This is a genomic window from Neobacillus bataviensis LMG 21833, assembly GCF_000307875.1.
Lineage (GTDB): Bacteria > Bacillota > Bacilli > Bacillales > Cytobacillaceae > Neobacillus > Neobacillus bataviensis.
This window is the reverse complement of sequence record NZ_AJLS01000151.1, coordinates 1-57,671: the sequence shown is the minus strand read 5'-3', so window position 1 is coordinate 57,671 and position 57,671 is coordinate 1. Positions and strand designations below refer to the sequence as shown.

The following is a 57,671-nucleotide window of genomic DNA, read 5'->3' as shown; positions in this document are numbered from 1 at the left end:
CTTTTTGAAAATCATCAATCATGACAAAGCACTGAATATTGGTGCTCGCCATATTACTGTATCGACAAGCGGTATTGTCCCAAAAATTTACCAATTCGCGGATGAAAATACACAAATAAATTTTGCCATTTCCTTGCACGCTCCAAATACGGAATTACGTTCAAAATTAATGCCCATTAACAAAGCCTATAAACTTGATGACTTAATGAAGGCAGTGCGATATTATATCGATAAGACAGGTCGAAGAATTAGCTTTGAATATGGTCTATTTGGTGGTGTAAATGATTCAACTGATCATGCGGAGGAATTAGCGGATCTATTAAAAGGAATTAAATGTCATGTGAATTTAATTCCGGTAAACTATGTTCCTGAGAGAGATTATGTACGTACACCAAAAGAGAAAATTTTTGCATTCGAAAAAACATTGAAAAAACGTGGGATTAATGTGACAATTCGCCGTGAGCAGGGTCATGATATTGATGCAGCATGTGGACAACTTCGTGCGAAGGAGCGAAAAGAGGAGACGAGGTGACGAGAGTGAAGGCTGTTTATAAAACAGATCAAGGTAGAGTACGGCAAAATAATGAGGACAGCGGTGGAACGTTTGTCAACAAGGACGGTCACCGCCTAGCCATCGTAGCTGATGGTATGGGCGGTCACAGAGCCGGTGATGTGGCAAGTAAAATGAGCGTTGCCCACTTGCAAGAATCGTGGGAGCAAACCGAAGGTATAAAAACAGCGGACGATGCTGAAAAATGGCTTAGAACACATATTATTGAAGTGAATCAATTGGTATTTGACCATGCAAATAACCATGAAGAATGTGATGGGATGGGGACAACCATTGAGGCGGTGATTGCAACCAATCAATTTGCTACAATTGCTCATGTTGGTGACAGCCGTTGTTATATTTTCAATGATAGTGGGTTTCAGCAGCTTACTGAAGATCATACACTTGTAAATGAATTAGTACGTACAGGGCAAATAACAAAAGAAGACGCTGAGCATCACCCACGAAAAAATGTGATTTTGCGTGCAATCGGCACAGAACAAGATGTAAAAATTGATACAAAAACGATCATTTTTGAGGAAGGAGATATCCTTCTATTATGTTCTGATGGATTGTCGAATAAGGTGAAAGAAGATCAGATGATTTCTATTCTGCATTCGGAAGACACCCTGGAACAAAAGGCTTTATCACTGATTAACAGAGCAAATGAAAATGGTGGAGAAGACAACATCACCCTTATCATACTAGAGTTTGATGATAATAGTGAAAGAGGGTGAAGATAAATGTTGATTGGGAAAAGAATTAGCGGTCGCTATAAAATATTGGAAATGATTGGCGGGGGTGGCATGGCGAATGTCTACTTAGCCCATGATATGATTCTTGACCGCGATGTAGCAGTAAAAATGCTGCGCCTTGATTTCGCAAATGATGAGGAATTCATCCGCAGATTCCGCCGGGAAGCACAATCAGCGACAAGTCTTACCCATCCAAATATAGTTAATATTTATGATGTTGGCGAAGAAAATGATCTATATTATATAGTGATGGAATTTGTTGATGGACAGACTCTTAAACAATACATACAGCAAAATTCACCTATAAGGGTGGAAGATACAATTAGAATTATGAGACAGCTTACATCAGCAATTTCTCATGCCCATCAAAACCATATTATCCATCGTGATATTAAACCACATAATATTTTGGTTGATCATGATGGTAAGGTAAAAATCACAGATTTCGGTATTGCCATGGCGCTAAGTGCGACGAGCATTACACAAACCAATTCCGTTCTAGGTTCTGTCCATTATTTATCACCGGAACAAGCAAGGGGCGGGATGGCAAATAGGAAGTCTGATATTTATTCATTGGGGATTGTGATGTTTGAGCTATTGACGGGCAGGCTTCCGTTTTCGGGGGAGTCAGCGGTTTCGATTGCTTTAAAGCATCTCCAATCAGAAACTCCATCGGTAAGAAGATGGAACCCGAACATACCTCAAAGTGTTGAAAATATTGTCTTAAAGGCAACCGCTAAGGATCCATTTCATCGCTATAACAGTGTTGAAGAAATGGAAGAGGATTTACAAACAGCACTAGATTTGGAGAGGATGGACGAACCGAAGTTTGCGATTCCTATTGATAATGAAGCCACTAAGGCAATCCCGGTTATAACCGATCACCATCCGTTAAAAAATTTAGATGAAACATTAGTCCATAGTACCGATAAACCTTCGACTAACCTGAAAGACGATGGAAAAAAAGGAAATAATAATAATAAAAAAAGAAAAAAGTGGCCGATGGTCTTACTATCTACCTTCTTCGTTCTTGTCATTCTTGGAATATTATCTTTTCTATTTTTACCTGGAATGCTGACTCCAAAGGAAGTAAAAATACCGGATATAAGCGGTATGAATGTCGATGATGCCATTTCTAAACTAAGGCTAAAAGGATTAGCTGCCGGTAAACAAGTTGAAATAACCGATGAAAAGGTTAAAGCGGGAAAAGTGATCAAAACAATTCCTGAAATAGGCAGTATGGTAAAAGAAAATGCAAAAATTACCTTATACGTCAGTTCAGGAAAAGAAAAATATGAACTATCTGATTATGTGGGGAGACAATATGAAGATGTCATTCGTCTGCTTGACAATCAGAATTTTAAAGATATAAAGAAAACAGAGAAGAATGATGATAGTGAGCCGGGGACGATTATCAGTCAAAATCCATCGGGTGGAAATAAAGTGGTCCCTGAAGAGACCGTCTTAGAGTTTGAAGTTAGCAAAGGGCCAGAAAAAATTGTCTTAAAGGATTTAACACAATACAGTTTAAAAGGTGCACAAGATTATGCATCATTGGTCGGATTGAACCTGGTGGTTGCTGAAGAGAAATTTGATGAAAAGATTCCTGACAATATGATTATTTCGCAAACACCTGTTACGGGAACGGAATTGGTAAAGGGGGATAAGGTGACTGTTGTTATCTCAAAAGGTCAAGAACCGCCTAAAAAATTCAGCAGGGAGATAACCATTCCTTATAAACCAATTATGACCGGTGAACCTGGTCAGAAACAAGAAGTAATCATCTATATTGAGGATATGAATCATAGCATGACAGAACCGGCTGAAACATTTACGATTACGGAAAATACCAATAGAAAAATTGAACTCCTGATTCCATATGGAAAAAAAGCCGGTTATAGAGTTATGGTTGGGAACGATACTATTGCCCAAGAGGTAATTAATTATGACGATGCTGAATAAAGAAAATTCACCGAATGGCAAGGAGTGTGGCTATGCCTGAAGGAAAAATTGTCAAGGCGCTAAGCGGTTTTTATTATGTTCTTCAAGATGAGAACTTAATCCAATGTCGAGGAAGAGGCGTTTTTCGAAAAAACAAAATCACGCCGCTTGTAGGTGACGAGGTCGTATTCCAAGCTGAAAATAATCTGGAAGGGTATATTTTAGAAGTGAAAGAACGAAAAAATGAGCTAATCCGGCCGCCAATCGCAAATGTAGATCAGGCCATTCTTGTTTTTTCAGCTGTAGAGCCAGACTTCAGCACGGTTTTATTGGATCGTTTTCTTGTATTGGTTGAATTTAATCACATTGAACCACTAATCTGTATTACCAAGATGGATCTTACGAATCAAGATCAAAAGAAACAGATTTCAGAATATGCTGAGCAATATAAAAGGGCAGGCTATGAGGTAATTCTGACGTCATCTGAAACCGAAGCAGGAATTGAACTATTAAATCCACATATAGAAAATAAAATATCGGTCTTTGCCGGCCAATCAGGTGTAGGGAAATCCTCTTTACTAAATGTATTAAGACCTGACCTTGAACTTAAAACAAATGGTATTTCTTCCCACCTGGGCAGAGGAAAGCATACGACAAGACATGTGGAGCTTATTAGGATTGGAAATGGATTGATTGCGGATACACCAGGCTTTAGCTCATTAGAGTTCACAAACATCGATGCTGAAGATTTAACGTATTGTTTTCCTGAATTGCAAAAAGCAAGTGAAAATTGTAAATTTAGGGGCTGCTTACATGTGACTGAACCAAAATGCGGTGTGAAGCCAGCGGTTGAATCAGGTGAAATCCCCGCATATCGTTATGAACATTATTTGGATTTCCTGCAGGAAATTAAAGATAGAAAGCCGAGGTATTAACAATGGTAAAAATAGCACCTTCCATACTTTCAGCCGATTTTTCAAAATTGGGGGAAGAGATTATAGCTGTAGAAAAAGGGGGAGCTGACTACATTCATATTGATGTCATGGATGGTCATTTTGTACCGAATATCACGATTGGTCCGCTTATTGTTGAGGCGATTCGTCCAATCACGAAGCTTCCGCTGGACGTGCACTTGATGATTGAAAATCCTGATCAATATTTCGAGGCATTTGCAAAGGCTGGTGCTGATTATATTACTGTTCATGTGGAAGCATGCCGACACCTGCACCGTACCATCCAAAATATCAAATCTTTTGGAATTAAGGCTGGCGTAGTATTAAACCCGGCCACTCCAGTAGAAACTATCCAACATGTAATCGGTGATATTGATATGGTGTTATTAATGTCTGTCAATCCCGGTTTTGGCGGTCAGAAGTTTATTCCTGAAGTTCTGCCGAAAATAAGAAAAGTAAAAGACATGGCGGATCAAAAGGGATTTGCTATTGAGATTGAAATTGATGGCGGTGTAAATCCGGAAACTGCGAAACAATGCATTGATGCTGGTGCAAATGTACTCGTTGCAGGCTCAGCTATTTATAATCAACCGGATTATGGAAAAGCCATTTCACTAATTAGAGGGTAAAGCCGGCTATAATAGCTGGCTTTTTCTTTATCAAAAAGGAGTATGTCCGATGATAATAAATATACTTGCCGGAGGGCCGGTAGAATTACTGCCTGATTTGACTGATTATGCTGCGGACAACACTATTTGGGTTGGTGTTGACCGTGGTGTATTTCATCTTTTAAAAAGAAATATAAAACCAGAGATTGCATTTGGTGATTTCGATTCGGTTTCAACTGAAGAATTACTGTTCATTGAAGGACAAGTGGCAGAGATGAAGCGCTATAATCCAGAAAAGAATGAAACGGATATGGAGCTTGCGCTAAATTGGGCATTGGAGCAGAAACCGAGCATGATCAGACTATTTGGAGCAACCGGCGGCAGACTTGATCATTTATTGGCAAATGTACACCTTTTGCTCGTTCCGTTAAAAGGAAAGAATTCGACTAATGTCTATTTGATTGATCGAAATAATATTGTTTTTTTGAAGGAACCAGGCAGTTATACCATTGAAAAAATAAAAACAAAAAAATATATTTCATTTGTGCCTTTAACCCTTGATGTCAGCGGAATTACCCTGAAGGGGTTTAAATTCCCCTTGGAAAATCAGCATATTTCACTTGGGTCGACACTGTGTATTAGTAATGAACTTATTAGTGATTATGGTACTTTTTCATTTTCCGAAGGCATATTAATAGTGATAAGAAGTCACGATTAATAGGCATGACTTTTAGGTACTGATTTCGTCAGTTCGAATAAAATGTAGAGTAATTTGAATAAGCAGGGGAGATTTGTGAGGAGGGACAGTTATGAAATTTTATACAATTAAACTGCCAAGATTTTTAGGCGGACTTGTCCGAGCGATGATTGGTGCATTTAAGAAAAACGAATAGAAGATAGTAAGATGCTTGCACCCATTCCATTTGGGTGCTTTTTATTTGACTGATTTAGCGAATAATAAAAAGAAAAGACATCCTTTATAAAGGATGCCCATTTCTTATTGTCTAGCGCAAGCAGCCTGATCAAGGCTCCTTCCACTTTTCTAATTATACGCGCTCAACTTTACCGGATCTTAACGCTCTTGCAGAAACCCAAACACGCTTAGGCTTTCCATCAACAAGAATACGTACTTTTTGTAGGTTAGCACCCCATGTACGTTTATTAGCGTTCATAGCGTGAGAACGTGCGTTACCAGTTGTTGTTTTCTTTCCAGTTACTACACATTTACGTGGCATAATGATTTCCCTCCTTAACTACCAAAAGCTGTATAAAGCACTCTTTTAAGCTGCTTCATCTGGATATAGAAAATTGTCTGTACTAATTTTCTAGACTTGAGATACTTTAATAATTTATCATACAACGTATCTGAATGCAATACTTCTATCTAAACCTTTCAAGAAAAAAGCCTTGACAAGCAAGAAAAGCGCAAGCGACTTGGTTAGCCCTGACAAGCACAAGACGAGCCGGCCGAAAGGTTGCTTTTTAACCTTTTGGACGGATTGGTTTGTGACCTCGAAGGGCTAGGAGCTGGAGCTGGACATTTCTCGAAGTCGAAAAAATTAAGGTATGACTTTCAAAATTGGATTGACTATAGTAAAATGACTGTAGTCAAGGAGCAATTTTTCAAGAGGGGGAACGATTCATGTCCATTGAATTAAAAACACAGTACGGACAAATTGATATTTCAAACGAAGTAATTGCAACGATTGCCGGAGGAGCCGCAATCGAATGTTATGGAATCGTGGGAATGGCCTCTAAGAACCAGATTAAAGATGGAATTACAGAAATATTGAGAAAAGAAAACTTTACTCGAGGCGTGATTGTGCGCCAGGAAAATGAGGCATTACATATCGATATGTACATTATTGTCAGCTATGGAACGAAAATTTCCGAAATTGCCCACAACGTGCAATCAAAGGTTAAATACACCCTCGATAAGACAGTTGGACTTGCCGTTGACTCGGTTAATATTTACGTTCAGGGAGTTCGTGTGACGAACCCGTAGTGAGGAGGAAAGTTTGTGTCAATAACAGCATTAGATGGAAAACGTTTTGCGGAAATGATCATTCAAGGTGCCAATCATTTGGCGGCAAATGCAAAAATGGTTGATGCGTTAAACGTTTTTCCTGTGCCCGACGGTGATACTGGAACAAATATGAATTTATCAATGACCTCTGGAGCGAAGGAAGTAAAGAATAACGTTCAGGAACACATTGGTAAAGTAGGGATAGCCCTGTCTAAAGGCTTACTTATGGGAGCACGCGGAAATTCAGGGGTTATTCTCTCCCAGTTATTCCGCGGCTTTTCTAAAGCAGTCGAAGCGAAAGCGAAAATTTCCGGGAAGGATTTTGCCGGAGCCTTAGAAGCAGGAGTAGAAACTGCTTATAAAGCGGTCATGAAGCCTGTCGAAGGAACCATCTTAACAGTAGCAAAGGATTCTGCTAAGAAGGGCGTTCAGGCTGCCCAAAATTCAGATGATGTAATCGTCATAATGGAAGAAGTAGTAAAAGAAGCGAAAGCATCGCTCAAACGAACACCTGACCTCCTTCCTGTTTTAAAGGAAGTCGGCGTTGTTGATAGCGGCGGGCAAGGGCTCGTGTTCGTTTATGAGGGTTTTCTTGCCGTTCTTAGAGGTGAGGAGCTCCCGGAATCATCAGACCTGCTACCTTCCATGTCAGAAATGGTTAGCGCTGAACACCATAAAAGTGTCCAAGGTCATATCAATACCGAGGATATTGTATTTGGCTATTGTACAGAATTTATGGTGCGGTTTGAGGCAGAAAAAACTGCAAAACACCCATTCAATGAAGGTGTTTTCCGGAATGATTTAAGTAATTTAGGTGATTCGTTATTAGTTATTGCCGATGAAGATGTGGTCAAGGTTCATATTCATTCCGAACAGCCGGGTGAAGTATTATCCTACGGTCAGCGTTACGGTAACTTAATTAATATGAAGATTGAAAACATGCGCCAGCAGCATTCAAATATTGTTGGTGAAACCCATACTGCTTTACATTCTGATCGTCCCGAGGCACCAAAGGAACTGCAAGAATATGGAATTGTCACGGTTTCCATGGGTTCTGGCATTGCAGATTTATTTAAGAGCATTGGGGCAAATGCTGTTATCGAAGGCGGTCAAACAATGAATCCAAGTACTGAAGACATCGTAAAAGCAGTTAAGGAAGTTCATGCGAAAAAGGTATTTATTTTACCAAATAATAAAAACATTATTATGGCTGCAGAACAGGCTAAAGATGTGGCAGATGAAGAGATTTATGTGATTCCGTCTAAAACGGTTCCGCAAGGACTCTCTGCACTGCTTGCATTTAATCCTACAGCCGATCTTGGCGTAAATGAAACGGCAATGAAGGATGCCCTGCAGCATGTGAAAACCGGTCAAATCACCTTTGCTGTCCGCGATACCTCAATCGATGGCTTAGAAATCGAAAAAGATGATTTCATGGGAATCTCCGAGGGGAAAATCGTGGTGAAAAATAAAGATAAAGGGAAAGTGGCGGAAGATCTTTTAACACAAATGCTTGATACTGATTCCGAAATCTTAACCATCATCTATGGTGAAGACGTGACCGAAGAGGAAGTAAAGAATCTTGTTCATTTTGTGGAAGAAAATCATGAAGATGTAGAAATTGAAATTCATAATGGCGGCCAGCCGTTATATTCATTTATCTTTTCAATTGAATAAGGAACGGCTAAAATAGAAGGGGGACTTTTGGGTCATCCCCTTCTTTTTTGTTCTTATACATGAAATAAATATCATAGAATATTTTGCAAAGGGAGAGAGAAGTGTGTTCGATCATCTAAACCATTCTGTAACGGCATTAAAGGGAATTGGGGAAGAAACGGCTGAAGCCCTTGCAGAAATGAAAATCTTTACGGTTCAGGATTTATTGGAATATTTCCCTTACCGTTATGAAGACTATTCGCTAAAGGATTTAACAGAAGTACAGCATGATGAAAAGGTGACGGTAGAGGGGAAGGTACATAGCGACCCTTCTCTTACCTATTATGGAAGGAAGAAATCGAAGCTGATGCTCCGGCTTTTCGTAGGATCCTATTTAATTAAAGTGGTATTCTTTAACCAGCCATATTTAAAAAATAAAATCAATATCAATGAAACGATCACGGTAACAGGTAAATGGGATGCCCATCGCCAAACGATTTCAGCGAATGAAATGCAAACGGGTACGAATGCGAAAACAAAAGATTTTGAACCGGTATATTCGTTAAAGGGAAAAATAACGACTAAGGGAATGCGGAAGTTTATTCATCTTGCTTTTCAGCAGTATGGTCAATTCATTGAAGAGACGCTTCCGGTAACTTTTATACAGAAATATCGACTTTTAAACCGATATGAGGCCATCAAAACCATGCATTTTCCAATCAGCCCAGAAGAAGTGAAACAGGCGAGACGGCGTTTTGTCTATGAGGAATTCCTCTTGTTTCAATTAAAAATGCAAGCATTACGGAAATTTGAACGAGAGCATTCCCCTGGCATCATACAAAAATACGATTTGGCTAATTTAAAAGAGTTTATAGACAGTTTACCCTTTCCGTTAACGAATGCCCAAAAAAGGGTTGTAAATGAGGTATTGGCGGAATTAAAATCGCCTTACCGCATGAATCGGCTATTGCAAGGTGATGTGGGTTCCGGGAAAACGGTAGTTGCCGCAATTGGCTTGTATGCAAGTGTGACAGCAGGCTTCCAAGGGGCTCTTATGGTTCCTACTGAAATTTTGGCTGAGCAGCATGCAGAATCATTAAAAGGTTTATTAGAACCATTTAATGTAAAATGCGAGCTTTTAACAAGTTCCATAAAAGGGAAACGGAGACGAGAAATCCTTCAAGACCTAGCAGATGGAATGGTAGATATCTTAATTGGTACACATGCCCTTATTCAAGAAGAAGTAATGTTTAAAAAACTCGGTTTTGTTATTACTGATGAACAACATCGCTTCGGAGTGGAGCAGCGAAGGGTTTTACGGGAAAAGGGAGAAAATCCAGATGTCCTGTTTATGACGGCAACACCGATTCCGAGGACACTGGCGATTACAGTCTTTGGGGAAATGGATGTCTCGATTATTGACGAGATGCCGGCAGGCAGGAAATCCATTGAGACTTACTGGGCCAAACCGGAAATGCTGGAGCGCGTTCTTGCCTTTGTTGAAAAAGAATTAATGAAAGGGCATCAAGCGTATGTCATTTGCCCGTTAATTGAGGAGTCCGAGAAACTCGATGTGCAAAATGCTATTGATGTTCATACAACATTAAGCCACTATTTTCAAAACCGGTATCAAGTGGGGCTTATGCATGGCCGCTTAGCTTCAGAAGAAAAGGATACAGTCATGAAGGCATTTAGCACCAATGAAGTGCAGGTGCTTGTTTCCACAACTGTTGTGGAAGTAGGAGTGAATGTTCCAAATGCAACGATGATGGTGATTTATGATGCCGAACGGTTCGGATTATCCCAGCTGCATCAGCTGCGGGGACGTGTCGGTCGTGGGAGCGATCAATCATACTGCATTTTACTGGCAAGTCCAAAATCAGAAGTTGGTCAAGAGCGAATGAGGATTATGACAGAAACAAACGATGGCTTTGTTCTAAGTGAAAAGGATCTGGAACTAAGGGGGCCGGGCGACTTTTTTGGAAAAAAACAAAGCGGTGTTCCCGAATTTAAGGTTGCTGATATGGTTCATGATTATCGTGCGCTTGAAACAGCGAGGAATGACGCTGCCATGTTGATTCAGTCGGAAACCTTTTGGACTGCCCCTGAATACCTAAATTTAAGAAAAACCCTTGAAAAATCTGGTGTTTTAGAAGGGGAAAAGCTGGACTAAACGACCAAAAACATTTTTTAAAAGAATACTATGCAAGAAAAGCAGATTGCAGATGTCGAAATTTATCTTGCAATCTGCTTTTTTAAATTTTATACTACTCTTAGTACCTAGTCATAAGATCTCGGACGGTGTGAAAAATCATGAGAAGAAGTAAAAAGGAACGTCAACGCCTATTAACTACTACCATTAAAGATAATCCCTTTATAACAGACGAGGATCTTGCGGGGAAATTTCAGGTGAGTGTCCAGACGATTCGTCTTGATCGTTTGGAATTATCGATTCCGGAACTCCGGGAACGGATCAAAACTGTCGCAGAAAAACGTTTTGAAGATGAAGTCCGCTCATTACCGCTTGATGAAGTTATTGGGGAAATAATTGATATAGAATTAGACCAGAGTGCCATTTCCATTTTTGATGTAAAAGAAGAACATGTCTTTAAGCGAAATAAAATTGCCAGGGGTCATCATGTATTTGCTCAGGCGAATTCACTTGCAGTAGCCATTATTAATGATGAATTGGCACTAACAGCAAAAGCAAATATCCAATTTATTCGTTCGGTCAAATTAAATGAGCGGGTTATTGCGAAAGCAAGAGTAACAAAAATCGATGATAATGCCAGCAGAACATTTGTCGAAGTGAGTAGTTTCGTGAATAATGAACTTGTTTTTACCGGAGAATTGGAAATGTACCATTCGAAAAATCGCTAAAGGATGAGATGAATGAAACTTGCAATCGATGCTATGGGTGGAGACAATGCTCCTAAGGAAATCGTATTAGGTGCAATGAAAGCTGTTCGGGCTTTTTCTGATATACATATTACACTTGTTGGGGACGAAAATAAAATTAATGAAACGCTAACAAGTCATGATAGAATTACAGTTTTACATACAACGGAAGTGATTCTTGGTACTGACGAACCTGTAAAGGCAGTTCGCCGCAAAAAAACGGCTTCAATGGTTTTAGCAGCACAGCAAGTAGCAGATGGAGCAGCTGATGCTTGTATCTCTGCCGGGAATACAGGGGCATTAATGGCTGCGGGACTATTCGTGGTTGGAAGAATTGAAGGAATCGACCGGCCTGCGTTAGCACCAACACTGCCGACCATTGGCGGGGAAGGATTTCTGCTTTTGGATGTTGGCGCAAATGCAGATGCAAAGCCGGAACATCTTCTGCAAAATGCCATTATGGGTTCCATTTACAGTAAACAGGTTAGAGGGATTGAAAGGCCGAGAGTGGGACTTTTAAATATTGGAACGGAAGAAAAGAAAGGGAACGAATTAACCAGAAACGCCTTTGAACTATTAAAAACTGCCGATATAAATTTTATTGGCAATGTGGAAGCAAGAGACTTGCTTGAAGGTGTTGCAGATGTTGTCGTAACCGATGGATTTACAGGAAATATGGTGTTAAAAACAATCGAAGGTACGGCACTGTCGATGTTTAAAATGTTAAAAACCGCTTTAATGAGCAGTTTTACAAGTAAATTAGCTGCGGCCGTACTGAAGCCGAATCTAATGACATTGAAAAATACGATGGACTACTCTGAATATGGTGGGGCTGCCCTATTCGGGTTAAAGGCACCGGTTATTAAAGCACATGGCTCATCCAATGGGCAATCCATCTATAGTGCTATCAGACAAACAAGAGAAATGGTAAGTAATGATGTTGTAGGTTTAATTACACATACCGTTGAAGACGCTAATACTGTTAATATGGAACGTTAAGGGGTGTAACAATGAATAAAATTGCATTTGTGTTTCCTGGACAAGGTTCACAGGCTGTAGGGATGGGTAAGGACATAGCTGAGAAACACGCAGAAGTAATGGAATACTTTGTTAAGGCTGATAAGAGGCTAGAGATCCCGTTAAGTCAGCTAATCTTTGAAGGGCCAAAAGAAGAATTGACGGTAACTTATAATACACAGCCTGCTTTATTAACAACAAGTATCGCGCTATTAGATTTCTTTCAAAAATCAGGGATCAAAGCCGACTTTGTCGCGGGCCATAGTTTAGGGGAATATACAGCCCTTGTGGCAGCAGGTGTAATCTCGTTTGAAGATGGCGTATATGCCGTAAGAAAACGGGGAGAGTTTATGGAAAACGCCGTTCCGAATGGTGAAGGTTCAATGGCAGCTGTCTTAGGACTTGACCGTGACCCTCTTTTGACGGTAACCAATGAAGTTAGTGAATCCGGTTTTCCGGTATCTTTAGCGAATTTGAACTCTCCAGGGCAAATTGTCATTTCTGGTTCGAGAAAAGGAGTCGAGCTAGCGGGGGCAAAGGCGAAAGAAGCTGGTGCAAAAAGAGTTCTGCCATTAGATGTAAGCGGACCTTTTCACTCGACATTAATGCGACCTGCAGCAGAACAATTGCTTGGGGTACTGGATGGACTGGAAATGAACGATGCTGCTATTCCTGTCGTTATAAATGTTACTGCCGAACCCGTAAGCTCTGCGTCGGAAATCAAGGACAAGTTAATTGAACAACTTTACTCCCCCGTATTATGGGAAGATTCCGTCATGAAAATGATTGCCCTAGGTGTGGATACATTCATTGAAATTGGTCCGGGAAAAGTTCTTTCAGGCTTAATTAAAAAAATTGATAAGACGGTTAAAATATATTCGGTATCTGATGAGGAAAGCGCACAGGCAGTCATTGATGCGTTAAAGGAGGAGAAGATATGAATTTAGTTGGGAAAGCTGCCCTTGTAACAGGTGCATCTCGAGGAATTGGCAGAGAAATCGCCCACGAACTTGCCAGACAAGGTGCAAATGTAGCCGTTAATTTCTCAGGCAGTGAAGCGAAAGCAAATGAAGTAGTTGATGAAATAAAGGCACTTGGCAGGGATGCAATTGCCATAAAATGTAATGTGGCAAATACCGAAGAGGTAACAGAAATGGTAAAGGCTGCAATTGAACAGTTCGGTAAGCTTGACATTCTCGTCAATAACGCGGGAATTACAAGGGATAATTTGTTAATGAGGATGAAGGAAGAAGAATGGGATGATGTCCTTAACATTAACCTAAAAGGCGTTTTCCTTTGTACCAAAGCAGTTACTAGGCAGATGATGAAACAGCGGGTGGGTCGAATTATTAATATTGCTTCCATTGTTGGGGTAAGTGGAAACCCGGGGCAAGCAAACTACGTGGCTGCTAAGGCGGGTGTAATTGGTTTAACTAAAACCACTGCTAAAGAGTTAGCGTCGAGAAATATTACGGTTAATGCGATTGCTCCAGGTTTCATTACGACAGATATGACGGATAAATTATCTGCTGAAGTAAAGGCAGAAATGTTAAAGCAAATTCCTTTGGCACGTTTAGGAGAACCTAAGGATATCGCAAAAATGACGGCATTTCTTGCTTCCGATGATGCATCCTATATCACAGGGCAGACTCTACACATCGATGGCGGTATGGTAATGTAATTGTAATAAAAAACATGGTATATTATTTTTTTGAAATACTCTATAATAGCTTGAGGGGAGGTGAACAGGCATGGCAGAGGTATTAGAACGTGTTACAAAAATCATCGTTGACCGCTTAGGCGTTGATGAATCTCAAGTTAAGCTTGAAGCTTCATTTAAAGATGATCTTGGCGCTGATTCCCTTGACGTAGTTGAACTAGTGATGGAATTAGAAGATGAGTTCGATATGGAGATTTCTGACGATGATGCTGAAAAAATCAACACAGTTGGTGATGCTGTTAATTACATAAATAGCATTAAGTAATCTCGTTTGAATAATTCGTAAAGCTCCGTTTCCAAACGGAGCTTTATTCTGTAAAATAGAACTTGGCAGCTCTTTAGGTGCTGCCAAGTTTCTTTGCGTATTTAAAGAAACTTTTTTAAACATTTAGTTGGGAAGTTGGTAAATTACATGCAAGGTGGAGACTTTATGCGCAGGAACAATAAGGAAAAAGAGTTTAATAATCGCGCAAAAGAAAATCTTTTTAAAGATTTTCAGGATACTATCGGATTTAAGATTGATAATGAAAAATTATTAAAACAAGCCTTTACTCATTCATCCTATGTGAATGAGCATCGCAGAAAGCCTTTCGAAGATAATGAAAGACTTGAGTTTTTAGGAGATGCTGTCCTCGAACTTACGGTTTCCCAATTCCTCTTCAAAAAATATCCTATGATGACTGAAGGCGAATTGACGAAATTACGTGCCGCTATCGTTTGTGAGCCATCTCTTGTAGCTTTTGCCAATGAGCTCGAATTTGGGAAACTTATTTTGCTTGGCAAAGGCGAGGAAATGACGGGAGGCCGGGAGCGTCCAGCTTTACTTGCCGACGTTTTTGAGGCATACATTGGGGCTTTATATTTGGATCAGGGAATTGAAAAAGTGATTGAATTTCTTGAAAAAGTTGTCTTTCCTAAAATAAATGCTGGTGCTTTTTCTCATGTGATGGATTTTAAAAGCCAATTGCAGGAACTCATTCAACGGGATGGGACCGGCATGATTGAATATCGTGTACTGCAGGAAAAAGGCCCTGCCCATAATAAGGAATTTGTTTCAAAGGTATCCTTAAATGGTGAAGAATTAGGGGTTGGAACAGGAAAGTCCAAGAAAGAAGCGGAACAGCATGCTGCTCAAATGGCACTTGGCGTATTAAAAGCAAAGACAACCTAGAAATGACAAATGTATGCAGGAGAAATCCCGATGCAACATAGGGAGGATAATGAAATGTTTTTAAAACGGTTGGACATTATTGGCTTTAAATCATTCGCTGAACGCATTGAAGTCGATTTTGTCCCGGGAGTAACAGCTGTGGTGGGTCCAAATGGCAGTGGGAAAAGTAATATCACTGATGCCATCCGCTGGGTTTTAGGTGAACAATCTGCCAAGTCTCTTAGAGGCAGCAAAATGGAAGATATTATTTTTGCTGGAAGCGATTCCAGAAAGGCCCTTAATTATGCTGAAGTAACACTTACATTGGACAATACTAACCAGGGTTTGGGGCTGGATTTTCATGAAGTTAGTGTGACAAGAAGGATCTCCCGCTCTGGTGAGAGTGAATTTTATATCAATAAACAACATTGCCGGCTCAAGGACATCATTGATTTATTTATGGATTCTGGTCTTGGCAGAGAAGCATTTTCCATCATTAGCCAAGGAAAAGTCGAAGAAATATTGAACAGTAAAGCAGAAGACCGCCGTACCATCTTTGAAGAGGCTGCTGGTGTATTAAAATATAAAAATCGCAAGAAAAAAGCAGAGGTAAAATTATTTGAAACCCAGGATAATTTAAACAGGGTGAATGATATTTTACACGAACTTGAAAGCCAAGTGGAACCACTTAAAATTCAAAGCTCAATGGCAAAAGATTTTTTAGAGAAAAAAGAAGAACTTGAAAAAATCGAGGTTGCTCTTACGGTATTTGAAATTGAGGATCTGCATCGTGCGTGGGAAAACCTGTCAAAATTGCTGGAGGAACATCAGCAGGAAGAGCTGAAGCTTTCCTCTGGACTTCAAGTAAAAGAAGCAAAGATTGTGGAAACAAGGGATAAGATTTCCGCATTAGATGAATCGATAACTGACTTGCAAAACGTTCTTCTACATGCGAGCGAGGATCTGGAAAAGTTAGAAGGACGGAAAGAAGTTCTAAAGGAACGTAAGAAAAATGCAGCCCAGAATAAAGAACAATTAAAAGTAAATATTGCTGAATTTACTGAGCGAATCAGCCAGCTGAAGAAAAATCGCGATCTACAGTCTGAAACGTATGCTGTGTTGGGCGAACAGGTAAGAAAATTGCAGGTAGAGCTTAAAGAAAAACAGGGGAAATTGCAATTATTTACGGAAAATATAGAAGAAAAAATAGAAAGCTTAAAAAGTGAATATATCGATCTGTTGAATGATCAAGCCGGTGCTAAAAATGAAATAAAATACATTGACCAACAATTGGAGCAACAGGATAGAAAAAGCTCACGTCTGGATGCGGAGAATGAAAAATATCTTCAAGAACGTCACATTGCCTTAGGTAAAAAAGAAAAAATTCTGGCTGGCTTAGAAGAAATCCAAACGAATTTAGCTGAACAAGTTGAAACCTTTCGTGAACAGCAGCGGAAGCTTGAGTCGGTAAAAAATAATTACCAAAAGCAAGAAAAGACGTTGTATCAAGCATATCAGCTTCTTCAACAAGCTAAGTCGAGAAAAGAATTACTCGAGGAGATGGAAGAAGACTACGCAGGCTTTTTCCAAGGGGTCAAGGAAGTGCTTAAGGCACGCGAGAATAAACTAAAGGGAATTGAGGGGGCTGTTGCCGAGCTCGTAACGGTTCCGAAAGAATATGAAACCGCACTTGAAACCGCATTTGGCGGTGCACTTCAGCATATTGTGGTTGACACCGAGCAAAATGCAAGAACAGCTATTCAATATTTAAAACAGCATTCTTTTGGGCGCGCTACCTTTTTACCGTTAAGTGTCATAAAAGGAAGGTCCTTATCTTCGGCGCAGCTGTCAGCGATTCAAAACCACCCGTCTTTAATTGGACCAGCCGTTCATCTTGTTACATTTGACCCAAAGTATGCTGAGGTGATGAATAACCTTCTTGGTAATGTGGTCATTACGAGAGACCTTAAGGGTGCTAATGAGTTGGCGAAAATCCTTCAGTACCGCTCGAGGCTGGTAACATTGGATGGTGATATCGTTAATCCTGGCGGATCGATGACAGGTGGTGCCACAAAACAAAAATCATCTTCCTTGTTAACAAGGAAAGGTGAGCTTGAGAATTTAAAAGAAAAGCTCGTAGTAATGGAAGAAAAAACAACCGACTTAGAGCGTGTAGTTAAGACATTAAAAGAAGAATGGCAAAGCTCAGAGGTTCAGCTTGATAAGATTCGTCAGTCCGGTGAGCAATTGAGACTTCATGAGCAATCGGTGAAGGGAGACCTCCGGGAGGCAGAACTGGGTGAAAAAAATATCAATGAACGCTTAGCAATTTACGACCTTGAAAAAGGACAATTTACAGATGAAAAAGAAACATTAGTAAAGAGGAAATTAGAATTATCAGAAGCAGTAGCAAAGTATAAAGTTACAATCGATAACCTTGATGCGCAGATTATTAAACTTACGGAACAAAAAACAATAAATCTAACATCAAAAGAAACCCTAACAACCGAAATTAATGAATTGAAGGTTGAGTTTGCTTCCAAAAACGAGCAATATACAAATGCGAAAGATCGCTTTTCTTTGATAAACGAAGATTTATTAGAGAGCGAGCAGAAGCTAACAATCTATACGGAAGACCTTGACTTATTAACATCAGAAATGACGAGCAGTTCATCAGGAGCAGAACAAATCGAGGCAGCTGCAAAGCGTAAGCAGCAAGACAAGGAGGCTACCTTACAGTTAATTACTGCAAGAAGGCAGGAACGGTTATCACTGCAAGAATCCTTGGATGATGCAGAGCTAGAGGCGAAAGAGCTTAAGAGACTCCATAAAGGAATGATTGTAGTCTTAAAGGATGAGGAAGTAAAAATTAACCGTTTGGATGTCGAACTTGAAAATCGTCTCAGTCACTTAAGGGAAGAATATCTTTTATCGTTTGAAGGGGCTAAGGAACAGTATCCATTAATGGTTCCAATTGATGAAGCAAGGAAAAAGGTCAAACTAATCAAGCTTGCTATCGAAGAACTTGGGAATGTCAATATAGGTGCTATTGAGGAATATGAACGAGTCTCAGAACGGTACGAGTTCTTAAACGAACAAAAAACAGACCTCCAAGAAGCAAAAGACACCCTTTTCCAAGTCATTGAGGAAATGGATATAGAAATGAAAAAACGGTTTGAACAAACCTTTGAAGGGATCCGGGAACATTTCGAACCAACATTCCGTGCCCTTTTCGGCGGGGGACGAGCGGATTTAGTCTTGACAGTACCACAAGATTTATTGAATACAGGCGTGGAAATCGTCGCCCAGCCTCCTGGGAAAAAACTACAGAACCTTGGGTTATTATCAGGTGGAGAGCGTGCCTTAACAGCCATTGCCTTGTTATTTTCCATCTTAAAGGTTCGTCCTGTTCCGTTCTGTATTCTTGATGAAGTGGAAGCTGCCTTGGATGAAGCCAATGTCTTTCGCTTCAGCCAATATTTAAAACGATATAGCGCCGAAACTCAATTCATCGTGATTACACATCGAAAAGGGACGATGGAAGAGGCGGATGTTCTTTATGGGGTCACGATGCAGGAATCAGGTGTTTCAAAGCTTGTATCTGTTCGCTTAGAAGATACAAAGGAGTTAGTTGAATCATAAAGGTAGGAAGTGAAAAGATGAGTTTCTTTAAAAAATTAAAAGAAAAAATCACGAAACAGGCGGATACGGTAACAGAAAAGTTTAAGGAAGGGTTGACAAAAACAAGGGACAATTTTTCCGGAAAAGTAAACGATCTTGTTGCCAGGTATCGTAAAGTCGATGAAGACTTTTTTGAAGAATTAGAGGAAATTCTCATTCAGGCGGATGTCGGCTTTGATACGGTTATGCAGCTGATTGATGAGCTTAAGATGGAAGTGAAACGAAAGAACATCCAAGATCCAAGAGAGGTTCAAAGTGTGATCTCGGAGAAGCTTGTCGAGATTTATAATGCCGGTGAGGAACAATCGTCAAACCTTAACATCCAAGAAGAAGGGCTGACCGTTATTCTGTTTGTTGGCGTTAACGGTGTGGGGAAGACAACCACCATTGGCAAACTTGGACATAAATTTAAGAGTGAAGGTAAGAAAGTATTGATGGCAGCAGGTGATACCTTCCGGGCTGGTGCGATTGAGCAGCTTGAGGTATGGGGCGATCGAGTGGGGGTTGAAGTGATTAAGCAGGCGGAGGGCTCTGACCCCGCTGCGGTCATGTATGATGCCATCCAAGCGGCTAAATCCCGCAAAGTGGATATTTTGTTATGCGATACAGCAGGACGTTTGCAAAATAAAGTAAATTTAATGAAGGAACTTGAAAAGGTTAAGCGAGTCATCGAAAAAGAAATTCCCGGTGCGCCGCATGAAGTGATTCTGGTGCTTGATGCTACCACAGGTCAAAATGCCCTGATCCAGGCAAAGACGTTTAAAGAAGCCACAAATGTAAGTGGGATTGTCCTTTCTAAACTAGATGGAACAGCTAAAGGCGGTATTGTCCTAGCCATCCGCAATGAATTGAAAATCCCCGTTAAATTCGTTGGACTTGGAGAAAAAATGGATGATCTCCAGGAATTTGATGCCGAAAAATACGTGTACGGCTTATTCGCTGACCAGGTTGAAAGTTCCGAATAAGGATGTAAAGGTATTTCCTTGACAGATAATGTCTAACCTTGTAAACTTACTTTGTAAAGGCTTTTCACTTAACAAAGGTATCAGGAGGGGAAACCGCATGATGCTTGAAAAGACGACACGAATGAACTATCTCTATGATTTTTATTATTCGTTGTTAACGCCAAAGCAGCAAAGCTATATGTCCCTCTATTACTTAGATGATTACTCATTAGGTGAAATTGCCGAAGAGTATGATGTAAGCCGTCAGGCCGTTTATGATAATATAAAGCGGACGGAAGCAATGCTTGAGGAGTATGAGGAAAAGCTGTTATTATTTCAGAAATTTCAAGAGCGCTCAAATCTGTTAAGACATGTGAAAGAATTGCTTAAAGAAGAAAACCCTTCAAAGCAGGCAATGTTAGAAATGGTTACTGAGCTTGAGAAATTAGATTAGGAGGCGGCACGCATGGCGTTTGAAGGATTAGCCGACCGACTGCAGAATACAATCCAGAAAATCCGCGGAAAAGGGAAGGTCTCGGAAGCGGACGTAAAAGAAATGATGCGAGAAGTGCGGCTTGCCTTACTTGAGGCAGACGTTAACTTTAAGGTCGTCAAAGATTTTGTGAAAAAAGTCAGTGAACGCGCCGTTGGGCAAGAGGTATTGCAGAGCTTAACTCCAGGACAGCAGATCATTAAAATCGTTAATGAGGAATTAACTGCATTAATGGGAGGAGAGCAAAGCAAGATCGCCGCATCGAACCGTCCGCCAACTGTAATTATGATGGTGGGCTTGCAGGGTGCCGGTAAAACGACAACAACTGGTAAGCTGTCGCTTTTGCTTCGTAAGAAGTATAATCGCAGTCCGCTGCTTGTTGCAGCCGACATCTATCGTCCAGCCGCAATTAAGCAGCTTCAAACTCTTGGAAAACAGCTGGATATGCCGGTTTTCTCCCTTGGTGATCAAGTGAGTCCGGTTGAAATTGCAAAGCAGGCAATAGCCAAAGCAAAAGAAGACCACCATGACTATGTCTTGATTGATACAGCCGGACGACTTCACGTTGATGAAGCCTTAATGGGTGAGTTAAAGGATATTAAAGAACTTACTAAACCGGATGAAATCTTCCTTGTTGTTGATGCTATGACAGGTCAGGATGCTGTTAATGTTGCTCAAAGTTTCAATGAACAGCTTGGTTTAACCGGGGTTGTTTTGACGAAGCTTGATGGTGATACAAGGGGTGGTGCTGCACTCTCCATTCGCGCCGTCACGCAAACACCGATTAAATTTGTCGGTCTAGGCGAGAAAATGGATGCATTGGAACCATTTTACCCAGAACGAATGGCATCAAGGATATTAGGTATGGGCGATGTGCTGACACTCATTGAAAAAGCACAGGCAAATGTCGACGAACAAAAGGCGAAAGAACTTGAACAGAAAATGCGGACAGCGACGTTTACGCTGGAAGACTTCTTGGATCAGCTCGGCCAAGTTCGGAATCTAGGCCCTCTTGATGAATTATTAAAGATGATGCCGGGGGCAAACAAAATCAAAGGTTTGAATAATCTGCAGATTGATGAAAAACAGATTGCCCATGTTGAAGCTATTATTCAATCGATGACAAAAGCCGAAAAGAATAATCCTGAAATTCTAAATGCGAACCGCAAACGAAGAATTGCTAAAGGCTGCGGGCGTCCTGTTACTGAAATCAACCGCTTATTAAAGCAATTTGAAGACATGAAAAAAATGATGAAACAAATGACAGGCATGAATCCAAAAGGATCAAAAGGGAAAAAAGGCGGATTTAAATTTCCATTTAAGCCATTCTAGGATGGTTTAACCTGCCTAATATTGGTAATAATACATGTAAAGAAAAAACACTTTACAAACTATAAAAGAATTGATATTATACTATCTTGTGTGAAACTATTCGGAGGTGCTTATTTAAAATGGCAGTTAAAATTCGTTTAAAACGTATGGGAGCTAAAAAAACTCCTTTCTATCGTATTGTAGTAGCAGATTCTCGTTCTCCTCGTGACGGACGTTACATTGAGATCGTTGGAACATACAATCCTGTTACACAACCAGCTAAAGTGGAAATCAACGAAGAATTAGTACTTAAATGGTTAAAAGACGGTGCGAAACCATCTGATACAGTTCGTAACCTGTTCTCAAACCAAGGCATCATGGAAAAATTCCATAATGCAAAATTAGGCAAGTAATCGTAGTAACGATGAAAGAACTAATCGAAACGATTGTAAAGCCCCTTGTTGATTTTCCGGAAGATGTTCGTGTCGATTCCATTGAAGATGATAACCGCATTACTTATCAGCTTTCAGTGAATAAGACAGATATGGGAAAAGTAATTGGCAAACAGGGGCGAGTTGCAAAGGCCATTAGAACTGTTGTATATGCAGCAGGATCATCACAACAAAAGAAAATATTTTTGGAAATTGGTGAGTAGCTTTTTGCATCTAGATAAAAGGGAGGGATTATTTCCTCTCTTTTTTGCTATACAAAATGCAAAAGGAGGGGCCTCGTATGCAAATGATCCAAACGGTTGTGGTAAAGCAAATACTAACAGAAAAGAGTAAACAATCATTATTGAATACGTATCAAGCCAAAAAGCTGCAGCTTCAAAAAGAATGTGATCAGCTGCAATTTGAGCAGAAACGCTTGGAAACAACAAAAAACTTTTCTCCAGGGACATTAAAAAGACAGTTTGAAAAAGAAATTCAAATGCGCAAAGAAAAAATTAAGCTTGTTGAGTTTCAAATCGAACAATTACATATCCTACCTTTAGGAAGCGAATTAACCGAAAAAGAAGTTCAAGTCCTGGTTGAGATAAAGGTAGGCGATATTTGGGATGAAAGGATTGGGCAGCCAGCCATTATCATTAAAGATGGGATTATTGAGGAAATTAGATAGTAGGTGGAAATAAGATGGAAAAATGGTTTAATGTTGGGAAGATTGTGAATACCCAAGGAATAAAAGGTGAAGTAAGAGTTATTTCAAAAACGGATTTCCCTGAGAAACGCTATAAGGCAGGAAATGTCCTCTATTTATTTATGCCAAATGCAAGCAAGCCAATTGAACTAACAGTAAAAAGTCATCGAACACATAAAAATTTTAACTTACTTACCTTTGAAGGATTCACTAATATTAATGAAGTTGAGAAGTTTCGCGACGGCATTCTAAAGGTCCCTGAAACACAACTAGACACATTAGAAGAAGATGAATTTTATTACCATGAAATTATTGGCTGCCTTGTTGCTACTGTCCAGGGTGAGGAGATCGGAAAGGTGACTGAAATTCTTTCACCAGGCGCCAATGATGTTTGGGTTGTTAAAGGAAAGGGAGGCAAAGAACAGTTAATCCCTTATATTCATGATGTCGTCAAAAAAGTAGATGTAAAAGAGAAGGTTATCTTAATTGAACCGATGGAAGGGTTACTTTCATGATGCAAATTGATATTCTTACCTTATTCCCGGAAATGTTTTCTGGGGTACTGGGACAATCCATGCTGCAAAAAGCGACGGAAAAATCAGCCGTCAACTATAACGTCGTTAACTTCCGTGACTTTGCTGATAACAAACATTCCACTGTGGATGATTACCCTTATGGCGGCGGAGCCGGGATGGTTTTAAAGCCACAGCCAATCTTTGATGCTGTTGCTGCGCTTAAGGAAAAGGCCGAAAGTAAACAGCCGCGTGTCATTCTGCTTTGCCCGCAGGGAGAACGATATGAACAAAAAAAGGCTGAAGAGTTGGCGAAAGAAGAACATTTGATCTTTATTTGTGGTCATTATGAGGGGTATGACGAACGAATCAGGGAATATGTCGTAACGGACGAAATCTCAATAGGTGATTATGTCCTAACAGGCGGCGAGCTTGGTGCTATGGTCGTGGTCGACAGTGTTGTCCGCCTCCTGCCAGAGGTGCTTGGCAATCAAGAATCCCATATGAAGGACTCTTTCAGTACGGGGCTCCTTGAACACCCCCATTACACAAGGCCAGCGGATTTTCGCGGGATGAAGGTGCCAGAGGTACTTCTATCGGGAAACCATAAGTTTATTGAGGAATGGCGTAACAAGGAAGCATTAAGACGTACACTCCAAAGAAGACCGGACTTATTTGATAAAATCAAACTCACAGCTGAACAAGAAAAATGGCTAAAAGAAGTAAAAAAAGATGTCGAGTAATATTGCGAGCCCGCAATAATTATGGTATGATACTACTTGTGACTTGAGCTGATAGGTTTCAGTTGTGGTCTTATAACGATGTTCCGCTGCAATGGAAAAGAAAATATGTGCATGAGCATCTGTTGGAAGGAGTTGAAAACGATGCAACAATTAATTAAAGAAATCACACAAGAACAACTTCGTACTGATCTTCCTAGCTTCCGTCCTGGTGACACTGTACGTGTACACGTTAAGGTTGTCGAGGGTACTCGTGAGCGTATTCAGTTATTTGAAGGTGTTGTGATTAAGCGTCGTGGTGGTGGAATTAGCGAAACTTTCACAGTTCGTAAAATTTCTTACGGAGTAGGCGTTGAGCGTACTTTCCCTGTACACACACCAAAAATTGCGAAGCTTGAAGTACTTCGCCGCGGTAAAGTCCGTCGTGCTAAGCTTTACTACTTGCGTAACCTTCGCGGTAAAAAGGCAAGAATTAAAGAGATCCGCTAATATGAAAAAAAAAGAGCTTGCCCGGCAAGCTCTTTTTTTATACATATCCATTAAAGTTTGTAATAAAAATTTGATCCCATCGTGTTAAATATGTTTAAGTTATGTAAAATAGGCTATATAAAACACTTTTTATTAGTGATTGGTGGGGATAGTATGACAAAAAAGAAGAATGAACTATGGGAATGGACGAAAGCCCTATTGATTGCAGTAGCGCTGGCAGCAGTCATTCGCTATTTTCTGTTTGCGCCAATAGTTGTGGATGGCTTATCGATGATGCCAACATTGAAAGACCAGGATCGCATGATTGTTAATAAATTTAGTTATGAAATTGGCCAGCCGAAACGATTTGATATCATCGTCTTTCATGCTCCGGAGAAAAAGGATTACATAAAGCGTGTGATTGGGCTTCCAGGGGATACGATTGAATATAAGGATGATACGTTATATGTGAATGGTAAGGCATATAAAGAGCCTTATTTGAATGAATATAAGAATCAAGTTGAGGACGGCCCTCTAACGGGTTCGTTTACCTTGGAAGAAAAAATCGGCCGAAAAACAGTGCCAAAAGGTGAATTGTTTGTCATGGGCGATAATCGCCGATTCAGCAAAGACTCAAGGCATATTGGAACCGTTCCGATGAGTAAAGTAATCGGTAAAACGAGCGTGGTCTACTGGCCGATAAAAGACGCACATATTGTAAAAGTGAAATAGTTTGGGGGTGTCACCTTTGACGATCCAATGGTTTCCTGGCCATATGGCCAAGGCGCGCAGAGAGGTCACGGAAAAGTTAAAACTAGTTGATATTATTTTTGAATTAGTTGATGCGAGAATTCCGTATTCATCAAGGAATCCGATGATTGACGAAATCATCCAGCATAAACCAAGACTAGTCCTATTAAACAAAGCGGATATGGCTGACCCGTCCGCAACAAAAGAATGGATTTCCTATTTTGCAGATAAAGGAATTAAAGCACTCGCAATCAATTCTCAGGCTGGAGAAGGAATGAAAAATATTGTCCAAGCCTCACATGAGATTCTTAAAGAGAAATTTGATCGGTTAAAAGCAAAAGGGGTAAACCCAAGGGCCATTCGTGCCATGATTGTGGGAATCCCTAACGCTGGGAAATCAACGCTCATTAACCGTCTTGCTAAAAAGAATATTGCCAAAACAGGTAATACTCCAGGGGTAACAAAAGCACAACAATGGATAAAAGTAGGCAAAGAAATGGAATTGCTGGATACCCCGGGGATTTTATGGCCGAAATTCGAAGATCAAGAAGTGGGCATGAAGCTGGCGATTACAGGGGCGATTAAAGATACATTATTAAATCTGCAGGATCTAACCGTGTATTCGTTAAGATTTTTGGAACAGGCTTATCCAGAGCGGTTAAAGGAACGATATAAGTTGGAGGCCCTCCCGGATGATGAGAACGTGGTCGATATGTTTGACCACATAGGCGAACTTCGCGGGTGTCTTATGGCAGGCGGCATCGTTAACTACGATAAGGTTTCTGAATTAGTCATTAGAGAAATAAGATCCGAGAAATTTGGCCGGATTACCTTTGAACGACCTATTGATTTTCTTATAGGGTCAGAATAATAACGAACAAAAGCTCTCCGATTGGGGAGCTTTTATCAGTCAACTGAATGAATTGATGAGAAATTTACTGGGTTCTATTAAAATGTTATTTAAAATCTAGTAAATCTTTGTTATTATTTTTAATAGTTGTGTTTTGTAATCGTTCTCATTCTTAATTGAATATGATGGTGAAGGACAGGGGATTTTACCAGCATTTATTTCTGGTTACTTAGAAGCTTTTCTCGTAAAATTAAATGAACAGATATCCACGTTAAAAGAAAAAATAATTCAATAGATAAAAGGGGTATATCTATGAAATATCGCTCAGCATTTGATATTATCGGCCCAGTCATGATTGGCCCGTCAAGCTCACATACAGCAGGTGCAGCAAGGATTGGAAGAGTAGCACGAACGTTGTTTGGGAAACTGCCAAAGAAAGCTGTTATCTCTTTGTACGGTTCATTTGCCAAAACATATAAAGGTCATGGAACAGATTTTGCTATCGTCGCTGGTCTCTTAGATTTTGATACGTTTGATGAGCGGATGCCAAAATCATTGGAAATAGCAAAGGAAATGGGTTTAGAGGTGGAATTTCGAACAGAAGAGGCTGTGACGGATCATCCAAACACCGTCAAAATTAATTTAGTTGATGGGGAAACTAAACTAGAAATAGTCGGGATTTCTATCGGCGGCGGAACGATTGAGATCACTGAATTAAATTCCTTCCCACTCAAGCTTTCGGGAGAACACCCTGCGATATTGGTGGTTCACCAAGATCGATTTGGCATTATTTCCTCAGTTACGGGTATTTTATCGAAGTATCAAATAAACATAGGTCATATGGAGGTTTCACGGTTGGACAAAGGTGAAATGGCTTTAATGGTTATTGAAGTCGACCAAAAAATTGAGGACTCTATCATAGAGGAATTACAAAATATTCCAAGCGTGTCACAAATAATTAGGATGGCTGAATAAACTAAATAAATAAACAACAGGTGGTGTGAATATGTTTCGAAATGTTGCGGAGCTTGTTCAACTTGCAGAAAGCAATCAGGTGAAAATTGCGGAAATTATGATCCGTCAAGAAATAGAAGTATCTGGATTAACAAGAGAAGAAATTATTGCGAAAATGGATACGAATTTAACTGTTATGGAACAAGCAGTTGAAAGAGGACTAAACGGGGTTCATTCACATACAGGATTAACCGGTGGCGATGCCGTACTGCTTCAAAAATATATTAATAGTGGGAAGGCCCTTGGAGGTACGATTTTACTAGATGCTGTCAGTAAGGCAGTGGCAACCAATGAAGTGAATGCTGCAATGGGAGTCATTTGTGCAACACCAACTGCGGGTTCAGCAGGAGTTGTTCCGGGAACCTTATTCGCGGTAAAGGAAAAATTAAACCCAACGCGTGCCGAAATGATTGAGTTTTTGTTTACAGCGGCCGCTTTTGGTTTTGTGGTCGCCAATAATGCCTCCATTTCCGGTGCTGCCGGAGGCTGTCAGGCAGAGGTAGGCTCGGCCAGTGGTATGGCTGCTGCAGCGATAGTTGAACTTGCTGGCGGTTCACCACAGCAGTCTGCGGAAGCAATGGCCATTACCTTAAAGAATATGCTCGGATTAGTATGCGATCCTGTTGCAGGATTAGTTGAGGTGCCATGTGTAAAACGGAATGCGATGGGTGCATCCAATGCCATTACGGCAGCGGATATGGCACTAGCTGGCATAACGAGTAGAATCCCTTGTGATGAGGTTATTCATGCCATGTTTTTAATAGGTCAATCCATGCCGTCATCTTTAAGGGAAACTGCAGAGGGCGGTCTTGCAGCAACGCCAACAGGAAGAAGACTGGAACAAGAAATTTTTGGCAGCGGCAATACAGTTAAACTCAAAGACTTACTAATATCCTAACGTAAAAAAGCGCATGATTTTCGTGTGCTTTTTTGTGTATTGTAAAATGGGTTATGACCATGTATCATTACTACGGGTGAAAAAAATGAAGGTAGAAACAATTTATGAAATTGAACGACAATTAGAAAATATTATCACAGAAAATGATCCATTTGTGTTACAAATCCTTCAAGATAAACGTAAGGGTGTTCAACAGTTGTTACATAAATGGCGTAAGAAAATGGCAGAAGATAGAAGATTGAAAGAAAAGTTCGATGAAATGAATAGCTATGAAAAGAAATGGCGGTCTCAAGGATTTGAACTGATTGCAGGCATCGACGAAGTCGGCAGAGGCCCGCTTGCAGGCCCTGTAGTGGCTGCGGCTGTCATTTTACCAGAGGATTTTTTCTTAGCCGGTCTCGATGATTCGAAAAAGCTTTCAGAGAAAAAACGTCAGGAATTTGCTAGTATTATTAAAAGGGAAGCGCTGGCTTTTGGCGTGGCGATGATACATGCCAATGAAATCGATGAGATGAATATTTATCAAGCGACAAAAAAGGCAATGAAAGCGGCGATTGCCACATTAAATCCAACACCGGATTCACTGCTGATAGATGCAATGGATCTCGAAACTCCCTATCCAACTGAATCTATAATTAAAGGAGATGCCAAAAGCATTTCGATTGCAGCGGCTTCGGTCGTAGCTAAGGTAGCGCGGGATGAGTGGATGAAGGATCTTGCTGCAAGCTATCCCGTATATGGTTTTCAGCAAAACATGGGCTATGGGACGAGGGAACATATACAAGCAATCAAACAATTCGGGATTACGCCCTTTCATCGTAAAAGCTTCGCTCCAGTCAAAGATTTTCTAGAACAATAAATAAGAACAGGTTTTTGGCCTGTTTTTATTTATTGTAATAATAAATTTTCTTGTAGCAAACCCTTTGGGATAGGTGTTTTCCTCATATATTATTCTGAATTTTTCCAAGATGACTATAATTTTTTTGCTTTTTGGTGGACAAGGTTTAAGTCATTATATAAAATGAAAACGGAGTCAATTTTTTGAAGAGTTTAATAGGAGGATGGGAAATGAATATCCATGAGTATCAAGGGAAAGAGATCCTCAGAAATTACGGGGTAATGGTTCCGAACGGAAAAGTTGCGTTCACTGTTGAAGAGGCAGTTGAAGCGGCGAAACAACTAGGCACTAAAGTGTGTGTAGTAAAAGCACAAATCCATGCTGGCGGACGGGGAAAAGCCGGTGGTGTGAAAGTGGCTAAAAACCTTGAAGAGGTTCGTACATATGCAAATGAAATCCTTGGAAAAACATTAGTAACACACCAAACAGGTCCAGAAGGTAAAGAAGTAAAACGTTTGTTAATAGAAGAAGGCTGTGACATTAAAAAAGAATACTATGTTGGGTTAGTATTAGACCGGGCTACTTCAAGAGTTGTTCTTATGGCTTCCGAAGAAGGCGGTACGGAAATCGAAGAAGTAGCGGAAAAGACTCCTGAGAAAATTTTTAAAGAAGAAATTGATCCTGCAATCGGCTTACAGCCATTCCAAGCGCGACGGATTGCATTCAATATCAACATTCCAACTGAACTTGTTAATCAAGCAGTTAAGTTTATGACGGGCTTATATAATGCTTATATCGAAAACGATTGCTCCATTGCTGAAATAAATCCGCTTGTTGTTACAGGAGACGGAAAAGTAATGGCACTTGATGCCAAATTAAACTTCGACGCAAATGCATTATATCGCCAAAAAGATATATTGGCATTTCGTGATTTAGAGGAAGAAGATCCAAAGGAAATCGAAGCATCTAAATATGATTTAAGCTACGTTGCATTAGATGGAAATATCGGCTGTATGGTTAACGGTGCTGGACTTGCTATGTCTACAATGGACATCATTAATCATTATGGCGGTGACCCCGCAAACTTCCTTGATGTTGGGGGCGGTGCCACAGCTGAAAAAGTTACAGAAGCATTTAAAATTATCCTTTCTGATCCAAACGTAAAAGGTATTTTTGTCAATATCTTCGGTGGAATCATGAAGTGTGATGTCATTGCTGAGGGTGTAGTAGAGGCAGCTAAACAGGTTGGACTAAGTGTTCCACTTGTAGTTCGTTTAGAAGGAACGAATGTTGACTTAGGTAAGAAAATCCTTGCTGAGTCAAGCGTTGAGATTGTTGCTGCAGAATCCATGGCTGACGGCGCACAAAAAATCGTTTCATTAGTGAAATAGGATCGACAAGAAAGGGGAATTATCGTGAGCGTTTTTATTAATAAAGATACAAAGGTTATTGTTCAAGGGATTACAGGCGGCACTGCCCGTTTCCATACGAAACAAATGCTTGATTATGGTACCCAAATTGTTGGCGGGACCTCTCCTGGAAAAAAAGGACAAGAAGTAGAAGGTGTACCGGTTTTTAATACCGTGAAAGAAGCTGTTGAAACTACTGGTGCAAATGCATCGGTTATCTATGTTCCAGCACCATTTGCTGCAGATTCGATTATTGAAGCAGTAGATGCGGAATTAGATCTTGTCATCTGTATTACTGAGCACATTCCAGTATTGGATATGGTGAAAGTGAAACGATACATGGAAGGCAAAAAGACACGCCTAGTTGGCCCCAACTGCCCTGGTGTGATTACTGCCGATGAATGTAAAATTGGGATCATGCCTGGCTATATCCATACAAAAGGACATGTCGGCGTAGTTTCTCGCTCAGGAACATTAACATACGAAGCAGTACACCAGTTGACACAAGCAGGACTCGGACAAACAACTGCAGTAGGTATCGGCGGCGACCCAGTTAATGGAACAAACTTTATCGATGTCTTAAAGGCATTTAATGAAGATCCAGAAACATACGCAGTTATCATGATTGGTGAAATTGGCGGTACTGCCGAAGAAGAAGCAGCTGAATGGGTTAAAGCAAATATGACCAAACCTGTAGTTGGTTTCATCGGCGGACGTACAGCACCTCCAGGAAAACGGATGGGTCACGCTGGTGCGATTATTTCTGGTGGAAAAGGCACTGCAGATGAAAAGATTCGCATTATGAATGAGTGCGGCATTAAAGTAGCGGATACTCCATCTGTTATGGGTGAAACATTAATTGGGGTATTAAAAGAGCAAGGTCTGTATGAAAAGTGTAAAACTCACTAAGTAATATTCATCATGATAGAACAGACAGTCCCTCATAATTTGAGGGGCTATTTCTACATAAAAAAATACATGGAGGTATGATGTAACATGGATGACTTTAAAGAACGGCTAGTACATTTGCTTCACTACCCGAATATCTCATGGAATACAGTCTATCAAATGCTTAAAAAAGATCCGACGCTCCAGTCCTTGTACCGGCTTCAAACACCGTCACCACAGCAGATTTCTTTATTTCCACCAATAAACCACGATTGCTCCTTGACCCAATCTTCTATCATTTCCCTTCATCCAGACATAATTCACGAACAAATACGTCAATACGAAACTAATGATATTACTGTGATTACTATTTTAGATAAAGAATACCCAAGATACTTAAAAGAAATCTACCAGCCGCCATGGGCATTATTTACAAAAGGGGATATTTCCCTTCTTGAAAAAGAACCGAAGCTTGCAGTCGTTGGATCCCGTCAAGCTTCACCATACGGCAGGAATGCGATGAGATTAATTTTCCCTGAGTTAATTCATAATGGGGTGCTCATTGTCAGCGGTTTAGCTAAGGGAATAGATGCTTTAGCACATGAATACGCTATAAAAAATGGCGGGAATACAATTGCTGTCATTGCGGGCGGTTTATATCATATCTATCCAAAAGAAAATTTGGGTCTTGCATTACAATTGATGAATACGCAGCTTGTTGTTTCGGAGTATCCCCCTGACACCAAGCCGCTTAGATGGCATTTTCCCGCAAGGAATCGAATCATTAGCGGTTTAGCTGCCGGAACCTTTATTATTGAAGCAAAGCGAAAAAGCGGGTCACTCATCACGGCAAACTACGCAGTTAATGAAGGACGGGATGTGTTTTCACTGCCTGGAAGTATTTTTAATCCATACTCAATCGGGGCAAATGATTTAATTCAGCAGGGGGCAAAACTTGTGACAAGGGCTGAAGATATTTTAGAAGAATTAAGATTAAACTCTCGATAATATAAAAATCCATGAATAAAATATCGTTCCTTTAGCAGGTTTTTTCGAATATATGGAGAAATTAGCTTAAAAAGGTTGCAAAAATTTCTAATTTGTTATACATTTTCCAACAGATGTTCGAAAAAATGAATATACAATTTCCCTCTTAAGGAGGATATTTGAATGGCAGCAGAATTTCTCGTAATCGTTGAATCGCCAGCTAAAGCGAAAACGATTGAACGATATTTAGGAAATAAATATAAAGTAAAAGCATCGATGGGGCATGTTCGTGATTTGCCACGCAGTCAGATGGGTGTAAATGTAGAAAATAGCTTTGAGCCCAAATATATTACCATCCGCGGAAAAGGTCCTGTTTTAAAAGAATTAAAGACAGCGGCGAAAAAAGTAAAAAAGATCTATCTCGCGGCTGACCCGGATCGTGAAGGGGAAGCAATTGCCTGGCATTTAGCACATAGTTTAGATGTGGATATTACATCCGATTGCCGTGTTGTCTTTAATGAAATCACGAAAGATGCTATTAAGGAGTCCTTTAAGCATCCACGTCCAATTAATATGGATCTTGTCGATGCCCAGCAGGCTCGAAGGATATTAGACCGGCTTGTAGGTTATAATATCAGTCCTCTACTTTGGAAGAAGGTTAAAAAGGGGTTAAGCGCGGGACGAGTCCAATCCGTTGCGGTTCGTTTGATTATTGATAGGGAAAAAGAGATTAAAGCGTTTACTCCTGAAGAATATTGGACGATTGATGGCGAATTTTTAAAAGGGAATGATCATTTTAGTGGTAGTTATCATTCGTTAGTAGGCCACGAGAAAACGGAGCTAAAATCTGAACAGGACGTTCAAGCTATTTTACAGCAATTGACTGATAATAAGTTCAAAGTAATCTCTGTGACAAAAAAAGAGCGGAGAAGAAATCCGGCACCACCATTTATTACCTCTTCCTTGCAGCAAGAAGCAGCTAGAAAGCTTAACTTCCGTGCCAGGAAAACCATGATGCTGGCCCAGCAGCTTTACGAAGGAATTGAACTGGGGAAAGAAGGAACGGTTGGCCTCATAACCTATATGAGAACAGATTCAACCCGAATTTCCGAAGTGGCTCAAGCAGAGGCGGCAGGTTATATAAAAGCGGAGTATGGTGAAAACTTTTTAAAAGATGACCAAAGGAAAGAAAAGAAACAGACGAATGCCCAGGATGCCCATGAAGCGATTCGTCCAACGAGTACATTAAGAGAACCGGGCAGCTTAAAGGAATTTCTCTCTCGTGATCAGCTTCGTTTATATAAATTAATTTGGGAACGTTTTTTGGCAAGTCAAATGGCGCAGGCAGTCATGGATACGATGAGTGTGGATTTGCAAAATGGAAATGTCCTGTTCCGTGCTACCGGGTCAAAGATTAAGTTTCCGGGGTTCATGAAGCTTTATGTGGAGGGTTCAGATGACCAAATAGATGGACCTGAGAAAATGCTTCCGGATCTCAAAGAGGGAGATGAAGTGTTTAAAAAGGATATTGAACCGAAACAACACTTCACTCAGCCTCCACCCCGATACACAGAAGCAAGGCTTGTCAAAACTTTAGAAGAGCTCGGAATCGGACGGCCGTCTACGTATGCGCCAACATTGGATACGGTTCAAAAGCGGGGCTATGTTGCCCTGGATAATAAACGCTTTATACCCACTGAACTGGGTGAAATTGTTCATGAAGTGATGGTAGAATTTTTCCCAGAAATCATAAATGTGGAATTTACAGCTAGAATGGAAAAAGGATTAGACTATATTGAGGATGGTAAAATGACATGGATTAAACTCATTGATGCATTTTACCAAGAGTTCGAGACAAATTTAAAAATAGCTGAACAGGAAATGGAAAAAATAGAAATTGCGGATGAGCCAGCAGGTGAGGATTGTGAAAACTGTGGAAACCCAATGGTGTTTAAAATGGGTAGATACGGAAAATTCATGGCATGCAGTAATTTTCCTGATTGCCGGAATACCAAGCCAATTGTGAAAGAAATCGGGGTTACTTGTCCTACATGTAAGGAAGGACAAATTATTGAACGCAAGAGCAAGAAAAAGAGATTATTTTACGGATGCACCCGTTATCCTGAATGTGAATTTATTTCTTGGGATAAGCCGTTACCAAGAGCCTGTCCGAAATGTGAAGGCTTGCTTGTTGAAAAGAAATTAAAAAAGGGTGTTCAGGTTCAATGTGTTACATGTGATTATAAGGAAGAACCGCAAAGCTAAGAGTGGGTCCAATCCCGCTCTTTTTATTTTTTTGTTACTTAAAACTTTTTTCTTTTTCATTCGTATAGTACAATGCAAGATGGACTTTAAAAGAGGGAAAGGTATTGATAGACTTTTTTCTTCCCATAATGTATATGTTAATAAATGCTAGTTTCAGGAGGTTTCTTACGTGAAGGATGTAACAATAAATGTAATCGGTGCTGGTTTAGCAGGAAGTGAAGCAGCATGGCAGATTGCGAAACGTGGCGTAAAGGTACGACTTTATGAGATGCGCCCGATTAAGCAAACGCCCGCGCACCATACAGATAAATTTGCTGAATTGGTTTGCAGTAATTCCTTGCGGGCAAACACATTAACAAATGCGGTTGGGGTACTAAAAGAGGAAATGAGAAGACTTGATTCGGTGATTATTGCTGCGGCTGATGCCTGTGCCGTGCCTGCAGGCGGAGCTCTTGCGGTAGATCGTCACGAATTTGCCGCAAAAGTAACCGAGATGGTCAAAAGTCATGAAAACGTTACAGTAGTAAATGAAGAGGTAACCACTATTCCCGAAGGGCCTACGGTTATTGCTACAGGGCCGCTTACCAGCCCGGATCTCTCCGCCCAGCTTAAGAACTTAACGGGTGAAGATTATCTTTACTTTTATGATGCTGCTGCACCAATTCTTGAAAAAGAAAGCATCAACATGGATAAAGTTTATTTGAAGTCCCGCTATGATAAGGGGGAAGCAGCCTATTTAAATTGCCCGATGACGGAGGAAGAGTTTAATCGTTTTTATGAGGCACTGATTTCTGCTGAGACGGTACCGTTGAAGGAATTTGAGAAGGAAGTCTTTTTTGAAGGTTGCATGCCAATCGAAGTAATGGCATCAAGAGGGCAGAAAACGATGCTGTTTGGACCGTTAAAACCGGTTGGTTTAGAGGATCCGAAAACAGGCAAGAGACCTTTTGCCGTTGTGCAGCTTCGGCAGGATGATGCAGCAGGAACACTATTTAATATTGTTGGATTTCAGACACATTTAAAATGGGGAGCACAAAAGGAAGTTATTCAGTTAATTCCTGGCCTTGAAAACGTAGAAATCATTCGATATGGTGTCATGCACCGAAATACCTTTATTAATTCACCAAAAGTTCTTAAGGCTACATATCAATTCCGTAACCGGGAAGATTTATTTTTTGCTGGACAGATGACCGGGGTGGAAGGTTACGTAGAATCAGCTGCAAGTGGCTTAATCGCCGGGATCAATGCTGCACGATTAGTGGATGGAAGCGAAACTGTTGAATTTCCTGCTGAAACAGCGATTGGCAGTATGGCACGCTATATTACAACAGCCAATCCGGATAATTTTCAGCCAATGAACGCCAATTTTGGTTTATTTCCTGAACTGTCTGTGAAAATAAAGGGGAAGCAGGAAAGGAATTTACAGCATGCAAACCGAGCAATAGAGACAATTCAGAACTTTGTGAAAGTTTTGTAAAATTCGTTGCAAGCAATTTAGAAGTATGTTACGATTTAGTAGCTCTTGTCAGTAAATAGTATGATAAATGTGAATGTTTTATTAAATTTATTTATCTGCTGTTTACAAATTAAGCGGAATTACGCAGAATATACAATTGAACATTACCAACTTGATTTCAGTGATTTCGTTGAACCTACAGAACCTACTTAACCTTTTACATACCATTAGTGTTTTTGAGACTGAGATTACTCCAGAAGGAGGAAGATTAATTTGAATCAATTTCATGCAACAACAATATTTGCAGTCCATCATAACGGCGAATGTGCTATGTCAGGTGATGGCCAAGTGACATTTGGGAATGCAGTTGTGATGAAGCACACAGCAAAAAAGGTAAGAAAGATATTTAATGGTAAAGTATTGGCTGGTTTTGCCGGTTCTGTTGCTGATGCATTTACTCTTTTTGAACTGTTTGAAGGGAAGCTGGAGGAGTATAATGGAAATCTCCAAAGAGCAGCTGTCGAGCTTGCTAAAGAATGGAGAAGCGATAAAATGCTTCGCAAGTTGGAAGCGATGTTAATTGTCATGGATCGTGAAAGCTTGCTGCTTGTTTCCGGAACCGGAGAAGTAATCGAGCCAGATGACGGGATTCTGGCGATTGGCTCGGGTGGAAATTACGCATTAGCTGCCGGCCGTTCATTGAAGAAATATTCCGGAGATCACCTAACTGCCAAAGAAATAGCGAAAGCTTCTTTAGAAATAGCTGCTGAAATATGTGTATACACTAACCACAACATTATCGTTGAAGAGCTATAACGGGAAGGAGACTGAAAAATTATGGGTAAAACAACCAATTTAACCCCCCGTCAAATCGTCGAAAAGCTTGATCAATATATTATCGGTCAGAAGGATGCCAAGAAAGCGGTCGCTGTTGCCTTAAGGAACCGTTATAGAAGAGGCTTATTGAATGAAAAGCTTCGTGAAGAAATTATTCCGAAAAATATATTAATGATTGGGCCGACCGGTGTTGGGAAAACGGAAATTGCTAGAAGAATTGCAAAGCTTGTTGGCGCACCGTTTATAAAGGTTGAGGCGACAAAATTTACCGAAGTAGGCTATGTTGGCCGTGATGTTGAATCAATGGTGAGAGATTTGGCTGAAACTTCCGTTCGATTAGTAAAAGAAGATCGGATGCAAAGTGTGAAGGAACGGTCCGAGGAAAATGCAAACAGCAGACTTGTTGATTTACTAGTTCCGTCTGCTAAAAAGTCGTCCAATTATAAAAACCCGCTCGAAATGTTATTTGGAGGCGGAAATTCGAATACAGAGCAAGAGACACAACAGGAAGATTACTCTGTTCATGAAAAACGAAAAATTGTCAAAGAGCAACTTGCGCTTGGTCAGTTGGAAGATGAAGTTGTTACAGTTGAGGTGGAGGAACAAGCTCCATCCATGTTTGATATGCTCCAAGGGTCAGGTATTGAACAAATGGGTATGAATATGCAGGATGCTCTCAGCAACTTTATGCCGAAAAAGCGGAAAAAGAGAAAATTAACTGTCCGTGAAGCAAGAAATGTGTTAACAAGTGAAGAAGCTGCCAAGCTTATCGATATGGATGAAGTAACGTCTGAAGCCATTTATCGTGCGGAGCAAACAGGGATTATTTTCATTGACGAAATCGATAAGATTGCCAGCAAGAATTCTGGCGGCTCTTCTGCGGATGTTTCAAGAGAAGGCGTTCAAAGGGATATCTTGCCAGTTGTTGAAGGGTCAACAGTGGTAACAAAATATGGTTCAATTAAAACCGACCATGTCTTATTTATTGCTGCCGGGGCCTTCCATATGGCAAAACCATCTGATTTGATACCCGAACTTCAAGGTCGTTTCCCGATTCGTGTAGAACTCACGAAGCTGACTGTTGAAGACTTCTTCAGGATTTTAATTGAGCCGGATAATGCATTAATTAAGCAATATCAAGCATTATTGGAAACAGAAGGTATACAAATTGAATTTTCTGACGATGCTATTCGTAGAATAGCTGAAGTAGCATTCGAAGTGAATCAAAATACTGACAATATTGGTGCCAGACGACTCCATACAATATTAGAAAAGCTTTTAGAAGACCTATCTTTTGAGGCACCCGATATTACAATGGAGAAAATCACTATTACACCAAAGTATGTTGATGATAAACTGGATGCGATTTCTAAAAATAAAGATTTATCCCAATTTATCCTTTAGGAACTAATAAAATTTAATAATGGTTGTAGTTAATTAGGAGGAAGAAACACAATGGATTTACTTACAAAAACGAGAAAAATTAATATTTTATTGCAAAAGGCGGCCGGAAAGCCTGTAAACTTCAAGGAAATGTCAGAAACGTTAAGTGAAACAATTGAAGCGAATGTTTACATTGTCAGCCGCAGAGGGAAATTGCTTGGGTTTTCAATTTATCAACAAATTGAAAACGAAAGAATGAAAAAGATGTTTGAAGACCGTCAATTTCCAGAGGAATATACAAAGGGCTTATTTAATATTCAAGAAACATCATCGAACCTTGACATTGAAAGCCAATATACTGCTTTTCCTGTTGAAAACGATGAATTGTTCCGAGAAGGATTGACCACAATCGTTCCAATTATCGGCGGTGGGGAGCGTCTTGGTACATTAATCCTTGCAAGATTACAAGAAAAATTCCACGATGATGATTTAATCCTTGCTGAATACGGTGCAACGGTAGTTGGTATGGAGATATTACGTGAAAAATCGGAAGAAATTGAAGAAGAAGCAAGAAGCAAAGCGGTTGTTCAAATGGCGATCAGTTCTTTGTCATATAGTGAGCTAGAAGCGATAGAGCATATTTTTGAAGAGTTGAATGGCCATGAAGGCTTGCTCGTTGCTTCCAAAATTGCCGACCGCGTTGGTATTACCCGTTCAGTTATTGTCAATGCGCTTAGAAAACTTGAAAGTGCTGGGGTAATTGAATCACGTTCCCTTGGGATGAAAGGAACGTATATTAAAGTTTTAAATGATAAGTTTTTAATTGAACTTGATAAATTAAGATCTAAATAAAACAAAACCCCCAGTTAATCTGGGGATTTTGTTTTTTTAATAAAAGTAATGCTTGATTGTTATTTTCACATATGCTATATTATTTCATGGTGTTAATACACACGCTTGTTGATTTAAACAGACGGTGCTGTGAACAACAGTTTCTGTTTAAAAATGAAATGAGCGGAGGAAAACAAACCACTAGGAGGAAAAAAACATGTCAGTTATTTCAATGAAGCAATTGCTTGAAGCTGGTGTACATTTCGGACATCAAACTCGCCGTTGGAACCCTAAGATGAAGAAATATATCTTCACTGAGCGTAACGGTATCTACATTATCGACCTTCAAAAAACAGTTAAAAAGGTTGAAGAAGCTTATAACTGGGTAAAGGAACTTGCTGGTAACGGCGGAACAGTTCTTTTTGTTGGTACGAAGAAACAAGCTCAAGATTCTGTTAAAGAAGAAGCAGGCCGTTCAGGTATGTACTATGTGAACCAACGTTGGTTAGGTGGTACATTAACAAACTTTGAAACCATTCAAAAGCGTATTGGCCGCTTAAAAGATATCGAAAGAATGTCTGAAGACGGTACTTTCGAAGTACTGCCTAAGAAAGAAGTAGTACAATTAAAGAAAGAACTAGATCGTCTTGAAAAATTCCTAGGCGGAATCAAAGACATGAAGAAACTTCCTGATGCACTTTTCATCATCGACCCTCGTAAAGAGCGTATCGCTGTTGCTGAAGCAAAGAAATTACACATTCCTATCGTTGGTATCGTTGATACAAACTGTGATCCTGACGAAATCGATGTTGTGATTCCTGCGAATGACGATGCAATCCGTGCAGTTAAACTTCTTACAGGTAAAATGGCAGATGCCATCCTTGAAGCTAAACAAGGTGAAGAAGTACAAGTAGAAGCTTAATTTTATTGATTGAACTCAAAAAAGGTGATAAGAGGGAGACCCTTTATCACCTTTTTTTAAAGAAAACTTGCCGTTATCCGAGATGAAAAATGTTTATCCAGGGCATAGATGGCTAAGATATGAGTATAGTACATAGAATTAAAGGAGGAAGAACATTATGGCAGTTACTGCTCAAATGGTTAAAGAACTACGTGAAAAAACTGGCGCGGGTATGATGGATTGTAAAAAAGCACTCACAGAAACAGATGGTGACATGGAAAAAGCGATTGATTTCTTACGTGAAAAAGGGATTGCAAAGGCTGCAAATAAAGCAGATCGAATTGCTGCTGAAGGTTTAACTTCAATCTTAACAGAAGGCAACGATGCTGTTATTCTTGAAGTTAACTCAGAAACAGACTTCGTTGCGAAAAACGAAGGATTCCAAACGCTTGTTAAGGAACTTGCAGCACACCTTATTAAAAACAAACCTGCAACTGTAGAAGAAGCTACAGCACAAACAATGGAAAACGGCGCAATTGTTGCAGATCACATCAACGCTGCAATTGCGAAAATTGGAGAAAAACTTTCCCTTCGTCGTTTTGCTGTAGTATCTAAAACTGATAATGATGCATTTGGTGCATACCTTCATATGGGTGGACGTATCAGCGTGTTATCAGTTCTTGAAGGTTCTACTGATGCAGATGCTGCTAAAGATATTTCTATGCATATTGCGGCATTAAGACCAAAATATGTTTCTCGTGATCAAGTATCACAAGAAGAAGTTGAGCGCGAGCGTCAAGTATTAACTACTCAAGCCCTTAACGAAGGAAAGCCTGAAAATATTGTTGCTAAAATGGTAGAAGGCCGTCTTGGTAAATACTTTGAAGATGTTTGTGTCCTTGACCAAACTTTCGTGAAAAACCCAGATCAAAAGGTACGTCAATTTGTTGAATCGAAAGGTGCAACATTACGTGAATTCGTACGCTACGAAGTAGGAGAAGGCATCGAAAAACGAGAAGATAACTTCGCAGAAGAAGTTATGAACCAAGTAAATAAACAATAGTCAAATATTCTCTAGCTAAAACTGTTAAGGGAATGTTACTGTAATAGATTTTTGAATAGGGGACACGGTGTGTTCCCTATTTTTAAAGAATAGAAATTTGAGAAATATCTAGCTCCAGCGCCTGAACACGGCGCTTGCACTTTAAAAAATTTACATAATGGAGGTTTATATGAGCGGTCCTAAGTATAAACGCGTGGTTTTAAAATTGAGCGGAGAAGCCCTTGCTGGTGAGTCAAGCTTTGGAATTAAACCTTCTGTCATCAAATCAATTGCAATTCAAGTAAAAGAAATTGCAGAGCTTGGAGTAGAGGTAGCTGTCGTTGTTGGCGGCGGTAATATTTGGCGTGGGAAAATTGGCAGTGAAATGGGTATGGACAGAGCAACAGCGGATTATATGGGGATGCTTGCGACAGTTATGAATTCTTTAGCACTTCAAGATAGTTTGGAGCACTTAGGAATTGAATCACGTGTGCAAACCTCAATTGAAATGCGTCAGGTTGCCGAGCCGTATATTCGCCGCCGCGCTATTAGACATTTAGAGAAACAGCGGGTCGTTATTTTTGCAGCCGGCACGGGTAATCCTTATTTCTCAACAGATACAACGGCTGCACTCCGGGCTGCAGAAATTGATGCTGAGGTTATTTTAATGGCAAAAAATAATGTCGATGGTGTTTATTCGGCAGACCCTCGCATTGATGCAAATGCCACTAAATATGAAGATCTATCATTCCTAGATGTGATTAAGGAAGGATTAGCAGTCATGGATTCAACCGCATCCTCCCTATGTATGGATAATGATATTCCACTTATTGTTTTCTCAATTATGGAACAGGGAAATATTAAAAGAGCCGTTATGGGCGAAAAAATTGGAACAGTCGTTAGGGGGAAAAACTAATGCCAAATCAAGTCATCTCTTCCACAAAAGATCGAATGACAAAAGCGATTCAGTCCTATTCTCGTGAGCTTGCTAGTATCCGTGCTGGCAGAGCGAGTGCTTCATTGCTCGATCGGATTACCGTGGATTATTATGGTGCACCTACTCCTGTAAATCAAATGGCAGGAATCACTACTCCGGAAGCTAGACTAATTGTGATTCAACCATATGATAAATCCATTCTTGGTGATATTGAAAAAGCTATCTTGAAGTCTGATTTAGGATTAAATCCTACGAACGATGGCCAGATTATTCGTATTGCCATTCCACAGCTAACAGAGGAACGACGGAAAGAACTTGTAAAAGTGGTCAAAAAAGAATCTGAAGAAGCTAAAGTTGCGCTCCGTAATATTCGCCGTGATAGCAATGATTCTTTGAAAAAGCTTGAGAAGAATGGTGATATTACAGAGGATGCCCTTCGCGGTTTTTCCGATGATGTTCAAAAGCTGACTGATGAATACATTCAAAAAATCGATCAAATCACTAAAGAAAAAGAAAAAGAAATATTAGAAGTGTAATGGATGTCTAGACCCTCTTTTTAGGGGGTTTTTTTCACTATTTTTGGGTTTTATACATTATTCTTAATTCCTTATTTACTACATAAGTTATTATTAGAGATATCTTCTAGTATTTTTGGTATGATAAAACCAGCTAACTAGAAATACATAGCTGCACCCGAGTTGCACTTGAAAATGATCTATTATCGGAGGAAATGATTAACGAACCTAAGGAGCAATGTTATGTTAAAAAAATTTATACTAGGGAAGAGGCAAAAAACCACTCCCACACTCCGAGATAAAATAGAAAAGATAAATAAGCTGCCTGTTCCTGAACATGTTGCAATTATTATGGATGGTAACGGACGTTGGGCTAAAAAAAGGGCGTTACCGCGTATTGCCGGCCATCATGAAGGGATGAAGGTTGTTCGTAATACAACCATGTTGGCAAATGATCTTGGAATTAAGACCTTAACTTTATACGCCTTTTCAACTGAGAACTGGAAACGACCAAAAAATGAAGTGGAATACATTATGAAGTTGCCAGAGGAATTTCTAGGAACCTTTCTTCCTGAATTAATTAAGAATAATGTTCAAGTAAAAATGATGGGATATAAAGATCAGCTTCCAGTACATACACTTAGAGCAATTGAAAAAGCAATGGAGGAAACCAAATATAATACCGGACTCATTCTAAACTTCGCCTTAAATTATGGAAGCAGAGCTGAGATTCTTGATGCTGTCAAGCAGGTCTTAAATGATAACAAAAATGGTATACTAAAGGAGACGGAGCTTGACGAAAAAGTCTTTTCTTCCTACCTAATGACTGCAAATTACACGGATCCTGACCTATTAATCAGAACCAGTGGTGAAATTCGCTTGAGTAATTTTATGTTGTGGCAGTTAGCTTACTCAGAATTATGGTTTACTGATGTTTTATGGCCGGATTTCAGTGAGGAGCATTTATTAGAAGCCATCGAGGCATTCCAAAATCGTCAGCGGCGGTTTGGAGGAATATAATAAGCAACAAAGGTGTTGAAATAGTATATGAAGCAGAGAATCATAACAGGAGTCGTCGCAGCAGCATTATTTTTGCCAATTGTGTACTATGGCGGGTTTCCACTTATATTACTAACGTATTTTTTAGCAACCGTTGGTTTGTATGAATTAATCAAAATGAAGAATCTTAATATTTTCTCTATACATGGTATACTGTCGATTTTGTTTCTTTGGGTACTTATTTTTCCAGAGAAGTATAGCGATATCTTGGATACCTTTTATTATTCAAAAACAGAACTGTGCATTGTGATCCTGCTATTATTATTGACGTACACAGTGATTACCAAAAATCGTTTTACATTTGAAGATGTCTCTTTTTCCATTCTATCTTCCCTTTATGTAGGAATTGGCTTTTACTTTTTCTTTGAAACAAGAGTGGATGGAGGATTAGTTTATATTTTATATTCCTTATTTATGATTTGGGCAACAGATTCAGGTGCTTATTTTATCGGAAAAGCTTTGGGAAGAAGAAAGCTATGGCCGGAAATCAGCCCCAATAAGACCATTGAAGGATCAATTGGCGGTGTGGTTTGTGCTGTTATTGTAGCAATTCTCTTTGTATTACTTACCGATATAAAAGGGTCAATCATTGCAATAACGATCGTCCTTTCTGTTTTTGGCCAAATTGGCGATCTTGTTCAATCCGCTTTCAAACGTCATTTTAATGTAAAGGATTCAGGGAAAATCTTACCTGGTCATGGTGGTATACTTGACCGCTTTGACAGCCTAATCTTTGTTTGGCCAATATTACACCTATTTCATCTCTGGGGATAATTGGTTTGTTTTTGATTTTTATAGGAGTTGAATGTATTGAAATTAATTAGTTTATTGGGTGCATCAGGATCCGTTGGAACACAGACGCTTGATATTATACGTGAGCATCCTGCGGAATTTAAGTTAGCAACATTTTCTGTAGGGAAAAATATTGATTTGGCACGAAAATTGATTGTAGAATTTAATCCAGAGCTTGTTTCTGTACAAGATTATGGTGACTTTCATACATTAAAAGCAGAATTTCCAAAAACCAGGTTTACCTACGGCAATGAGGGATTGATTGAAGTTGCTGTATATGAAAAGTCGGATATCCTGGTCAATGCCGTACTTGGCAGCGTAGGGCTTCATCCCACCTTACAAGCAATTGAGTCAGGGAAAGAAATAGCTATTGCTAACAAAGAAACACTTGTTACGGCGGGTCATTTAGTAATGGCTGCTGCCAAAAAGAATAATGTACAACTTCTTCCGGTTGATAGTGAGCATTCAGCTATTTTCCAAGCCTTGCAAGGGGAAAAGGATAAAAATATTGAAAGATTAATTTTAACAGCATCTGGTGGAAGTTTTCGCGATAAAACGCGTGAAGAGTTAGAAAATGTCACTGTCGAAGATGCTTTAAACCACCCAAATTGGTCGATGGGTGCGAAAATTACTATTGATTCTGCCACGATGATGAACAAAGGATTAGAGGTCATTGAGGCCCATTGGCTTTTTCAAATGCCGTATGAAAAAATTAATGTATTGCTACATAAAGAAAGCATTATCCATTCGATGGTTGAATTTCATGACTCAAGCATCATCGCGCAGCTTGGAACACCAGATATGAGAGTGCCAATCCAATATGCACTCACGTACCCTGATCGCTTGCCGCGGTTGGCCGCAAATCGATTAGATTTAGCAAGTGTAGGAAAACTGCATTTTGAGGAAATGGATGTAAACAGATTCCGTTGCTTGCAGTTTGCTTATATGGCCGGGAAAAAAGGCGGAACAATGCCGACGGTTTTGAATGCGGCAAACGAAGTCGCTGTAGCAGCATTTTTGGAAGGTAAGATTCGTTTCTTGCAGATTGAAGATTTGATTGAAAAGGCATTAAACACTCATCAAACCATTGAACATCCTAGTTTGATGACGATAGAAGAGGTAGATAAAGAAACGAGACAGTTTGTACATTCACTTCTATAAAAAAGGGTGGTTTTATTATTGACTACAGTTATTGCCTTTATTGTGATTTTTGGCGCACTCGTTTTCTTTCATGAGTTAGGACATTTTATTTTCGCTAAAAGAGCAGGTATTCTTTGTCGTGAATTTGCGATTGGTATGGGGCCTAAAGTGTTCACCCATAAGAAAGGTGAAACTACCTATACGATTCGCTTATTACCAATTGGCGGCTTTGTTCGTATGGCCGGTGAAGATCCGGAAATGGTTGAAATCAAGCCAGGATATCGAATTGGATTATTACTGGGTAATGATAATATGGTAAATAAGATTATTTTAAACAATAAAGAAAAATATCCACATTGCCGTATTGTTGAAGTGGAGTATGCTGATATCGAAAAGGATTTAATCATTAAGGGATATCCGGAAGATGAGAATGAAAGTTTACAGACTTTTAGAATCGATCCTAAAGCAGTTATTGTAGAAAATGGGATTGAATCTCAAATCGCACCCATCGATCGTCAATTTGGCTCAAAGACCTTGCCACAACGGTTTTTGGCAATTTTCGCCGGACCGGCAATGAACTTTGTTCTTGCTTTTGTTGTTTTTATTATTATCGCTTTATTACAAGGCGTACCATCGAATGATCCCAAATTGGGTGTGATAACCCCTGACGGTGCTGCCAAAGCTGCAGGCCTTCATGAGGGGGATATTGTTCAAAGCATTAACGGTTCTGAAATTTCCAGCTGGTCAGATGTTGTTGAAATCATTCGTGAAAGTCCAAATAAAAAACTTGATTTCTTGGTCATTCGTGATGGAAAAGAAAGTGAGATTCAAGTAACACCGCTTGAAAAGACAGTCGAGGGAAAGAAAATGGGGATTATTGGCGTCTATAGCCCTGTTGAAAAGTCACCGGTTCAAGCCATTAAGTCCGGTTTCACCGAAACCTATTTCTGGACGAAGCAAATATTTGTCATGCTTGGAAAATTGGTCACCGGTCAATTTTCAATCGATGCCCTGTCAGGACCAGTTGGAATTTATAATTCAACTGCGGAAGTAGCGAAATCGGGTATTTATTATTTAATGAAATGGGCAGGGATCTTAAGTATTAACCTTGGGATTATGAATTTATTACCCATTCCTGCACTTGACGGCGGCAGATTGATGTTCTTTGCGGTTGAGGCAGTCAGAGGGAAGCCAATTGACCGCCAAAAGGAAGGGATGGTTCATTTTATCGGATTTGCCCTTCTCATGCTGTTGATGCTGGTCGTCACATGGAACGATATTCAGAGGTTTTTCCTTTAAAAGAAGAATAATTTTACCGCCTATTTGGGATCGCTGCCGCGATCCCATTTATTTTTTCATAACAAAAATGGATAAAGGTTTCTGTCGAATTAAACCGAATCATCGTGTATCATATGATATAATTAAATTTTGATATAAGTAATATTATAGATTTTTGAATAGATGGGAGAGAGACTCTTGAGCGAACATGCCCTTGGCAATAAAGAGCGATTCCAACTCTTGCTCCAGCAGCTGCAATTGATTGAGGATGCTGTAGTGGTACATTTCAACAATGCACAAATAGAAAGGCTTCAAGTTGAAAAAAAAGCAAGGAAGTGGCATTTTCAGTTTTTATTTGAGAAAATCATTCCTTTTAATGTTTATCTTAAGTTTACAACACAGCTAGAAAGAACCTTTACGAATATTGCCTCCATTTCATATGATATGAATGTAATGGATCAAGCCTTTACACCCGAATTATTAAAAGAATATTGGAGCTTTTGTATCCAGCAAATTGATGGGATTTCGCCGCCGCTATTAAAGCTGCTTAACGAACAAATGCCGGATGTCAATGGGAACAAGCTGACAGTTAGCGTGAGAAATGATGCAGAAGGTCTAGCATTAAAACGGAAATATGGCCCTGTTATTGGCGACATTTATCAATCCTTTGGTTTTCCGTTGCTTGCGATCGAGACAGACATAAAAAGCGAAGAAAAAAATGAGGAATATGAGCAATTTTTACTTGCCAAACAAAAGGAAGACCAGGAACGTGGCTTATTGGCTATGGTTGAGATGCAAAAGAAAGAAGCGGAAAAGGAACACTCGGGTGAAATACCGGAGGGTCCACTCACAATTGGCTTAACGATTAAAGATGATAGCGACTTCCGTAGTTTAATTGATATTGTCGATGAAGAACGAAGGGTTGCAGTAGAAGGATATATTTTTAATGCCGAGATAAGAGAGTTAAGAAGCGGCCGTTCACTGCTAACCTTTAAGATTACCGATTACACCAGCTCCATCATGGTGAAAATGTTCTCTAGAGATAAGGAGGATGCCGCCCTATTCCAGCTTGTGAAAAAAGGAATGTGGGTGAAGGTACGCGGGAGCATCCAGAATGATACCTTCGTCCGTGACCTTGTCATGATTGGAAATGATATTAATGAAATCAAGCCGGTTGGACGTAAGGATACAGCACCGGATGATGAAAAACGGGTTGAGCTGCATCTTCACACCCCAATGAGTCAAATGGATGCGGTAACGCCAGTAAGTACCTTAATCGCTCAGGCGAAAAAGTGGGGTCATAAGGCAATTGCAGTGACAGATCATGCCGGAGCGCAATCCTTTCCTGAAGCATATGGTGCGGGAAAAAAGAATGATATCAAAATTCTTTATGGAGTTGAGGTAAATCTTGTCGATGACGGGGTGCCAATCGCCTACAACGATGCCCATCGTTTACTTGCAGAGGATACTTTCGTTATTTTTGACGTGGAAACAACTGGACTTTCTGCCGTATATAATACGATTATCGAACTTGCAGCCGTAAAGGTGAAGGACGGGGAAATCATTGATCGATTTGAGTCATTTGCGAATCCGCATCATCGGCTGTCCGCCACAACCATCAATTTAACGGGTATAACAGATGATATGGTTCAAACTGCGCCAGAGGTGGATGAGGTAATAAGGGATTTCCATGATTGGATAGGAGACGCAGTTTTGGTAGCCCATAATGCATCCTTTGATATGGGGTTTCTAAATGTTGGCTATAAAAAGATTGGATTGGAGAAGGCGGAAAATCCCGTCATTGATACACTTGAGCTTGGACGATTCCTCTATCCAGAAATGAAAAACCATCGCTTAAATACACTGACTAAGAAGTTTGATATCGAATTAACCCAGCATCACCGTGCCATTTATGATGCGGAAGCAACGGGCTATTTACTCTTAAAAATGCTAAAAGATGCCCTTGAAAAGGGAATTGAATATCATGATGAATTTAACGATAATATGGGAAAAGGGAATGCCTATCAACGAGCTCGCCCCTATCATTGCACGCTTTTAGCACAAAATGAACATGGCTTAAAAAACTTATTTAAACTTGTTTCGATCTCCCATATTGAGTATTTTTATAGAGTTCCGAGAATCCCGAGATCGGTTCTCCAAAAATACCGCGATGGCATTCTTGTTGGTTCAGCATGTAACAAGGGTGAAGTATTTGAAGGGATGATGCAAAAGTCACCTGAAGAGGTAGAGGCGCATGCCCGCTTTTACGACTATCTTGAGGTCATGCCAAAAGAAGTTAATGCGCCATTAATTGAAATGGAATTAGTCCGCGATGAAAAAGCGATGGAAGATATTATTAGTAAAATTGTGATTCTTGGCGATAAATTAGGCCTGCCTGTCGTCGCAACGGGAAATGTCCATTATTTAAATGAAAACGATAAAATCTATCGAAAAATCTTAGTTAACTCACAAGGTGGGGCGAACCCGCTAAACCGCCATGAACTGCCGGACGTTCATTTCCGCACAACCAATGAGATGCTCGATGCTTTTTCTTTTTTGGGAGCGGAAAAGGCAAAGGAAATCGTGGTTACTAATACGAATAAAGTTGCCGATATGGTGGAGAACATTAAACCTATTAAAGACGATTTATATACACCGAAAATTGAAGGCGCAGAAGAAGAGATGCGCCAAATGAGTTATGAAATGGCCCATAAAATTTATGGTGAACCGCTTCCGGAAATTGTGGAAGCTCGTTTAGAAAAAGAACTTAAAAGTATCATCGGGCATGGATTTGCGGTAATTTATTTAATTTCCCATAAACTTGTAAAAAAATCACTTGATGATGGTTACCTGGTTGGATCGCGGGGATCTGTCGGCTCGTCATTGGTTGCCACGATGACGGAAATTACCGAGGTTAACCCATTGCCGCCACATTATGTATGCCCAATATGTAAGCAATCCGAGTTCTTCAACGATGGATCAGTTGGCTCTGGATTTGATCTACCTGATAAAGATTGTCCCAATTGTGGGGAAAAATACCGGAAGGATGGACACGATATTCCATTTGAAACCTTTCTCGGTTTTAAAGGGGACAAGGTACCCGATATTGATTTGAACTTTTCGGGGGAGTACCAGCCGCGTGCCCATAACTATACGAAGGTTCTATTTGGAGAAGATAAAGTATTTCGAGCAGGGACAATCGGTACGGTTGCCGATAAAACAGCATTCGGTTATGTAAAAGCCTATCAGCAGGATAATAATTTGCAAATGCGGAATGCAGAAGTAGAACGACTCGCATCAGGCTGTACTGGTGTAAAAAGAACGACTGGTCAGCACCCAGGTGGTATTATAGTTATCCCTGATTACATGGATGTTTATGATTTTTCACCGATTCAATTCCCTGCAGATGATCGAAATTCCGAATGGAAAACAACCCATTTTGATTTCCATTCCATCCATGATAATGTTCTGAAGCTTGATATTCTGGGCCATGATGATCCGACCGTGATTCGGATGCTTCAAGATCTTAGTGGAATTGACCCAAAAACAATTCCAACAGACGACCCTGAAGTCATGAAGATTTTTAGCAATACCGAATCCCTTGGGGTAACGGAACAACAAATCATGTGTAAAACAGGTACACTGGGTATCCCAGAGTTTGGGACTAGATTTGTTCGGCAAATGCTTGAAGATACGAAACCGACTACATTCTCAGAACTTGTCCAGATTTCCGGTCTGTCGCACGGTACCGATGTTTGGCTCGGGAATGCCCAAGAATTAATTCATAATAGAATTTGTAATCTTAGTGAAGTTATCGGTTGTCGTGATGATATCATGGTTTACTTGATCTATCAGGGTCTCGATCCTTCTTTTGCTTTTAAAATTATGGAATCTGTCCGTAAAGGTAAAGGCCTGAGCGAAGAAATGGAAGCGGAAATGCGAAAAAATGAGGTACCGGAATGGTATATTGACTCCTGTAAAAAGATTAAATATATGTTCCCGAAGGCGCACGCAGCAGCGTATGTATTAATGGCTGTAAGGATTGCTTATTTTAAAGTTCATCTTCCACTTTTATATTATGCAGCCTACTTTACGGTCCGGGCAGAGGATTTCGATATTGAAACCATGTCAAGAGGCGGAGAGGCGATTCGCGCAAAAATAGAAGAAATTAATGCAAAAGGTCTTGAGGTATCAAATAAAGAGAAAAACCTGTTAACTGTGCTTGAATTGGCACTTGAAATGACCGAAAGAGGTTTTGTATTCCAAAACTATGATCTCTATCACTCAGATGCATCGGAATTTATCATTGATGGAAATTCCCTAATCCCTCCGTTTAATTCCATCCCTGGTTTGGGAACAAATGCGGCCTATAATATCGTAAAGGCTAGAGGAGATGGTGAATTTTTATCAAAAGAAGATCTGCAGCAACGCGGTAAAGTATCTAAGACCATACTTGAATATTTGGACAAACAGGGCTGCTTAAAATCACTTCCTGAGCAAAATCAGCTGTCTTTGTTTTAAGTGAGAATCCCGTTAGCAAAGCGCTTCTGTATTGGTTGCATTTGCATATATATTATGGTTATGGTATAGTTTTATTGGAAATACTAAGAAATACTCTCGTGTTCAAGAGTGGGGAAACCCACTCTTTCGTCTTTGTTATAAAGGTTTTTGATGAGTAAATTGATAAAACTTTCCGTGAACTACATAGAATATGGGTGAAATAGTTCGTAAAGGAGGGAAAGCATGAGCAAAGTAACGGAAGTTGTAGAAGAACTGGCGACACCAATTTTTCAAGAGCTTGGTCTGGAATTAGTTGATATTGAGTATGTAAAGGAAGGAAAAAGCTGGTTCCTTCGTGTTTATATTGATAAAGATACTGGTGTGGATATTGAGGATTGCGGTTTAGTTAGTGAGCGGCTAAGTGAAAAACTCGATGAGATTGACCCGATTCCCCATAACTACTTTCTTGAAGTGTCTTCTCCAGGTGCCGAGCGTCCATTAAAAAAAGAAAAAGATTTCGAAAAGGCAATCGGTAAAAATGTTTTTATTAAAACCTATGAACCGATTAATGGTGAAAAAAGCTTCGAGGGGACTTTACTTGAATTTGATGGTCAACTTGTCAAAATTGAAGTTAAGATTAAGACACGCAAAAAAATGATTGATATTCCATTTGAAAAAGTAGCGAATGCACGACTTGCGGTTATTTTTTCGTAGAGAAAAAAATAAAAATTGAAGAAGATTAGGGGGATACAAGGAAATGAGCAGCGAATTATTAGATGCTCTTACAATTCTGGAAAGAGAGAAAGGTATTTCCAGGGACATTTTAATTGATGCAATTGAGGCGGCACTGGTATCAGCATACCGCCGTAATTTTAATCAGGCACAAAATGTCCGCATCGACATGAATTTACAAGCCGGTTCAATGCGGGTTTTTGCCAGAAAAGAAGTGGTGGATCAGGTATTTGACCCACGTCTTGAAATATCTTTGGAAGATGCTGTGCGTATTAATCCGAATTACCAAGTAGAAGATGTTGTCGAAATGGAAGTAACGCCAAAAGATTTCGGCAGGATTGCAGCGCAAACAGCTAAACAAGTTGTAACCCAGCGTGTAAGAGAAGCTGAAAGAGGAATTATTTATTCTGAATTTATCGATCGTGAAGAAGATATCATGACGGGTATTGTCCAAAGGTTAGATTCTAAATTTATTTATGTCAGCCTTGGAAAAATAGAAGCATTATTACCGGTTAATGAACAAATGCCTAATGAACGATATAAGCCGCATGATCGAATCAAGGTATTTATTACAAAGGTTGAAAAAACCACAAAAGGTCCGCAAATTTTCGTATCACGAACCCATCCAGGATTATTAAAACGTTTATTTGAAATAGAAGTGCCTGAAATTTACGATGGCACAGTAGAAATTAAATCAGTAGCACGTGAAGCTGGCGACCGTTCGAAGATTTCCGTTCATTCAGATAATCAAGAGGTTGATCCTGTTGGTTCATGTGTTGGACCAAAAGGTACTCGGGTTCAAGCGGTGGTCAATGAATTAAAGGGTGAAAAAATTGATATTGTGAAGTGGTCTGACGATCCTGTTGTTTTTGTGGCTAATTCACTGAGTCCTTCTAAAGTTCTTGATGTAATGGTGAACGAAAATGAAAAAGCAACAACAGTCGTTGTCCCAGATTATCAGCTTTCATTGGCAATCGGGAAGCGGGGACAAAACGCCCGCCTTGCTGCGAAATTAACAGGCTGGAAAATTGACATCAAATCGGAAGCGGAAGCACGTGAACTAGGAATTTATCCACGTGAAGAAACCATTAGGCTGTTTGATGATCAGGTTGATACCGATTTTGATTATGAAGATGGGATAGACGATTAGGTGAGGTGAAACGTGTGAACACTAGAAAAAAAGTTCCAATGCGCAAATGTGTGGCTACCGGTGAAATGAAACCGAAAAAAGAACTCGTTCGCATCGTTCGCTCTAAAGAAGGCGACGTATCCATCGATTTGACAGGGAAAAAGTCCGGAAGAGGCGCCTACCTTTCAAGGGACAAAGAAGCAGTTTTACTAGCCAAGAAAAAAAACACCTTATCAAATCTTTTAGAGGTTTCGATTAATGATTCTATTTATGAAGAACTACTTGAGCTATTAGAGAAGGAGAACTGACAATCCAACATGAAACAAAATCAATGGATGTCATTACTTGGCTTGGCCAATCGAGCGCGTAAAATCATATCAGGTGAAGAGCTTGCCGTTAAAGAAATACGGAACGGAAAGGCGAAGCTCGTTTTATTAGCCGCAGATGCGTCTGACAATACGACTAAAAAAATTTCAGATAAATGTAATTCCTATCAGGTTCCATTAAAAAAGGTGGAAAATCGCCATCTTCTTGGTCAAGCAATTGGCAAAGAAGCCCGCGTTGTTGTAGCTGTTTTGGATGATGGATTTGCAAAAAAACTGGTAACGTTGCTCGATTAAATCTAGCGGGGGTGAAATAATGAGTAAAATCCGTGTTTATGAATACGCAAAGAAACACAATATATCAAGTAAAGAAATTATCAATAAATTAAAAGAAATGAATATAGAGGTCTCCAATCATATGGCAACAATAGAAGATGCAGATATTAAAAAACTTGATGCAGCCTATAATAAAAAAGAAACAACTCCATCACAACAAAAACCGAATAATACTGGTTCACAGAACCGCACCAATGCGCGCCCTGCAGGACAGCAAAATCGTCCTAATCAGAGTCGCCCGGTTCAGTCATCAACTAAGAAACCTCAAGTGCAGTCCAAAACACCTAAAGCATTTGAGGAGGCAGCAGATAAAAATACTGCTCCAAGCAAGGTAAAGGTTGTCTCACCACCAAAAAAGGTTGAAGGCAAAAAGCAAAACCAGGAATCTCAATCAAAAGAAAATAAAGTGTTTAATAATGCTGATAAGGCAAAGGCAAGACCTTTTAATAATTACCAAAATCGTAATAACAATCATAATAATAAAAAGAAAAAATCTCATACACCTGTACAGCAAACTCAGCCTGTGAAGAGAAAAGAAAAAGAGCTTCCGGCTAAAATTACCTTTAGTGAATCTCTAACAGTGGGAGAGCTAGCGAAAAAGATCTACCGTGAACCTTCTGAAATCATTAAAAAGCTCTTTTTACTTGGGGTAATGGCAACCATAAATCAAGTTTTAGACAAAGATGCAATTGAATTGATCGCCGGTGAGTACGGAGTTGAGGTTGAAGAAGAAATTAAGATTGATACAACGGATCTTGAAGTTTACTTTACAGAAGATTCAGCTGAATCTCTAGTTGAAAGACCTTCAGTTGTTACCATCATGGGGCATGTTGACCACGGTAAAACTACATTACTCGATTCAATTCGAAACACGAAGGTAACCGAAGGAGAAGCTGGTGGGATTACACAGCATATCGGTGCCTATCAAGTAGTTGAAAACGGAAAGAAAATTACTTTCCTTGATACACCAGGACATGCTGCGTTTACAACCATGCGTGCACGTGGTGCAAAAATTACCGATATTACCATTCTTGTTGTTGCTGCTGATGACGGTGTTATGCCACAAACGGTTGAAGCAATTAACCATGCTAAGGCTGCCGAGGTTCCAATTATTGTTGCTGTTAATAAAATGGATAAAGAAGCTGCAAATGCCGATCGTGTTATGCAGGAATTGACAGAGCACGGATTAGTAGCAGAAGCATGGGGTGGGGATACTATTTTTGTGCCGCTTTCCGCAAAAACAGGCGAAGGAATTGATAACCTGCTTGAAATGATCCTTCTTGTTGGTGAAGTAGAGGAATATAAAGCAAATCCTAAACGCAAGGCTGTTGGAACCGTTATTGAAGCACAATTAGACAAGGGACGCGGTTCAGTTGCAACCTTGCTTGTACAAAACGGTACTCTTAAAATTGGTGATCCAATTGTTGTGGGGAATACCCATGGTCGAGTTCGGGCAATGGTGAATGACAAAGGCCGCCGTGTAAAAGAGGCAGAGCCGTCCACTCCCGTTGAAATTACTGGACTAAGTGATGTTCCGCAGGCCGGAGATCGTTTTGTAGTATTTGAGGATGAGAAAACAGCCCGCCAAGTTGGGGAAGCACGTGCTGGGCAAGCATTAGCTGCACAACGTGGTGAAAAATCTATCGTTAGTTTAGAAAATCTATTTGAACAATTGAAGCAAGGTGAAATGAAGGATCTGAACATCATCTTAAAAGCGGATGTTCAAGGTTCAGCTGAAGCCGTTGCAGCTTCCTTGAAAAAAATAGATGTCCAAGGTGTTAATATCAAAATCATTCACAGTGGTGCAGGTGCGATTAATGAATCGGATATCTCCCTTGCTGCTGCTTCAAATGCGATTGTTATCGGCTTTAATGTTCGACCGGATGTAAATGCGAAACGTGCTGCAGAGGCGGAAAAAGTGGATGTCCGTCTTCACAGAATTATTTATAAAGTAATCGAAGAGATTGAAGCCGCAATGAAAGGGATGCTTGATCCAGAGTTTGCAGAAAAAATTATTGGTCAAGCAGAAATCCGTCAAACCTTCAAGGTGTCAAAGGTCGGAACGATTGCGGGATCATATGTAACGGATGGTAAAATTACCCGTGATAGCGGTATTCGCTTAATTCGTAATGGGGTTGTCATATTTGAAGGCCAAATTGATGCCTTAAAACGTTTTAAAGACGATGCTAAAGAAGTGGCACAAGGCTATGAATGTGGAATAACCATTAAAAACTTTAATGATGTTAAAGAAGGAGATATCATTGAAGCATATGTAATGGAAGAAATTGAACGGAAATGATTGTCGGTATAGTGGAATGTGAGTGTATGATTTATGATGCGCATTCTTTAAAAGAGAAGCGGGCTGTTTTGCAGCGAATTCTTACTCGGTTAAAGCAGAAATTTAATGTATCCGTGGCAGAGGTGGATTATCAGGATGTATGGCAAAGAACGAAAATAGCCATTGCTGTCGTTACCTCTTCAAAGGTTTCCACGGAGCATGAATTGCAAAATGCATTAAAACTAATCGACTCATTTCCAGAAATAGAAAGAACAATCACCGAGATTGATTGGCTTTAACTTAAGAGGTGAATGTATTGAGCCACAGAGCAAATCGTGTTGGAGAACAAATGAAAAAAGAACTTAGTGACATCATCGGTCGTAAAATTAAAGATCCACGGATCGGCTTTGTGACGGTTACTGACGTTCAAGTAACAGGAGATCTACAACAAGCAAAAGTGTTTATATCTGTATTAGGTGATGACGAGCAAAAGGAGAATACCTTAAAAGGCCTGGCAAAAGCTAAAGGCTTTATTAGGACAGAAATTGGCCATCGTATTCGACTGCGGAAAACACCGGAAATTATTTTCGAATGGGATGAATCCATCAATTATGGAAATCACATTGAAACGCTTCTTCATCAATTGCATACGGATGACAAACCGTTGGAAAAGAACGAGGAAGAATAATATCTTATGAAAAGTGGATAGACAACCGTCTATCCATTTTTTTCGATAAAACTATAGTGTTAGGAGATTTTATCTTGGAAGGGATATTACCGCTATTTAAGCCTGCTGGGTTAACCTCGCACGATTGTGTTTTTAAGTTAAGAAAGATTTTGAAAACGAAGAAGGTAGGACATACAGGGACACTCGATCCTGATGTGACCGGTGTTCTGCCTATTTGCGTTGGGAAAGCAACGAAGGTTGCTGAGTACATAACGGATGCCGGAAAAGCTTACGAGGGGGAAGTGACTCTTGGCTTTTCAACAACAACTGAAGACGCTTCAGGTGAGGTTGTTGAAAGGAAATCGGTTGATCGAATTATTTCTCGAGATGAAATCATGGAGATACTAAAATCACTTACAGGCGAAATCGAACAAACTCCTCCTATGTTTTCAGCTGTAAAAGTGGGAGGGGTGCGGCTTTACGAATATGCAAGAAAAGGAATGGTTGTTGAACGTCCTACAAGAATAGTAACCATCTATTCAATTGAGCTGCTTGACGATAGGGAGCATTTTCTAGGGGAGGAAATTTCATTTCGCTTTAAAGTGAGTTGCAGTAAAGGAACGTACATTCGTACGTTGGCGGTCATGATTGGCGAACGTCTTGGCTTCCCAGCCCATATGTCTAATTTGCAAAGAGTTCAATCTGCAACATTTTCTTTGGAGGATTGTTTAACGTTTGAAGAAATAGAACAACATATGGCAGCAGGCACGATTTCAAGTGTGTTAAAACCGCTAGAAACAGCTCTTTCTCATTTGCCGAAATTACTGATTAATGATAAAGTAGCAGAGAAAGTAAAAAATGGTGCACTATTACCTATACCAGAACAATTAGAAAATATTAACGGACCCATTATCGCTGAAACGAACGAAGGTTTCGCTCTTGCTATTTATTCAAAACATCCAAGCAAGCCCGGACTTTTTAAACCAGTTAAAGTGTTGAGAAATGACCAATAATAAGAAAAGCGCAAGCGCCCTGGTCAGCGGCGTATGGCCTGGAGCGCTCCAACTGAGATAAAG

General features: G+C 39.9%; 57 protein-coding genes (1 of these 57 running past the window's edge). 56 read left to right on the top strand and 1 reads right to left on the bottom strand.

Translation table 11 applies throughout. The features are described 5' to 3' along the window. The 7 genes from rlmN to spoVM all read left to right on the top strand — a co-directional run. A protein-coding gene (gene rlmN, locus BABA_RS23640; RefSeq protein WP_007087793.1) for a dual-specificity RNA methyltransferase RlmN crosses the window boundary here: on the top strand, positions 1 to 532 show its 3' portion. It extends 560 nt beyond the left edge of the window; 532 of the gene's 1,092 nt are visible here — the last part of the coding sequence; the start codon falls outside the window, past its left edge; its stop codon occupies positions 530 to 532. Between the two features lie 5 nt (positions 533 to 537). Further along, on the top strand, positions 538 to 1,287 hold the full coding sequence (locus BABA_RS23635) for a Stp1/IreP family PP2C-type Ser/Thr phosphatase (RefSeq protein WP_007087792.1): 750 nt from the start codon (positions 538 to 540) through the stop codon (positions 1,285 to 1,287). Between the two features lie 6 nt (positions 1,288 to 1,293). Then, positions 1,294 to 3,267: a Stk1 family PASTA domain-containing Ser/Thr kinase gene (pknB, locus tag BABA_RS23630; protein ID WP_007087791.1), complete on the top strand. Its 1,974-nt coding sequence runs from the start codon at positions 1,294 to 1,296 to the stop codon at positions 3,265 to 3,267. A 32-nt stretch (positions 3,268 to 3,299) separates the two neighbouring features. Next, positions 3,300 to 4,181: a ribosome small subunit-dependent GTPase A gene (gene rsgA, locus BABA_RS23625; protein WP_007087790.1), complete on the top strand. Its 882-nt coding sequence runs from the start codon at positions 3,300 to 3,302 to the stop codon at positions 4,179 to 4,181. Between the two features lie 2 nt (positions 4,182 to 4,183). Beyond that, the gene (gene rpe, locus BABA_RS23620) at positions 4,184 to 4,828 is read left to right on the top strand and encodes a ribulose-phosphate 3-epimerase (protein ID WP_007087789.1); all 645 of its coding nucleotides are present in this window, start codon (positions 4,184 to 4,186) and stop codon (positions 4,826 to 4,828) included. A 49-nt stretch (positions 4,829 to 4,877) separates the two neighbouring features. Beyond that, the gene (locus BABA_RS23615; protein ID WP_007087788.1) at positions 4,878 to 5,525 is read left to right on the top strand and encodes a thiamine diphosphokinase; all 648 of its coding nucleotides are present in this window, start codon (positions 4,878 to 4,880) and stop codon (positions 5,523 to 5,525) included. Between the two features lie 91 nt (positions 5,526 to 5,616). Continuing rightward, positions 5,617 to 5,700 carry a stage V sporulation protein SpoVM gene (gene spoVM / locus BABA_RS23610; protein ID WP_007087787.1) on the top strand — a complete coding sequence of 28 codons (84 nt, stop codon included), beginning with the start codon at positions 5,617 to 5,619 and terminating at the stop codon, positions 5,698 to 5,700. Positions 5,701 to 5,853: 153 nt separating this feature from the next. On the opposite strand, the gene rpmB is transcribed toward spoVM, so the two are convergent. Next, on the bottom strand, positions 5,854 to 6,042 hold the full coding sequence (rpmB, locus tag BABA_RS23605; protein WP_007087786.1) for a 50S ribosomal protein L28: 189 nt from the start codon (positions 6,040 to 6,042) through the stop codon (positions 5,854 to 5,856). Positions 6,043 to 6,449: 407 nt separating this feature from the next. Here rpmB and BABA_RS23600 point away from each other — a divergent pair, with 407 nt between their 5' ends. From BABA_RS23600 to truB, 49 genes are all read left to right on the top strand, one after another. Then, on the top strand, positions 6,450 to 6,812 hold the full coding sequence (locus BABA_RS23600) for an Asp23/Gls24 family envelope stress response protein (protein ID WP_007087784.1): 363 nt from the start codon (positions 6,450 to 6,452) through the stop codon (positions 6,810 to 6,812). Positions 6,813 to 6,827: 15 nt separating this feature from the next. Continuing rightward, entirely contained in the window at positions 6,828 to 8,510 is a 1,683-nt protein-coding gene (locus BABA_RS23595; protein ID WP_007087783.1) for a DAK2 domain-containing protein, read from the top strand. Positions 8,511 to 8,613: 103 nt separating this feature from the next. Next, positions 8,614 to 10,662 carry an ATP-dependent DNA helicase RecG gene (gene recG / locus BABA_RS23590; protein WP_007087782.1) on the top strand — a complete coding sequence of 683 codons (2,049 nt, stop codon included), beginning with the start codon at positions 8,614 to 8,616 and terminating at the stop codon, positions 10,660 to 10,662. A 140-nt stretch (positions 10,663 to 10,802) separates the two neighbouring features. Further along, positions 10,803 to 11,369 carry a transcription factor FapR gene (gene fapR / locus BABA_RS23585; RefSeq protein ID WP_007087781.1) on the top strand — a complete coding sequence of 189 codons (567 nt, stop codon included), beginning with the start codon at positions 10,803 to 10,805 and terminating at the stop codon, positions 11,367 to 11,369. Positions 11,370 to 11,381: 12 nt separating this feature from the next. Next, the gene (plsX, locus tag BABA_RS23580) at positions 11,382 to 12,386 is read left to right on the top strand and encodes a phosphate acyltransferase PlsX (RefSeq protein ID WP_007087780.1); all 1,005 of its coding nucleotides are present in this window, start codon (positions 11,382 to 11,384) and stop codon (positions 12,384 to 12,386) included. An 11-nt stretch (positions 12,387 to 12,397) separates the two neighbouring features. Beyond that, complete coding sequence (gene fabD, locus BABA_RS23575) at positions 12,398 to 13,345, top strand: ACP S-malonyltransferase (protein ID WP_007087779.1); 948 nt, start codon at positions 12,398 to 12,400, stop codon at positions 13,343 to 13,345. Continuing rightward, positions 13,342 to 14,085 carry a 3-oxoacyl-[acyl-carrier-protein] reductase gene (gene fabG, locus BABA_RS23570; RefSeq protein WP_007087778.1) on the top strand — a complete coding sequence of 248 codons (744 nt, stop codon included), beginning with the start codon at positions 13,342 to 13,344 and terminating at the stop codon, positions 14,083 to 14,085. Before fabD ends, fabG begins: the two co-directional genes overlap by 4 nt. Positions 14,086 to 14,155: 70 nt before the next feature. Continuing rightward, positions 14,156 to 14,389, top strand: coding sequence for an acyl carrier protein (gene acpP, locus BABA_RS23565; RefSeq protein WP_007087777.1), 234 nt, complete (start codon positions 14,156 to 14,158; stop codon positions 14,387 to 14,389). A gap of 165 nt (positions 14,390 to 14,554) precedes the next feature. After that, the gene (gene rnc, locus BABA_RS23560; protein WP_007087776.1) at positions 14,555 to 15,295 is read left to right on the top strand and encodes a ribonuclease III; all 741 of its coding nucleotides are present in this window, start codon (positions 14,555 to 14,557) and stop codon (positions 15,293 to 15,295) included. 54 nt (positions 15,296 to 15,349) lie between these two features. Next, entirely contained in the window at positions 15,350 to 18,916 is a 3,567-nt protein-coding gene (gene smc, locus BABA_RS23555) for a chromosome segregation protein SMC (RefSeq protein ID WP_007087775.1), read from the top strand. 17 nt (positions 18,917 to 18,933) lie between these two features. Continuing rightward, positions 18,934 to 19,920 (top strand): signal recognition particle-docking protein FtsY, encoded by a 987-nt coding sequence (ftsY, locus tag BABA_RS23550; RefSeq protein WP_007087774.1) that lies wholly within the window; start codon positions 18,934 to 18,936, stop codon positions 19,918 to 19,920. Positions 19,921 to 20,020: 100 nt separating this feature from the next. Then, complete coding sequence (locus tag BABA_RS23545) at positions 20,021 to 20,353, top strand: putative DNA-binding protein (RefSeq protein ID WP_007087773.1); 333 nt, start codon at positions 20,021 to 20,023, stop codon at positions 20,351 to 20,353. Between the two features lie 12 nt (positions 20,354 to 20,365). Further along, entirely contained in the window at positions 20,366 to 21,724 is a 1,359-nt protein-coding gene (ffh, locus tag BABA_RS23540; RefSeq protein ID WP_007087772.1) for a signal recognition particle protein, read from the top strand. A 119-nt stretch (positions 21,725 to 21,843) separates the two neighbouring features. Next, positions 21,844 to 22,116, top strand: coding sequence for a 30S ribosomal protein S16 (rpsP, locus tag BABA_RS23535; protein WP_007087771.1), 273 nt, complete (start codon positions 21,844 to 21,846; stop codon positions 22,114 to 22,116). Positions 22,117 to 22,127: 11 nt separating this feature from the next. Beyond that, positions 22,128 to 22,358, top strand: coding sequence for a KH domain-containing protein (locus BABA_RS23530; protein WP_007087770.1), 231 nt, complete (start codon positions 22,128 to 22,130; stop codon positions 22,356 to 22,358). 77 nt (positions 22,359 to 22,435) lie between these two features. Then, positions 22,436 to 22,822, top strand: coding sequence for a YlqD family protein (locus tag BABA_RS23525; protein ID WP_007087769.1), 387 nt, complete (start codon positions 22,436 to 22,438; stop codon positions 22,820 to 22,822). Positions 22,823 to 22,836: 14 nt separating this feature from the next. Beyond that, on the top strand, positions 22,837 to 23,355 hold the full coding sequence (gene rimM / locus BABA_RS23520; protein ID WP_007087768.1) for a ribosome maturation factor RimM: 519 nt from the start codon (positions 22,837 to 22,839) through the stop codon (positions 23,353 to 23,355). Further along, positions 23,352 to 24,095: a tRNA (guanosine(37)-N1)-methyltransferase TrmD gene (gene trmD, locus BABA_RS23515; RefSeq protein WP_040347381.1), complete on the top strand. Its 744-nt coding sequence runs from the start codon at positions 23,352 to 23,354 to the stop codon at positions 24,093 to 24,095. Before rimM ends, trmD begins: the two co-directional genes overlap by 4 nt. Before the next feature lie 141 nt (positions 24,096 to 24,236). Next, positions 24,237 to 24,581, top strand: coding sequence for a 50S ribosomal protein L19 (gene rplS / locus BABA_RS23510; RefSeq protein WP_007087766.1), 345 nt, complete (start codon positions 24,237 to 24,239; stop codon positions 24,579 to 24,581). 153 nt (positions 24,582 to 24,734) lie between these two features. Further along, complete coding sequence (lepB, locus tag BABA_RS23505; RefSeq protein WP_007087765.1) at positions 24,735 to 25,292, top strand: signal peptidase I; 558 nt, start codon at positions 24,735 to 24,737, stop codon at positions 25,290 to 25,292. Between the two features lie 16 nt (positions 25,293 to 25,308). Beyond that, positions 25,309 to 26,181: a ribosome biogenesis GTPase YlqF gene (gene ylqF / locus BABA_RS23500; RefSeq protein WP_007087764.1), complete on the top strand. Its 873-nt coding sequence runs from the start codon at positions 25,309 to 25,311 to the stop codon at positions 26,179 to 26,181. A gap of 291 nt (positions 26,182 to 26,472) precedes the next feature. Beyond that, positions 26,473 to 27,135 (top strand): L-serine ammonia-lyase, iron-sulfur-dependent subunit beta, encoded by a 663-nt coding sequence (gene sdaAB / locus BABA_RS23495; protein ID WP_007087763.1) that lies wholly within the window; start codon positions 26,473 to 26,475, stop codon positions 27,133 to 27,135. A 31-nt stretch (positions 27,136 to 27,166) separates the two neighbouring features. Further along, positions 27,167 to 28,072, top strand: coding sequence for an L-serine ammonia-lyase, iron-sulfur-dependent, subunit alpha (gene sdaAA, locus BABA_RS23490; protein WP_007087762.1), 906 nt, complete (start codon positions 27,167 to 27,169; stop codon positions 28,070 to 28,072). A gap of 85 nt (positions 28,073 to 28,157) precedes the next feature. Then, positions 28,158 to 28,931, top strand: a complete 774-nt coding sequence (locus BABA_RS23485) for a ribonuclease HII (RefSeq protein WP_007087761.1) — start codon at positions 28,158 to 28,160, stop codon at positions 28,929 to 28,931. A 209-nt stretch (positions 28,932 to 29,140) separates the two neighbouring features. After that, entirely contained in the window at positions 29,141 to 30,301 is a 1,161-nt protein-coding gene (gene sucC, locus BABA_RS23480; protein ID WP_007087760.1) for an ADP-forming succinate--CoA ligase subunit beta, read from the top strand. Between the two features lie 24 nt (positions 30,302 to 30,325). Continuing rightward, positions 30,326 to 31,228, top strand: coding sequence for a succinate--CoA ligase subunit alpha (gene sucD / locus BABA_RS23475; RefSeq protein WP_007087759.1), 903 nt, complete (start codon positions 30,326 to 30,328; stop codon positions 31,226 to 31,228). 87 nt (positions 31,229 to 31,315) lie between these two features. After that, the gene (gene dprA, locus BABA_RS23470) at positions 31,316 to 32,215 is read left to right on the top strand and encodes a DNA-processing protein DprA (protein WP_007087758.1); all 900 of its coding nucleotides are present in this window, start codon (positions 31,316 to 31,318) and stop codon (positions 32,213 to 32,215) included. A gap of 162 nt (positions 32,216 to 32,377) precedes the next feature. Beyond that, the gene (gene topA, locus BABA_RS23465) at positions 32,378 to 34,459 is read left to right on the top strand and encodes a type I DNA topoisomerase (protein ID WP_007087757.1); all 2,082 of its coding nucleotides are present in this window, start codon (positions 32,378 to 32,380) and stop codon (positions 34,457 to 34,459) included. Positions 34,460 to 34,628: 169 nt separating this feature from the next. Continuing rightward, the gene (gene trmFO / locus BABA_RS23460; RefSeq protein ID WP_007087756.1) at positions 34,629 to 35,936 is read left to right on the top strand and encodes an FADH(2)-oxidizing methylenetetrahydrofolate--tRNA-(uracil(54)-C(5))-methyltransferase TrmFO; all 1,308 of its coding nucleotides are present in this window, start codon (positions 34,629 to 34,631) and stop codon (positions 35,934 to 35,936) included. Between the two features lie 252 nt (positions 35,937 to 36,188). Then, entirely contained in the window at positions 36,189 to 36,731 is a 543-nt protein-coding gene (hslV, locus tag BABA_RS23455) for an ATP-dependent protease subunit HslV (RefSeq protein ID WP_007087755.1), read from the top strand. A gap of 21 nt (positions 36,732 to 36,752) precedes the next feature. Next, the gene (hslU, locus tag BABA_RS23450) at positions 36,753 to 38,156 is read left to right on the top strand and encodes an HslU--HslV peptidase ATPase subunit (RefSeq protein WP_007087754.1); all 1,404 of its coding nucleotides are present in this window, start codon (positions 36,753 to 36,755) and stop codon (positions 38,154 to 38,156) included. Between the two features lie 51 nt (positions 38,157 to 38,207). Then, positions 38,208 to 38,987, top strand: coding sequence for a GTP-sensing pleiotropic transcriptional regulator CodY (gene codY, locus BABA_RS23445; protein WP_007087753.1), 780 nt, complete (start codon positions 38,208 to 38,210; stop codon positions 38,985 to 38,987). Between the two features lie 196 nt (positions 38,988 to 39,183). Then, the gene (gene rpsB / locus BABA_RS23440) at positions 39,184 to 39,888 is read left to right on the top strand and encodes a 30S ribosomal protein S2 (protein WP_007087752.1); all 705 of its coding nucleotides are present in this window, start codon (positions 39,184 to 39,186) and stop codon (positions 39,886 to 39,888) included. Positions 39,889 to 40,045: 157 nt separating this feature from the next. Further along, positions 40,046 to 40,930, top strand: coding sequence for a translation elongation factor Ts (tsf, locus tag BABA_RS23435; RefSeq protein ID WP_007087751.1), 885 nt, complete (start codon positions 40,046 to 40,048; stop codon positions 40,928 to 40,930). Between the two features lie 169 nt (positions 40,931 to 41,099). Beyond that, on the top strand, positions 41,100 to 41,825 hold the full coding sequence (pyrH, locus tag BABA_RS23430) for a UMP kinase (RefSeq protein ID WP_007087750.1): 726 nt from the start codon (positions 41,100 to 41,102) through the stop codon (positions 41,823 to 41,825). Next, the gene (gene frr, locus BABA_RS23425; RefSeq protein WP_007087749.1) at positions 41,825 to 42,382 is read left to right on the top strand and encodes a ribosome recycling factor; all 558 of its coding nucleotides are present in this window, start codon (positions 41,825 to 41,827) and stop codon (positions 42,380 to 42,382) included. Before pyrH ends, frr begins: the two co-directional genes overlap by 1 nt. Positions 42,383 to 42,604: 222 nt before the next feature. Continuing rightward, positions 42,605 to 43,381: an isoprenyl transferase gene (locus tag BABA_RS23420; RefSeq protein ID WP_007087748.1), complete on the top strand. Its 777-nt coding sequence runs from the start codon at positions 42,605 to 42,607 to the stop codon at positions 43,379 to 43,381. Positions 43,382 to 43,408: 27 nt separating this feature from the next. Continuing rightward, on the top strand, positions 43,409 to 44,194 hold the full coding sequence (locus BABA_RS23415) for a phosphatidate cytidylyltransferase (protein ID WP_007087747.1): 786 nt from the start codon (positions 43,409 to 43,411) through the stop codon (positions 44,192 to 44,194). A gap of 36 nt (positions 44,195 to 44,230) precedes the next feature. Beyond that, entirely contained in the window at positions 44,231 to 45,373 is a 1,143-nt protein-coding gene (gene dxr, locus BABA_RS23410) for a 1-deoxy-D-xylulose-5-phosphate reductoisomerase (RefSeq protein WP_007087746.1), read from the top strand. Between the two features lie 18 nt (positions 45,374 to 45,391). Further along, on the top strand, positions 45,392 to 46,651 hold the full coding sequence (gene rseP, locus BABA_RS23405; protein ID WP_007087745.1) for an RIP metalloprotease RseP: 1,260 nt from the start codon (positions 45,392 to 45,394) through the stop codon (positions 46,649 to 46,651). A 162-nt stretch (positions 46,652 to 46,813) separates the two neighbouring features. Beyond that, positions 46,814 to 51,151, top strand: coding sequence for a PolC-type DNA polymerase III (locus BABA_RS23400; protein ID WP_051186076.1), 4,338 nt, complete (start codon positions 46,814 to 46,816; stop codon positions 51,149 to 51,151). A gap of 222 nt (positions 51,152 to 51,373) precedes the next feature. Next, a complete protein-coding gene (rimP, locus tag BABA_RS23395) occupies positions 51,374 to 51,844 on the top strand; it encodes a ribosome maturation factor RimP (RefSeq protein WP_007087743.1) in 471 nt (156 codons plus the stop codon). A 43-nt stretch (positions 51,845 to 51,887) separates the two neighbouring features. After that, positions 51,888 to 53,012: a transcription termination factor NusA gene (gene nusA / locus BABA_RS23390; protein ID WP_007087742.1), complete on the top strand. Its 1,125-nt coding sequence runs from the start codon at positions 51,888 to 51,890 to the stop codon at positions 53,010 to 53,012. A 14-nt stretch (positions 53,013 to 53,026) separates the two neighbouring features. Further along, entirely contained in the window at positions 53,027 to 53,299 is a 273-nt protein-coding gene (gene rnpM / locus BABA_RS23385) for an RNase P modulator RnpM (protein WP_007087741.1), read from the top strand. A gap of 9 nt (positions 53,300 to 53,308) precedes the next feature. Next, entirely contained in the window at positions 53,309 to 53,611 is a 303-nt protein-coding gene (locus BABA_RS23380; RefSeq protein WP_007087740.1) for a YlxQ family RNA-binding protein, read from the top strand. A 19-nt stretch (positions 53,612 to 53,630) separates the two neighbouring features. After that, positions 53,631 to 55,949, top strand: coding sequence for a translation initiation factor IF-2 (infB, locus tag BABA_RS23375; RefSeq protein WP_007087739.1), 2,319 nt, complete (start codon positions 53,631 to 53,633; stop codon positions 55,947 to 55,949). Next, a complete protein-coding gene (locus BABA_RS23370; protein WP_007087738.1) occupies positions 55,946 to 56,227 on the top strand; it encodes a DUF503 domain-containing protein in 282 nt (93 codons plus the stop codon). The genes infB and BABA_RS23370 overlap by 4 nt, the downstream gene beginning before the upstream one ends. A gap of 17 nt (positions 56,228 to 56,244) precedes the next feature. Continuing rightward, on the top strand, positions 56,245 to 56,616 hold the full coding sequence (gene rbfA / locus BABA_RS23365) for a 30S ribosome-binding factor RbfA (RefSeq protein ID WP_007087737.1): 372 nt from the start codon (positions 56,245 to 56,247) through the stop codon (positions 56,614 to 56,616). 74 nt (positions 56,617 to 56,690) lie between these two features. Beyond that, positions 56,691 to 57,608 carry a tRNA pseudouridine(55) synthase TruB gene (gene truB / locus BABA_RS23360; protein WP_007087736.1) on the top strand — a complete coding sequence of 306 codons (918 nt, stop codon included), beginning with the start codon at positions 56,691 to 56,693 and terminating at the stop codon, positions 57,606 to 57,608. The last annotated feature ends 63 nt before the right edge of the window (positions 57,609 to 57,671 follow it).

Excerpts from the sequence above, each read along its gene's own strand:
- pknB (WP_007087791.1), top strand. The coding sequence starts at position 1,294 with ATGTTGATTGGGAAAAGAATTAGCGGTCGCTATAAAATATTGGAAATG.
- rsgA (WP_007087790.1), top strand. The coding sequence starts at position 3,300 with ATGCCTGAAGGAAAAATTGTCAAGGCGCTAAGCGGTTTTTATTATGTT.
- rpe (WP_007087789.1), top strand. The coding sequence starts at position 4,184 with ATGGTAAAAATAGCACCTTCCATACTTTCAGCCGATTTTTCAAAATTG.
- BABA_RS23615 (WP_007087788.1), top strand. The coding sequence starts at position 4,878 with ATGATAATAAATATACTTGCCGGAGGGCCGGTAGAATTACTGCCTGAT.
- spoVM (WP_007087787.1), top strand. The coding sequence starts at position 5,617 with ATGAAATTTTATACAATTAAACTGCCAAGATTTTTAGGCGGACTTGTC.
- rpmB (WP_007087786.1), bottom strand. The coding sequence starts at position 6,042 with ATGCCACGTAAATGTGTAGTAACTGGAAAGAAAACAACAACTGGTAAC.
- BABA_RS23600 (WP_007087784.1), top strand. The coding sequence starts at position 6,450 with ATGTCCATTGAATTAAAAACACAGTACGGACAAATTGATATTTCAAAC.
- fapR (WP_007087781.1), top strand. The coding sequence starts at position 10,803 with ATGAGAAGAAGTAAAAAGGAACGTCAACGCCTATTAACTACTACCATT.
- plsX (WP_007087780.1), top strand. The coding sequence starts at position 11,382 with ATGAAACTTGCAATCGATGCTATGGGTGGAGACAATGCTCCTAAGGAA.
- fabD (WP_007087779.1), top strand. The coding sequence starts at position 12,398 with ATGAATAAAATTGCATTTGTGTTTCCTGGACAAGGTTCACAGGCTGTA.
- fabG (WP_007087778.1), top strand. The coding sequence starts at position 13,342 with ATGAATTTAGTTGGGAAAGCTGCCCTTGTAACAGGTGCATCTCGAGGA.
- acpP (WP_007087777.1), top strand. The coding sequence starts at position 14,156 with ATGGCAGAGGTATTAGAACGTGTTACAAAAATCATCGTTGACCGCTTA.
- rnc (WP_007087776.1), top strand. The coding sequence starts at position 14,555 with ATGCGCAGGAACAATAAGGAAAAAGAGTTTAATAATCGCGCAAAAGAA.
- smc (WP_007087775.1), top strand. The coding sequence starts at position 15,350 with ATGTTTTTAAAACGGTTGGACATTATTGGCTTTAAATCATTCGCTGAA.
- ftsY (WP_007087774.1), top strand. The coding sequence starts at position 18,934 with ATGAGTTTCTTTAAAAAATTAAAAGAAAAAATCACGAAACAGGCGGAT.
- BABA_RS23545 (WP_007087773.1), top strand. The coding sequence starts at position 20,021 with ATGCTTGAAAAGACGACACGAATGAACTATCTCTATGATTTTTATTAT.
- ffh (WP_007087772.1), top strand. The coding sequence starts at position 20,366 with ATGGCGTTTGAAGGATTAGCCGACCGACTGCAGAATACAATCCAGAAA.
- rpsP (WP_007087771.1), top strand. The coding sequence starts at position 21,844 with ATGGCAGTTAAAATTCGTTTAAAACGTATGGGAGCTAAAAAAACTCCT.
- BABA_RS23530 (WP_007087770.1), top strand. The coding sequence starts at position 22,128 with ATGAAAGAACTAATCGAAACGATTGTAAAGCCCCTTGTTGATTTTCCG.
- BABA_RS23525 (WP_007087769.1), top strand. The coding sequence starts at position 22,436 with ATGCAAATGATCCAAACGGTTGTGGTAAAGCAAATACTAACAGAAAAG.
- rimM (WP_007087768.1), top strand. The coding sequence starts at position 22,837 with ATGGAAAAATGGTTTAATGTTGGGAAGATTGTGAATACCCAAGGAATA.
- trmD (WP_040347381.1), top strand. The coding sequence starts at position 23,352 with ATGATGCAAATTGATATTCTTACCTTATTCCCGGAAATGTTTTCTGGG.
- rplS (WP_007087766.1), top strand. The coding sequence starts at position 24,237 with ATGCAACAATTAATTAAAGAAATCACACAAGAACAACTTCGTACTGAT.
- lepB (WP_007087765.1), top strand. The coding sequence starts at position 24,735 with ATGACAAAAAAGAAGAATGAACTATGGGAATGGACGAAAGCCCTATTG.
- sdaAB (WP_007087763.1), top strand. The coding sequence starts at position 26,473 with ATGAAATATCGCTCAGCATTTGATATTATCGGCCCAGTCATGATTGGC.
- sdaAA (WP_007087762.1), top strand. The coding sequence starts at position 27,167 with ATGTTTCGAAATGTTGCGGAGCTTGTTCAACTTGCAGAAAGCAATCAG.
- BABA_RS23485 (WP_007087761.1), top strand. The coding sequence starts at position 28,158 with ATGAAGGTAGAAACAATTTATGAAATTGAACGACAATTAGAAAATATT.
- sucC (WP_007087760.1), top strand. The coding sequence starts at position 29,141 with ATGAATATCCATGAGTATCAAGGGAAAGAGATCCTCAGAAATTACGGG.
- dprA (WP_007087758.1), top strand. The coding sequence starts at position 31,316 with ATGGATGACTTTAAAGAACGGCTAGTACATTTGCTTCACTACCCGAAT.
- topA (WP_007087757.1), top strand. The coding sequence starts at position 32,378 with ATGGCAGCAGAATTTCTCGTAATCGTTGAATCGCCAGCTAAAGCGAAA.
- hslU (WP_007087754.1), top strand. The coding sequence starts at position 36,753 with ATGGGTAAAACAACCAATTTAACCCCCCGTCAAATCGTCGAAAAGCTT.
- codY (WP_007087753.1), top strand. The coding sequence starts at position 38,208 with ATGGATTTACTTACAAAAACGAGAAAAATTAATATTTTATTGCAAAAG.
- rpsB (WP_007087752.1), top strand. The coding sequence starts at position 39,184 with ATGTCAGTTATTTCAATGAAGCAATTGCTTGAAGCTGGTGTACATTTC.
- tsf (WP_007087751.1), top strand. The coding sequence starts at position 40,046 with ATGGCAGTTACTGCTCAAATGGTTAAAGAACTACGTGAAAAAACTGGC.
- pyrH (WP_007087750.1), top strand. The coding sequence starts at position 41,100 with ATGAGCGGTCCTAAGTATAAACGCGTGGTTTTAAAATTGAGCGGAGAA.
- frr (WP_007087749.1), top strand. The coding sequence starts at position 41,825 with ATGCCAAATCAAGTCATCTCTTCCACAAAAGATCGAATGACAAAAGCG.
- BABA_RS23420 (WP_007087748.1), top strand. The coding sequence starts at position 42,605 with ATGTTAAAAAAATTTATACTAGGGAAGAGGCAAAAAACCACTCCCACA.
- BABA_RS23415 (WP_007087747.1), top strand. The coding sequence starts at position 43,409 with ATGAAGCAGAGAATCATAACAGGAGTCGTCGCAGCAGCATTATTTTTG.
- BABA_RS23400 (WP_051186076.1), top strand. The coding sequence starts at position 46,814 with ATGGGAGAGAGACTCTTGAGCGAACATGCCCTTGGCAATAAAGAGCGA.
- rimP (WP_007087743.1), top strand. The coding sequence starts at position 51,374 with ATGAGCAAAGTAACGGAAGTTGTAGAAGAACTGGCGACACCAATTTTT.
- nusA (WP_007087742.1), top strand. The coding sequence starts at position 51,888 with ATGAGCAGCGAATTATTAGATGCTCTTACAATTCTGGAAAGAGAGAAA.
- BABA_RS23380 (WP_007087740.1), top strand. The coding sequence starts at position 53,309 with ATGAAACAAAATCAATGGATGTCATTACTTGGCTTGGCCAATCGAGCG.
- infB (WP_007087739.1), top strand. The coding sequence starts at position 53,631 with ATGAGTAAAATCCGTGTTTATGAATACGCAAAGAAACACAATATATCA.
- BABA_RS23370 (WP_007087738.1), top strand. The coding sequence starts at position 55,946 with ATGATTGTCGGTATAGTGGAATGTGAGTGTATGATTTATGATGCGCAT.